The organism is Maricaulis sp. (assembly GCF_015665295.1).
GTDB lineage: Bacteria > Pseudomonadota > Alphaproteobacteria > Caulobacterales > Maricaulaceae > Maricaulis.
Map to the genome: position 1 here is coordinate 1 of NZ_JADFAJ010000023.1, position 55844 is coordinate 55844.

Consider the following 55844-nt stretch of genomic DNA (forward strand, 5'->3'; position numbering starts at 1 on the left):
ACCGGTCCGGGCCTCAAGATGGCCTGGGAACGGCAAGGATTATGGGACGGCAACGGGCGGGGGCGGACAAGGTTTCCGGGAAGTCTCGCCTTTACAGTGTGTTAGGGCAATGAGGCGTGGGATAACATGCCTCTCCCCGACCGGGGAGAGGTCCCGGAGCGCGAAGCGCGCAGGGGGTGAGGGGCGCGCCGCGACGCGGCGCAAGAGGGAATCTCGATAGGCGCTCACGCGCCGCCCCTCATCGGCCCTGCGGGCCACTTCTCCCCGGTGGGGGAGAAGCAAGGCGGACCGAGCGCAGCGAGGATGGGCCACAAGCGAGGAAGACCCATGCCGCCTGAGGCGTCACCCCTCCGTCACGCCCTTCGGCGCGTCACTTCCCCACGATGTGGGGAGGAAATGAGTGCGCATTGAAAAAGAAGGATTTCAACTGCGATGACCCGGGCCGGCCAGACGCGCAAACGCCCGCCATCCTTCACGGATCAGCGGGCGCGTGTGTTTTGCGGCCGGCAGATGCCCCCATCCGCCGGCTTGCAATCATCTCTGTCGGTATCGCCTAGTGGCGGGTCGACAGCCATTCGCGGGCAGCGCGCTGCGCCGCTGCGACTTCGAAGGTCGACATCTGGTCGGAAATTTCCGCGCGATAGTATTTCGCCGGTTCCGAACCCATCAGGGCTGCCAGGTTGAACCATTTGTGCGCTTCGACATAGTCGATTTCGCCACCCTGGCCGGTTGAATACAAGATACCAAGCTTGCACAGATCCTCACCCGTCGGGTCGGCAAATGCTGCTTGATGCGCTTGGGCCGTTTCTACGTCCGTGAACGCCATGGGATTTCCCCTACTCTACACTGGCGGGCCCAGTCATTTTGACCTGTAACCCGCGACCACCATCCAGTCCGAATGCCTTCGAACAGATGCGATCCTGAGCAAAGAGAATTGCATTAAGGTTAAGGCGAATCAGGAAAAATACGCCTTAAGTCTTTAAATCAATTAGATTTTCCTACCGAGTAGTAAACGCGATATCCACGCATCGGTAAGACTTGTGCGGCTGGCCCGCCGCAAACGGTCCGGCGTCATGATCCGGATCAGCGTGAGCAGCATGACAAGGCCGGCCGAGGCGAGTGCCAGCAGCAGGCCCTGGCGAACACGCGGCGCGGCAACCGGTCGCGGCGGCAGGTCTGCGAGCGCCGCAAAGGCCCGCGGGCCGAGCCATTCCATGACCGCGAGGCTGGACGGCCCGGCCAGCGCAGTCAGGCGCTGCAGATCCGGGAGGGTTTCCGGCGCCGTGACATGCGCCATCAGCCGGATGGCTTCGAAGTCCGAAGTGGATGACCGCACCCCGTCAATGCGCTGCAGGAGCGTGGACAGTTCGACGGCGCCTGGTGCCGTGCGCGCATCGAAGAGGCCGTCCAGCCGGGGCCTCACGCGCGACGGGGCGGCAAAGGCAACATCCGGTCGTATCCCTGCCTCGATCAGACGGGTGCGAACCGCACCGGACGGCAACAGCGCGACCATCGCCTCACCCAGCCAGGTTTCGAAATCCGGGTCGAGGCGCCCCGCGCGCCGCGCGGCGATCAGGATTTCAGCGCCCGAAGCCATGGCATGATTGCGGCCCGGCAGGTCGACCATGCCGGCTTCGATCGCGGCCAGCGCCAGCGCCAGCGGCTCTGCGTCGGCGGGCGGGATGATCGGGCTGTCACAGCCGGAAAGCGGCGCGGCGGCGCCCGGCATGGCGCAAAACTGGATGACCAGGTCACGCACCCCGCCATACAGGCGTGTGTCGCGGGTGCCGCCGGCGACCAGCGCCGGGACCGAGCGCAGTTCGAACTGGCCACGATGATCGCCCCGGAAAAAACCATCGGCACTCGTGCGTGCAACCGCCCAGGCAAAGCGGCGCGCTTGCGCCCGCTGGCGAAGGCTCTCGGGGGCAAAGACCAGGGCGGCCGGATCCAGCTCCAATGCGTCAGCCCGGGCCATCTGGCGCTGCCAGGCCGCGTCGAGACGGGCCCGCCTCTGCCAGGCCGGGCCGGCACGCAATTCGGCGTCGAGGGCGCGCGGTCCCGCGGCCCCGGCCAGGCTTTCCAGCGCCAGGCGGTCGCGACCGATCAGGTCCGGGCCCAGGGCCGCCCAACTGCGGAAACCGTCAATATCGGCGCGTCGTCGCTCATCGCCGCGCAAGGCCATATCGAGCCGGGCGTGCCAGACCTGCCGCGCATCCTCACCGGCGGGCAGCTCGGCACGGACCAATTGCGCCAGACGTTCCGCTTCGCCAGGCTGCTGCGTGACGTGCGCCGCCAGTCCGCCGGTCTGGCCCAGCCACTGGATAGCGAACCATCCGGCCAGCGCCAGCGAGGCAATGAGCCAGAGCGGCTGAAAACCCTTGAACAGGGCGCGCCAGGCCAGCCAGGCGACCAGCCCGGCAAAGCCCGCCTCCCAGGGCGACAGGGTCTCGCCGCGCCAGCGATCGACGCGCTCACGCCGGATCGCCTCGCGGCGGGTCAAGCCGGCCCGTTGCCAGGCCCCGGCATCCGGTGCGCGCATCTCTCCAGCATCGACGGTCTCCGTCATGATGCCCCCCTGTTCCCGCCTTTCTCTTATGCCGGGCCGTGTTAACCGTGCAAGGCCATGCGCCTGAGGCGCGAGAAAACCGGATGCGACGTGACGCCTCATGAAAGGATGATTGCCTGCGCTGGGCGTGCGGATTATTCCCAACGCACCGTCGCCAGGAGCCCGTCATGCCGTCCGATACCCTCTCCCGCTTCCCGCCCGTTTCGATGACACTCGCGCAGACCGACAAGGCGCGCTTCGCCGCAGAGCTGGGTCGCAGCTTCCGGGAATACGGATTTGCAGCGATTTGCGACCATGGACTGGATGCGGCGCTGATCGAGGCGGCCTATGACAAGGCGGCAGAGTTTTTCGCCCTGCCCGAAACGACCAAGATGAAATACCTGATCGAGGGCGGCGGTGGTGCGCGCGGCTACACGCCCTTCGGCAAGGAGATTGCCAAGGACGCCAAGCATGTCGACCTGAAGGAGTTCTGGCATGTTGGACGCGATCTGCCGGCCGGCCACAAATATGAAGCCGACATGGCGCCGAACCTGGTTCCCGAAGACGTCGAAGGCTGGCGCGAGACCGTGCACGGCCTTTACGGCGCGTTTGATGCGCTCGGCGTCCAGGTGTTGCGCGCCATCGCGATCGATCTCGGCCTCGAGGAGACACATTTCGACGATACGGTGAAGGACGGCAATTCGGTGATGCGCCTGTTGCATTACCCGCCGGTCACCGGCGATCCGGGCGGCTCGATCCGCGCCGAGGCCCATGGCGACATCAATACGATCACGCTGCTGCTCGGGGCCGAGGAGCCCGGTCTTCAGGTCAAGACCCGCACGGGCGAATGGGTCGACATGAACCCGCCGCCCGGCTGCCTGGTCGTGAACATGGGCGACATGCTGGCCCGCTCGACCAATGACCTCCTGCCCTCGACCCAGCACCGCGTCATCAATCCGGCCGGCGCCCGCACCGGTTTCTCGCGCTATTCGCTGCCGTTTTTCCTGCACTACCGGCCGGACTACATGATCACCACCCTGCCCGGCTGTGCCGGTCCGGACAATCCGGACAAATATCCAGAGCCGATACGGGCCAATGATTATCTCAACCAGCGGCTTCGCGAGATCGGCCTGCTGAAATAGGATCACCGCCGTGATCCTGGCCCTTTCCATCACCGGCGCGAGCCTGAGCTTTTTTCTGCTCTGCTTTCTGGCCAACAAGCCCAAGGCGGTCCTGGGGGACCGCTGGCTTGGTGCCTGGCTGGGCATTCACACCGCCTATTTCATCGCCCTCGCCGTATCACAGGCCGGAACCGGCCTGGTCCTGTTGTTCAGCAGTGTGGCGGTCCAGAGCCTCGCCGTGCTCTTTGCACCGGCCCAGTATCTCCAGGTCATGGAGGCGACGCGCGCGCCGGGCGCAGCGCCCTATCGCAACGCCGTGATCGCCGTGCTCATCGCAACCCTCCTGCTGGCCGGATTGCTGACCCAGTCGCCAGCCCTGCAGCAAGGCGCAGTGCTGATCGATGTCCGCCAGGCCTGGGTGCTCGCCTTTCCGCCGCTTGTAATCCTGGCGACGCTGTTCTTTCCGGTCTCAGCGCTGGGCCGCCTGACCCGCTACCGCCGCGCCGCAAAATCGCGCCTGTCCAATCTGGAAATGGCCGGCCTGGACTGGATCCGGGTCTGGGTATGGAGCACGATCGCGATGCTCGGCGTTCAGCTCGGCGTCTTCATTGTCTCGGTGACGCTCGTCCTGCCGCTGCCGCTGCACCTCGCCACGCTTCTGATCGCGCAATGCCTGCAAGTCGGCTGGGCCGGGTTTCACGGGCTTCGCACACGCGGCGTCTTCCAGCTCGATGCGGCCGGGCTCGACGATGCCGGACTGGTCGACCGCCGGGACCTCGCTGCGGCCCGAGAGGACTTTGCGGCGCTCGACCAGCATCTCGCCGCGACCCAGCCCCATCTTGACGCGACCCTCACCAGCACCCAGCTGGCCGACGCGATCGGCTGGAGCGGTGAGCGGCTGCACCGGGCGATCCGGGTCGGCGGCGCGACGCATTTTCATGAGCTGATCAACCGGCGTCGGCTGGACATGCTGGCGACGCTGATCCGCGATCCGGCGAATGCGCGGGTATCCCTGCTTGGCCTCGCCCATGATGCCGGTTTCGGATCAAAATCTGCCTTCTACGCAGCGTTCAAGACGCTGGAAACCGGTTCGCCGGCGGCCTGGCGCCGCAATTTGACCGCGCCTTAACCTCCTGAAAATACTGGATTCACGCGTCCCGACCCAGATTCTGTGGCCGGCAGGACGACGCGCAAGCATGGGTGGGACATGAAATCGGGTGTGTTTTGCAAACGGACCCGACCATGACCCCTATCGCCTTCCAACCCGACCCTGGCCGCCGCCACTGGATCCAGACCCTTGCCGGCCCTCTGGAGATTGTCTGCGTGATGGGGGCCAGCCTCGCCGCAGCCATGCTGATCGGACCGATGATCTCGCCCGGCCTCGGCGAAGCCCTTGGTCTGGGCGGTGGCCCGCGCGACCTGCTCGCCGGTGCCCGAGCGCTGGCGCTGCAATTCGGCGCGCAATACGGCGTGCTCGCCGCGCTCGCCCTGGTCTTTGCCCTGCTGCGAGGACGCCGCTCGGCGCGCGCCTATGCCATCGCCACGCCGGCCAGCCCGGTGACCCGTCCCCTGCGCTACGGGATCGTGCTCGGCCTTGTCATCAGCGTCATTCCCTCGCTCGTCTTCATCCTCCAGGAGATCGCACCGATCGGCGCCGACACGCCGATCTGGGCCGCCTTGCGGACCGCGCCCTGGGATCTCGATTTCTGGATCTTCATGGCCGTCGGCAGTTTCCTGGTCGTTCCGCTGATCGAGGAATTGGGCTGGCGCAGCTATGTGATGGGCCGCCTGCTGGAAGGTTTTGGCCCCGGCGCAGCCCTCATGCTGACCACCCTGCTCTTTGCGCTCCTGCATGTTCAGTATCTGCGGCTCGATGCGGCCATGCTGCTCACTTTTTTCGGACTGCTGATTGCCAGTATCGGCCTGGGCTTTGCGACCTTGCGGGCGGGCACAATCTGGCCGGCCGTGATCGCCCATGTGATGATCAACCTGCCGCTCTCGACCGAGCTCCATGCCGTACGCATTGCCCTGGCGCTGCTGGCGCTGATTGTTTTCCGCAAGGCGGTCGCGGCCGAACTGGCGGGGCTCGTACGCCTGGTCTTCCGCCTCGATACGCTCTGGGCCATCCCGGTGCTGGCCGGGATCGCCGGCCTCGTCGGCTGGGCGACGGTCTGGCCCGCCGGCCTGCCTCATATCGCGGCCGGCCTCGGCGGGCTCGCCCTGGCCGGGGCGCTGGTCAGGCGATCGGCCTGGAAAACCTGATGCCCGGGCAGGCGGACCCCAGAAAAAGGGGTGCGATCCCCATGCCCGCACCCCTCAAGTCTGATAGCGCCCTCCGGTGGTCGGCTGTGCCCGCCACCGTTCGGCCGGCCCAATATCCAGAGGTTGTATTACCAGCTTACTAAGCCGGAACCGTCCTGAATGGATTGTAATACAACAAGAATGCATGCACCCCATACACGCAAAGGTGGGCAGCAGGATCGTCATAGCCCTTTCTTATGGCGACCACAAAATCAATTGATTTTACCCCGGGCGAGACGAGGTTCACCCTCACATCGTGGAAGGCGGTTGGCTGACGTCACGCATGACAACAGCCGACCGCGCCGCCAGCGAACTGGACGGCCGCGCGGCGCAAGCCTCGCGGCCTCTTTTTGCACCTGAGCTAGCCGGGCTTCGCATCGGCAGGCTTGGGCTTTTTCATGCCCGCGGGCACGTCGCGGACATGGATGTCGATCTGCGGATAGGGGAATTCCACACCGTTCTCGTGGAAGGCCTCCCAGATCGCGAGGTAGACATCGCTACGCACATTCGCGAGGCCGTTTTCCGGGTCGGCGATCCAGAAGCGCAGGTCGAAATTGACCGAGCTGTCGCCGTATTCCATGAGATTGCAGACCGGCTCCTTGTCGGACACGACGCGCGGCACCGACATGGCCGCCCCGATGGCGATTGCCTGCACCCGGGCCAGGTCGCGCGTGTCATAGGATACGCCAAACGGCGCGTGCTGGCGGACAACCCGGTCGGATTTCGACCAGTTGATGACGCCATTGGCAATGAAATGCTCGTTCGGGATCAGGTGCTCGGTCCCGTCGCGCGTGCGCAGCGAGACATAGCGCGACTCCATGCCCGTCACCCAGCCGAACTGGCCATCGACCTCCAGCGCATCGCCCGGCTTGATCGACTTGTCGGCCAGCAGCGTGAATCCGGCGGCGAAATTGGCCACGGTCTTTTGCAGGCCCAGACCGACCCCGATACCGACGGCGCCGGAGAAGATCGCCAGGGTGGCGAGATTGAAACCGGTCAGCTGCAAGGCGATCAGCAGGGCGATCACGGGCAGCGCCACGCCGAGCACCTTGGCGATCAGGGCGCGCAAGGCCGGCGAGATCTCCTCGGTGCGTTCCAACTGGGTGTTCACCGTGCGCCCGGCCATCGAGGCCAGCCAGAACAGGGCCCCGAAATAGATCATCGTACGCAGCACATCGAACAGCGACAGGTCGACCGGCTGACCGTCATCGGTCTCGCCCAGCGGGATGGCCAGGGCCTGCAACTGCACCACCACATCATCGAGCAGGCCGAACACGTCGAGGGCTGCGACCGGCCAGGCGACATAGAAGGCGACCTTGGACCAGAAGCGCGAGCGGATGATCAGGGTCACGGCGCGAATGACCAGCCAGGCGGTCATCAGGCTCATGGCCGCGTCAATCAGCGCAAAGGGCTGATCGAGCGCACCCAGCACGATGCGGGTCAGCGCCAGCACGGCGACCAGTGCCAGGGGCGTGGCCAGGGAGATCGCGGCGGTCAGCAGGCGCCGCGCCAGCCCCGTCTTGATCCGCCCCTTGGTGAGACCCTCGACCACTTCGCGCAGGCGCGGGCCAAAGATCAGCGCCGGGACAAACGCGACCAGGATCAGACCGAGCTGGATCGCCACGTCGAGATTGAGCAGGCTGTCAATCAGCCAGTTCCAGGCGCCGCGGACATGCCCTTCCAGCACCTCGATCGGCAGGAGTTCGTCCAGCGCGCTGTCATCCTGTTGTGTGGTCATGCTCGCTCTCCCCTGAGATCCAGACGGATAGCATTGTTGGGGGGAGACCGGCCAGAGCTATGCGGCAAGCCCCGGGCTTTCCCCCTCACCCGGCCTGCGGCCACCCTCTCCCGAGGGAGAGGGTAAGCCGTCTTCCTTCTCCCTTGGGAGAAGGTGCCCCGGAGGGGCGGATGAGGGGGAAACCACCAACACAGAAAATCACCGCCTCGCATCGGGATTGCGCGCGTGCACGGCGTAGTGAACCGCCTCACCGATGACTTCCATCACCGCATCCGTGTCGGTCAGGATGGCGTGGTTCCAGAACCGCAGGACTTGATAGCCGCGATGCTCGAGAAAGGCCGTCCGCTCGGCATCTTCGGCCTCTGTCTCACCATGCTGGCCGCCATCCGCCTCGACGATCAACCGCGCCTCCCGAGAGGCGAAATCGGCGATGTAGGGACCAATCGGGACTTGCCGCCGGAACTTGACGCCAAGCAGGTTGCGGTTGCGCAGCCGTGACCACAGGCAAGCCTCCGCCGGTGTCTGTTCCTTGCGCATAGCGCGGGCGAGATGGCGGTGCTTGTGGACGGATTGCGACATCGGCGAGTTCCGGGCTTTCCCCCCTCACCCGGCCTGCGGCCACCCTCTCCCAGGGGAGAGGGAAAGTGAGCCAGCACACCCTAACTCGCGATCATGCCGACCGGCTGTGACACAGCTCACGCCCCTTCCTTCTCCCTTGGGAGAAGGTGCCCCGGAGGGGCGGGTGAGGGGGAGATCCCGGTGTCGGGGATCAGCCCAGCAGCTTCTTCCGCAAAATCTCGTTCACGGCTTGCGGATTGGCCTTGCCCTGCATGGCTTTCATCACCTGGCCGACGAACCAGCCCATGGTCTTGGGCTTGTCCCTGACCTGGGCGGCCTGGTCGGGATTGTCGGCGATGAGCTGGTCGATGACGGCTTCGATGGCGCCGGTATCGGTGACCTGTTTGAGGCCCTTGTCTTCAACGATCTGCGCCGGATCGCCGCCCTCGGCCCACAGGATCTCGAAGACGTCCTTGGCGAGCTTGCCGGAAATGGTGTCGTCGGAGATGAGCGCGATCAGGCCGCCGAGCTGTTCGGCCGAAACCGGGCTGTCGGTGATGTCCAGGCCTTCCTTGTTGAGACGGCCATAGAGCTCGTTATTGACCCAGCTGGAGGCCAGCTTGGCGTCACGCCCCTCGGCGACGACCTCGAAATAATCGGCCCGGTCCTTGTCGGCGGCCAGCACGGCGGCGTCATAATCCGACAGGCCGAGTTCGGTCACCAGGCGCAGGCGTTTCTGGTCCGGCAGCTCGGGCAGGCCGGCCTTGATCGCGTCCACCCAGGTCTGCTGCAGCTCGAGCGGCAACAGGTCGGGATCGGGGAAGTAGCGGTAATCATGCGCTTCTTCCTTGGAGCGCATCGAGCGGGTCACACCGGTATTGGCGTCGAACAGGCGGGTTTCCTGGTTGATCTTGCCGCCCTCCTCGATGATGTCGATCTGGCGCTTGGCCTCGTATTCGATGGCCTGGCGGATGAAGCGCAGCGAGTTCACATTCTTGATCTCGCAGCGCGTGCCCAGATGCGAGAAATCGCCCGTCTCGCGGAATTTCTCGTACTGGCCCGGCTTGCAGACCGAGACATTGACGTCGGCGCGCAGCTGACCCTTCTCCATGTCGCCGCCACATGTGCCCAGATAGCGCAAAATGGTGCGCAGCTTGGCGACATAGGCCGAGGCCTCTTCGGGCGAGCGGATGTGCGGGCGCGAGACGATTTCCATCAGCGCCACACCGGAGCGGTTGAGGTCGACATAGGTCGAGTTGGGATCGAGATCGTGGATCGACTTGCCGGCATCCTGTTCCAGGTGCAGGCGCTCGATGCCCACGGTAAAGCGCGAGCCGTCATCGCGCTCGCACTCGATCTCGCCCTCGCCGACGATCGGGAACTGGAACTGGCTGATCTGATAGCCCTGCGGCAGATCGGGATAGAAGTAGTTCTTGCGATCGAAGCGGGACCAGAGATTGATCTGGGCATTGAGGCCGAGCCCCGTCTTCACCGCCTGTTCGACGACATGGGCATTGATCACCGGCAGCATGCCCGGCATGGCCGCATCGACCAGCGAGACCTGGGTGTTGGGCGCCGCGCCAAAGGCCGTCGCCGCGCCGGAGAACAGCTTGGCATTCGAGACTACCTGGGCATGGATCTCCAGACCCATGACAACTTCCCAGTCACCGGTCGCGCCCGGCAGGATGTAGCTGTGATCACTCATCTCGATCTTCCTCGTCGTCATCCCAACCGGGACGCTCGTCTTCCGGCGTGTTCATCGCCGCAACCAGGACCCGTCCCGCCATCGTGACGGTCAGGCCGAAAAACAAAAAACCAATCCCGGGCACCACCAGGAGCACGGTCCACAGATTGCGCGGCTCCAGCTCGACAATGCCGCGAAACACCACGACCGCGGCCAGCACGAAGAGCGCGCCGACCAGAAAACTCGGCCGCGCCAGCTTCATCGCGGGATGGGCCGGTTCAGGCGTCGCCATCGCGCGACCCCATGAATGTCTTCGCGACAGCCCAGGCGGCGGACAGTCCGAAACCCGCCAGCATCAGGCCAAGGCCGAGCTGGACGATATAGCCGACCGACGGAAACTCACCTGAACCGAAGGCCTGACCCACCATCACGCCGCCGGAATAGACAGTCGGCAGACCGAAGGCGAGGCCGAGCACGGCCATCATGATCATGAAGCCGCGCTGCGGCTTTTGGGAGCCTTCCGGCTGCGGGGTGTCCGGCGTGCCCATCAGCTCCACCAATTCTCCGGCCTGGCGACGAAGCCCGCCGAGTCCTCGATCGCGGCGCCGACCTTGAACATGGTCTCCTCGTCCAGCGCCGGGGTGATGATCTGCAGCCCCAGCGGCAGGCCGTCCTTGTCGACACCGGCCGGCACCGACATGGCCGGCAGACCGGCCAGGTTGGCGGTCACGGTGAAGACGTCATTGAGATACATGGCGATCGGATCGTCCGACTTGGACCCCAGCGCAAAGGCGGCGGACGGGGCGGACGGGGTCAGAACGGCATCGACCTTTTCAAACGCCTGTTCGAAATCCTGCAGGATGCGCGTACGCACTTTCTGGGCCCGCAGATAATAGGCGTCGTAATAGCCGGCCGAGAGCACATAGGTGCCGATCATGATGCGGCGCTGGACCTCATGGCCGAAACCGGCGCCGCGGGTGTTCTCATAGGTCGCGTTGAGATTCTCCCCCTCGACACGATTGCCGTAGCGCATGCCGTCATAGCGGGCGAGGTTGGAGGAGGCTTCCGCCGGCGCGACGATGTAATAGGCCGGCAGGGCGTATTTGGTGTGCGGCAGGGAAATGTCGACGATCTCGCAGCCGGCGGCCTTGAGCCAGTCAATGCCCTTCTGCCAGACCTCGTCGATCTCGGCCGGCATGCCGTCAACCCGGTACTCCTTGGGAACACCGATGCGCAGGCCTTTCACCGACTGGCCGACCGCGGCGATGAAGTCCGGGACCTCATTCGGCAGCGAGGTCGAATCCTTGGCGTCATGGCCGGACATGGCCTGCAGCAGGATGGCCGAATCCTTCACCGTCTTGGCGAACGGGCCCGGATGGTCGAGCGAGGAGGCAAAGGCGACCGTGCCCCAGCGCGAGGTGCGGCCATAGGTGGCTTTCACCCCGACCGTGCCGGTAAAGGCCGCCGGCTGACGGATCGAGCCGCCGGTATCGGTGCCCGTCGCGCCAAAGCAGAGATCAGCGGCCACCGCCGCCGCGGACCCGCCCGAAGAGCCTCCCGGCGTCAGCATTTCGCCGTTCGGGCCTTTCCAGGGATTGTTGACCGGGCCGGTGTTCGAGGTCTCGTTCGACGAGCCCATGGCGAACTCGTCCATCGAGGTCTTGCACAAAAAGACGCCGCCATTTTCCCACAGCTTGGCCGTGACGGAGCTCTCATAGGTCGGCTTGAAGCCCTTGAGGATGTTCGAGGAGGCCGCCGTTTCCACGCCCTCGACCGCGAACAGGTCCTTAATCGCCAGCGGTGCGCCCTCGATGAGACCGCCCTCGCCCCTGGCCAGCTTCTCGTCGGACGCCTTGGCCATGGCCAGCGTCTTGTCGGCATCAAAGGCCGTGAAGGCATTCAGCTTGGGCTGGGCAGCCTCGCACAGGGCAAGGCCTTCCGTCGCCAGTTCCACAGCGGAGACCTCACGCGCCTTCAGCTTGGCGGTGATGTCGGACAGGGTGAGTTTGAAAAGCTCGCTCATGACCTACTCCACCGACTTGGGAACAACGAAGAAGCCTTCGTCGGACTTGGGTGCATTGGCCAGGACCTTGTCGCGGCAATTGCCGTCGGTGACCACGTCCTCGCGCTGCGGCAGCGGGAATTTCACCGGTGTCGTCATCGCTTCGACACCCTCCACATCGACCTCGTTGAGCTGTTCGATCCAGCTCAGAATGCCATTGAGCTCGCCGACCAGCGTGTCGACACGATCGGTGGGTTCGGCAAGACGGGCGAGGCGCGCAATGCGCCGCACATCATCAGCGGTGACGGACATGGGAAATCACTCCGGAAATTCGAAGCTGACTGAGTAGCAATCGCCTTTCGCAGGTGCAAGAAAGCTTGACGGTGACGCGTGCAGGGCGCATCCCGCCATCATGCCGATTGTGACGCTGGAAGACCTGCCGGATGGCCCGTTGATTGCCCTGGATCCGGGGACCAGGACCATCGGGGTCGCCGCCTGTGGTGCCTCGCGTGGCCTCTCGACGCCGGTTGAAACCATCAAGCGCACCAAATTCACCGCCGACGCGGAGCGCGTTTTCGCCCTGCTGGACGAGCGCAAGGCCACCGCCATCGTGATGGGCCTGCCGGTCAATATGGACGGGTCGGAAGGTCCGCGTGTCCAGTCGGTGCGCGCCATGGCCCGCAATCTCATGCGGCTGCGCGATCTGCCCATCGTCTTCCAGGACGAACGCCTCTCGACCTTCGAGGCCGAGGAGAAGCTGATCGCGGTCGGCGTGCGCCGCGACAAGCGCAAGGACATCATCGATGCCCATGCCGCCGCCAACATCCTGCAAAGCGCCCTCGACCGGCTGGAGATGCTGCGCCCATGAACCCCATCATTTCCGCCCTCGTGCCGGTCTTCGGCGTGATCTTTGTCGGCTGGCTGCTGCGCCGGTCAAACCTCCTGCCCGACGAGAGCTGGGGACCGATCTCGCGGCTGGCTTATCTCGGCCTGTCGCCGGCCCTCCTGTTTTCCTCGATCAGCCATGCCGACCTGTCCGAGATCCAGCTGGGCAGTTTCATGGGCGCAGCGATGCTGGGCTTTCTCGGCATGGCGGCGATCACGCTGGCGATCAAGCCGCTGCTGAAAATCCCCGACCCGACCTATACCAGCCTCTTCCAGGCGACCTGTCGCTGGAACGGCCTTTTGATCCTCGCCCTGGGCATTGCCCTGTTTGGCGAGGAGGGCGAGATCCTGGTGGCGCTGATCATGGTCGCCTCCATCCCGCTGGTGAACATGGAATGCGTGGCGGCCCTGTCCGTGTGGGGTGATGGTGCGGCACCGAACTGGCGCTCGATCATCTACCGCATCCTGACCAATCCGCTCATCCTCGGCTCGGCCGCCGGCGGCATCGTCAATCTTGGCGGCATCCCGCTGCCCGGCATGCTGACCGACACGGTCGACCTGATCGGCCAGGCCGCCCTGCCGCTGATCCTGCTGGCCGTGGGCGCCGGGCTCAACTTCACCGCCATGAAGGCCCGGCCGCGCTTGCTCGGCCTGTCCGTCTTCCTCAAGCTGATGGTCGCGCCGCTGGTCTTTTACGGCATCGGTCGTCTGCTGGGCATTGAAGGCGTGCCCCTCACCATCCTCCTCCTCACCGGCGCCTCGCCCGGTGCGGCTTCGGCCTATGTCCTGGCCAAGCAGATGGGCGGCGACGCCCCCTATTCCGCCGGCGACATCACCGCGAGCGCGCTGTTCTGCTTCGTGACGATTCCGTTCTGGCTTTGGCTTTTGGGCTAGGCAGCCCTTGCGCAAGACATCCGGACAGGCGCCGCTTGCCGGTTTCGCCCGATCGAACTAGGAATGAGGACCGGGCTTGCTCTGACGAGCCGGATCTCGTCTTTGGGGGGGAATGGCATGGCTTACAAGGGCGTACTCTCTCGCCGCTCGTTTCTGATGCAGGTGACCGGCAGCGTATTGGCGGTGGGCACCGGCGCACTGATCAGCGGTGCAGCTAAAGCACAGACCTATACCGGCGCATCGGACTCGGATGGCGGGGCCTATGCGGATCGGGCCGGGTATGGACGCAGTGGCGGCGCGCGCGCAGGCAGCTCCGGCTTGACCGATAATGACAGCGGCGGCTCCGCTGATCCGGCCGGGAATGGCCGTGGATCAGGCGGCGCCGGCGCACAGGGCATGTCCGACCAGGACGGTGGTGCAATGGCGGATCCGGCAGGACGGGGTCGGGGAGCCCGCGCCGGCACGGGCGCATCCGGCTATACCGACACCGATAGCGGGGCGGTCGCAGATCCGGCCGGTCGAGGACGCGGCCCAGCGGCCCAGCGCCCGGCTCAGCCGGACGGCCCGGTTGAAGGCCAACTCCCGGATCCAAGCCGGAACCGGAACCGGCGGCCCTACTAGGGATCCTGCTAGCCGTCGGCGCCGGGCTCTAAGGTCACCGCCATCTTCGACATCACGCGGCGCTGTGAGCCTCAACCGGACTGGCTTTGATTGCCGGTGTATTCCCTGTCTCAATCCGCCAGACAATAACGCTCGCCTTCATCGGCCAGGTTGAACCCGGCCGCCTCGACCACATCCCGCTCCGGCGCATCGGGATAGCGCACCGGATTGGTGTGGTTGAAATGGATGAAGCGGATCTTGGCGCGCTCGCCGGCCGGCAGGTCGGCGAAACGGTCCATGGAGTGGGTGATGAAAGGATGCGGGAAACCGGACATGTCGCGACCGGGTATCTCGCCATTGGCGAAGAAGGTCGCGTCGATATAGGCGACGTCGACCGTGGCGATGAGATCCTCGATCCGCATCGCCGCGCCATCCTCCCACATTTCCCACTCCTCCCAGCTGTCAATGTCCGGCAGGAAGATCGCCGAACGGGTCGGGCCGGCAATGTGATAGCCCACCACCTCGGTATATTCCTGACGGTGCGGCACCTCGAAGGCCGTCACCCGGACATCACCGAGCTCGACCGGCTGACCGGCCTGCAGCGCCTCGAGTTCGATATTGTCGTAGCGGACCAGCTGGTCCCACGGCCCGTTCGCGAACAGGAAGGCCGACATGGACGGCATGGCATAGACCGGCACATCGTGCGCGCCCATGCTCTCATGCCCGAGAAACATCAGCCCGGTGTAATGGCCGATATGGCCATGGGTGAGAAAGATACCGTCCAGCCCCGGACGGGCCGTCACCGGCATGACCTGGTCGAGCCGGTAGAGCTGTTCGCGGATATCCGGCGTCGCCTCGAACAGGTAGCGCGCGCCGGCCGCCCGATCGACAACCGCAATCGAGGTCGCCAGGCGGCGCAGGGATGGATCGGCCCAGGCCGGGTCCGCACTGTTGCCCAGCTGTGGTACGCCGCCATCCTGGCCGACACCGAGGACGATGAGTTCGACCGGGCAGGTCGTGGTTTCCGTGTCCGATTGTGCAGAAACAGGCGGCGCCCCTGCGAGGATCAGGGCGCCCAGCGCCAGGATGTGAGTCTTCATGGGCAAACGAGACGAAAGCCCGGCGCGCAGGTCAAGCGCTAATCAATCCCCGCGACCGTGCTGCGCCGCTCCATCTGCACGACATCGCGCCACCGCCCCGCCATCGGACCATGCCCCATCTTGCCAAGCCCGCGACGCACGCCGAGACGTTCGAAACCGCATTGCGTGTGAAGCCGGATCGAAGCAGTGTTCTCGGCAAAAATGCCGGCGGTGAGCGTCCACAGGCCTTCGGCTTCCGACGCCTCGACCAGGCCAGACAGCAACATGCGTCCCACGCCCTGCCCGCGCGCGGCTTTTGAGACATAGACCGATACCTCGCCCACCCCGCCATAGACACAGCGCGAGGAGACCGGGCTCAGCGCCGCCCAGCCGGCAATGGCGCCCTCACCGTCCACCGCGACGAGCCGCGGTGCAGCGAGCTTGCTGTCATCGAAATGGCCCCAGTCCGGCGCCGCACTCTCGAAAGTGGCATGCCCCGTGGCGATGCCCTCGGCATAGATGGCCAGGACGGCGGACGCGTCAGCGGCGGTCATGGGGCGGACTGTGGTCATGTTTGCTCCAATTGCGAGCAGTAATTTGCCCAGCAGGCCGCAAGCCCCACCGCAGGTCAACACCCTCACTCGTCATCCCGGGCACTTGTCATCCCGGGCGGAGACCTGCGAAAGCAGGTCGCAGACCCGGGACCCAGACGCCCGGTACGTCAACTTTCGCGGGTATGGGTCCCGGATCTCCGCCCGGCCTGACGCCGGGCCTGCGTCCGGGATGACAACAATATCTGGTCACCGCCAAAGCCACCACGCCCCCTCCCTTGCTCCGGCCCGCAACTCCCCCTATACCGCCGAACACTTTATCTGTGTGCCCTTGGCGACCCAGGAGACGGGATGAGCCGCGCGGAATTTTCCTACGACTTCCCCCACCGCCACCTTGTTTCGGTGGCCGACCTCAACCCCGTTGATATCCAGATCATTTTCGAGCGCGCCGCGCACCATCTGGCTGCCAACCGGACGCCGGACAAGCGCAGCGAAGTCCTGCGCGGCCTGACCGTGCTCAACCTCTTCTTCGAGGCCTCGACGCGCACGCAGGGCTCGTTCGAGATGGCCGGCAAGCGGCTGGGCGCCGATGTGGTCAATTTCGCCATGGCGAGCTCGTCGGCCTCCAAGGGTGAAAGCCTCTCCGATACGGCCCGCACCCTGGCCGCGATGAAGCCGGACATCATGGTGGTGCGCCATTCCGCGACCGGGGCGCCGCAATTCCTGGCCGAGCGGACCGGGCTGGCGGTGGTCAATGCCGGCGACGGCATGCATGAGCACCCGACCCAGGCCCTGCTCGACAGCTTCACCCTGTCCCAGCGTTGGGACTCGGTTGGCGGACGCCGCATCCTGATTGTCGGCGATATCCTGCATTCGCGCGTCGCCCGCTCGAATATCGGCCTGTTGAACATTCTCGGTGCCGAGATCCGCCTGTGCGCCCCGCCGACCCTTCTGCCATCCGATGTCGACCAGTGGGGCTGTGACGTCTTCCATGATCTCGACGAGGCGCTGAAGGGCTGCGATGCCGTAATGGCCCTGCGCCAGCAGCGCGAGCGCATGTCCGGCGGCTTTGTGCCGTCCGAGCGCGAATTCTTCCATCTCTTCGGCCTGACCCATGACCGTCTTGAAGCCGCCTCGCCCGACGTGCTGGTCATGCATCCCGGCCCGATGAATCGCGGTGTCGAAATCCACACCAAGCTGGCCGACGATCCGGAGATGAGCGTCATTCTCGACCAGGTTGAAAGCGGTGTCGCGATCCGGATGGCGATCCTCGAGCTGATCGGCGCCAATATCCGCAAGGAGGCTGCGGCATGAGCACGACCCGCGCCATCATCAATGCCCGCCTGGTCGACCCCGCCTCCGGACAGGATGGTCCCGGCGGCGTGCTTATCGAGGACGGGCTGATTGCCCAGACCGGCAGCGAGCTGGACCTGGATGCCGCTGACGAGGTGATCGACGCCAAGGGCCGTATCCTCGCCCCGGCCCTGATCGACCTGCGCTGCGCCAAGGAGCCCGCCCTCACCCCCGATGGTGAAACCGTGGACACGCTTTGCGCGTCGGCCATGACCGGCGGGTTCGGCACGATCGTGCTGGCCCCCAATGCCCGCAGCCCGCTCGACAAGGCGGACGGGTTTGCCGGCATGAACCGGGGCCTCGCCCAGCGCGGCGTGCGGGTCCTCTCGGCCTGTGGCGCGACCCAGGGTCTGGCCGGCGAGCAGATGGCCGAGATCGGCCTGATGGTGCGCGGCGGGGCGGTCTATGCCGGCTGCGGCGATGCCCCGATCCACGACACCCGACTGATGCGGCGCCTGTTGAGCTATACCAGCCAGTTCGACATCTGGCTGGCCAGCCGTCCGGCCGATGCCCATCTGGCCCAGGGCACGGTGGCGCTGGAGAGCGACTGGTCGGCGCGCTACGGCCTGCCATCAGAACCCGCCGTTTCCGAACGCATCGCCATCGAGCGCGACGCAGCGCTCGCCGAACTGTCCGGCGGCAAGCTGATGATCGACCGCCTGTCGACGGCGGCAGGTCTGGACGCGCTGCGCCATGTCCGCAGCCGCGATCTGGAGATTGCTGCCACGGTCGCGGTCGCCCATCTCACGCTTAACGAGGTTGATGCCGGCGGGCTGGACAGTGCCTTTCGCATGGACCCGCCGCTGCGCAGCGAAGCCGACCGGCTGGCGCTGGTCGAGGCGCTGGTGTCGGGCGAGATCGATGCCGTGGTCTCCGACCACCGCCCCACCCCGTTCGATGACAAGGGCGAGCCCTTTGCCCTCGCCATTGCCGGCACGCTGAGCCTGGAAACCATGCTGGGTGCCATGCTGGGCCTGGTGCATGATGGCGAAGTTGAACTGATCGACGCACTGCGAGTGATGACCAGCGGCCCGGCCGACCTGCTCGGCCTGCCGCAGGGCCGCATCGCGGTGGGCGCGCCGGCCGATCTCATCCTCATTGATGGCGACAAGCCCTGGGTGTGCCAGCCCGACGCCTTTGCCTCGGCGCGCGGCAATTCAGCCTGGTCCGGCCGCCGTTTCCAGGGACGGGTCTTGCAAACCCTCGTCGCCGGGGACACACTCTACAACTCCTAGGTGTAAACATGATGACCTATGTCCTGATCGCGCTTGCCGCCGCCGGCGGTTATCTCTTCGGCTCCATTCCCTTCGGACTGGTGCTGACGCGCATGGCCGGGCTGGGCGATATCCGCGCCATCGGCTCGGGCAATATCGGCGCCACCAATGTCCTGCGCACCGGCCGCAAGGACCTCGCCGCCCTCACCCTCATCCTCGATGCCGGCAAGGCCGGGATCGCGGCCGCCGTATTCGGACTGGCCTTCGGCACCACGGCAGGGCTTGTCGCGGGCGGTTTCGCCTTTGCCGGGCACTGCTTCCCGGTCTGGCTCGGCTTCAAGGGCGGCAAGGGTGTGGCCACTTTTGTCGGCACCATGCTGGTTGTGTTCTGGCCGGTCGGCCTGACCGTGATCGCGACCTGGCTGGTCATGGCCGCGATTTTCCGGATTTCCTCGCTCGCCGCGCTCGCCGCGGCCCTCGCCGCGCCCTTTGCGGCCTTTGCCTGGGGGCGGCCGGATGTCGCCATCATGGCCGGCATTCTCACCGTGCTGATCTACTGGCTGCACCGCGCCAATATCCAGCGCCTGCTCAAGGGCGAGGAACCGCGCATTGGTGGCAGGAAGGACAAGGCCGAGGCCTCCGCCGAAGACCCGGACACGCCCGAGACATGACGGCGACGGGGCCCGGCCACACCGAAAGGGTGACGTGGCTGCGCCTCGCGCGGACAAGGGGGCTGGGCGCAACCGGCTTTGCCCGGGCGATGGCCCGCTATGGCAGCGCCGAAGCCGCAATCGACGACCTGCCGGCCCGCGCCCGGGCTGCCGGTCGCCGCAATCTCGACATCCCGCCCGTCGACCGGATCGAGGCCGAACTCGACCAAATCGACCGCGCCGGCGCCCGACTGATTTGCGGTTTCGAGCCGGCCTATCCTGCCCTGCTGGCTGCCATTCCGGACCCGCCACCCGCCCTCATCATGCGTGGAGCACTCTCGCTGCTCGAACGACCGGCCTGCGCCATCGTCGGTGCCAGAAACGCCTCCGCCGTGGGTCTGCGCTTCGCCCGGGACCTCGCAAATGGCCTCGGCCGCGAGGATGTTGTCATCGTGTCCGGCCTGGCGCGCGGGATTGACGGGGCCGCCCATGCCGGCGCACTGGCGCATGGCACGATTGCCGTGCTGGCCGGCGGCATTGATCACATCTATCCGCCCGAACACGCGGCCCTTCATGCGCAGATTGCCGAACAGGGCCTGCTGGTGTCGGAGATACCGCTGGGCCGGACACCGACCGCGCGTGACTTCCCGCGCCGCAACCGGATCATTTCCGGCCTGGCGCTCGGCTCGCTGGTGGTCGAGGCGGCACTGCGCTCCGGCTCACTGATCACCGCACGCTATGCGGCGGAACAGGGCCGCGAGGTGATGGCCGTACCCGGTTCGCCTCTGGACCCGAGAGCCCGTGGCTCGAACCAGTTGCTGCGCGATGGCGCCCATCTGATCGAGACGGTCGATGACGTGCTCGCCATACTGTCAGCGGCCCGACCGCCCATCCATGATACCGGACGGCTCGAGGAGAATGCAGCGCCCGACCTCGATGTCTTCGTCGAGGATGAGCCTGACAGTGCAGACAGCTATACGGACTTCGAGCCCGTGGCGACAAACCCGCTTGAGCGTTTGCGCAACCTGCTATCACCGGCGCCTGTCTCCAGCGACGAGCTGGCTCGGGCGGCAGCCCTGCCGGCCGGACAGGTCCAGGCACTGCTGCTGGAAATGGAGATGAGCGGAGAGATCGCCAGCCTGCCCGGCGGCCTGGTTCAGCGCCGACGCCAGAGCTGATCCAGCCGCGCCGCTTCCATCTCGACATAATTGGCGGCGAGCTCGATCAGGCAGGCGCTTTGGCCATAGCCATGATGGAAGGCATCTTCGCTCAGGCGGCGCAAGGCCCGGGACAGCCGATCAGACTCCTCACCGAACGGGGCGACATGCGGCAGGGGATGGCCAAACAGATCATGGCCGGGCCGGATTTTGCGCCGCATATCCCCCTCCCTCAACAGCGCAAGGATACGCGAGGGCGCGCCGGGATACAACCTTTAGTAATGTTCCGACACTATGAGTCGAGCTGCGCCAGAAGCACGTCACGGGCCTCCTGGACCTGCCGGGCAAGCGCGGCCGACCCTTCACCGGTGTCCGGGTGCAGCTTCTTCATCAAGCGGCGATGAGCGGCGCGAATGCTCTCGGCATCGGCATCGGCGGCAACGCCGAGAATTTCACGCGCCTCGCTCACACTCATGCCGTTGCTGGCACGCGGCGGCGCCGTCCCGCCGCGCTGTCCCGCTCCACCGCCTTGACCACGCGGGCGCAGCGCTTCGCCCAGCATGCCAAGCCCGAACACACCGATAGGTCCGCCCAGGATGACACCGCCACGCAGGCTGATGATCACGCCGGCGAACAATGCCGCGCCACCCAGGATGATGCGCACCATGCGCGCAGCCTTCGCTGTCTTCTGCCGGGAAAACCACCAGGCGGCTCCCAGGAGGGCGAGCAAAACAAGAAAACCAAGGACAAAAGGGGTCATGTCAGAACGGTATGGTTTCGCCCTGCAGGCCGGGCAGTTTGAGCACGATCAACAGGTCACGCAGCTCCTGGCGGGCTGCGACATGGCTCATGGTGAAAGTCACCGTCGAGCCGCTTTCGGTCAGGTCCAGCAGGGTCAGCCCCAGCGGAAAGAGTTCACGATAGATCACCCGTTCGGCAAAACCCGGCGCGAGGCGGAAGCCGATACGCTGCGACAGCATTTTCAGGCCGTCACCGACCCGCCGCTTGTTGCGCGCATCCAGCATGGAGATGCGATTGCGCATCACCACCCAGTCGATCGAGCGCTTCTCCAGCTGGGCCTTGCGCTTGCGGCACTCCCACAGCATTTCCGAATAGACGCTCGGCGTTCCGACCTGGAAGGTCTCCGGATCGATTTCTGCGAGCAGGTCGAAATCGACAAAGCTGTCATTTATAGGCGTGATCACCGTGTCGGCGCAGGAATGGGCGAGCCGCGAATAGAGTGTGTCAGCGCCGGGCGCGTCGATAATGATGAAATCGCAACTCGTCTTGAGCCGGGTCAGGGCGTCGGAGAAGCGCTCTGTCTCCTCTTCCTCGACCAGGTCGAGATCGCGCAGCGCGCTGGGTGCCAGCACGGCCTCTTGCGGGCGCGGCAGCGACAGGCCGTGACGCTCGCACCAGCGCTGGCGATTGGCGAGGTAACGACCGAAGCTGCGCTGGCGCAGATCGAGATCAATGGCGCCGACGGTCTTGCCCATGCGCAGCAGGGCGACCGCGAGGTGCATGGCGACCGTGGACTTGCCGGCCCCGCCCTTTTCGTTTCCGACCACAATGATGTGCGCCGCGCGGACGCCCTCGCGGACCCGGCCCAAGGGCCGTGCAGGCAAACGAAAACCGGTCTGACTTGTCATCTTGCCCCAATTCTGGACCACGGTCCCTGCGCGCCAGGTATACGGCACGCAAGCGGCGATTCTATTCGCCCGCGATCGCGCTCATATCCGCCATGCGCCGCCCGGAGAAGTCAACCACGGCACAGTAATCGCCACTGCTGGTGATCCGGGCGCAGGCCGCCTGTGCATCACCGGCACTGTCGAACGGGCCGGCTTTCAAACGCAGGTATTCGCCCTGGCCGGCGATCTCGGCCCGGCTGAGGCGCGGCTCCAGCCCGGCCAGCAGACTGCCATGCTCGACCACCAGCTCTGCCCAGCCGCGCGTGGCGGTTTCGAGCCCGCGATAGGAGGCCAGGTGGATGGCATGCTGCAGGCTCGGCGCGTCAAGCATGTCAGCCGGTGGCGGTGGCAGGTCCATCGAAACCGGGGCCACCGGCAGGTCCGGGGCATCGCCGGGATCATTGAGGGCGACGATGGCGTTGGCGAGGGCCCGCAATTCAGGCGCAACCAGTTCGACCGCATCGGGATCAAAGCGGGCCAGATGAGCCAACTCTCGCGACATCGCCTCGGCGAGCTGGGCATTGCGTGTCGGCGCAATGGCGGCAGCCGGCGCGTGGTCCGCGGTCATCGCCTCGGGCCTGCTGGTCGCGCAGCCGCACACGCTCAGTGCGGCGAGAAAAACAGTCAGTCGTTTCATGTCATTGTCTCTGGACGAGATCGGATCGCTTGCCTGTATCATCGCATGAGATTATCCCCAAGCGACCCGTTTTGTGGACCCATACATGATCACCCAGCAAATTCCCCACGCCACCACTGTTTCCGCCCTGCGAACACGGGTGCGGACCTGGCGGGAAGACCGCCTCAGTGTCGGCTTTGTGCCGACCATGGGAGCGCTGCATGACGGGCACCTCTCGCTGGTCCGTCTGGCCAAGGCCCAGTGCGACCGGGTGGTGACCAGCATTTTCGTCAATCCCAAGCAATTTGCGCCGGGCGAGGATCTTGATGCCTATCCGCGCACGCTGATCGATGATGCCGAGAAGCTCACCGACGCCAAGTGCGATCTGATCTACCTGCCAACGCCGGAGGTCATGTATCCGGATGGTTTCACCGCCAACCTCGCCCTGAAAGGCCCGGCTCTCGGCCTGGAAGCCGCGATACGCCCGCACTTCTTCGACGGCGTCGCGACGGTGGTCGCCAAGCTGTTCAACCAGGTCCGGCCCGACATGGCCTTCTTCGGCGAGAAGGACTACCAGCAATTGCTCGTGATCCGGCAGATGGTGAAGGATCTCGACTTCCCGGTCGAAATCCTGGCCGGCGAGACCGGGCGTGACACCGATGGCCTCGCCCTGTCCTCCCGCAACGCCTATCTCGATGCCGGCCAGCGCGTCCGCGCCGGCCAGCTCAACCACATCCTGAAAGCCTTTGCCGCAGCCCTGACGGCCGGGACCGACCTCAAGACGGCCCGCGGCGAAGCCCTCGCGGCCGCGACGGCGGCGTTCGACGCCGTCGACTATGTCGAGGCGCGATGCGCAACCAGCCTGGCCGAGCTGGGCGACGGCATACTGGACGGTCCGGCCCGGGTGCTCGCTGCAGTCAGGCTGGGTTCAACTCGCCTGATCGACAACATGGCGGCAAAACCGCCTTCCTGACGCCGAAATCCCGGCCAAGCTGGCCGACAAATTCATGCGGGAGCTTCGCACCCATGCTTGCCCGATCCATCGCCCTGCTTGTCCTTTGGACCAGTCTGACCCTTGCCGCCTGCGCCCAGGCTCCCGAGATCATCCGGCCGGACGTGGTGGCGCGTTATCCGCACGACGCCAATGCCTTCACCCAGGGCCTCTTCATCCATGACGGCGAGCTGTTCGAGAGCACCGGCCGCGTTGGCCAGTCGAGCCTGCGCCGCGTTGATCTGGAAACCGGCCTTGTCGAGCAGAGCGTCGCCATCGATCCGCCCGTCTTCGGCGAGGGCTCGGCCCGCATCGGCGACGCGATCTTCATGCTCAGCTGGGTCTCCGAGCGCGGCTTCATTTTCGATGCCGAGACCTTCGAGCAGGTCGACAGCTTTACCTATCCCGGCGAAGGCTGGGGCCTGACCTTTGACGGCACCCATCTCATCCTGTCCGACGGCACGCCGGAACTGCGCTTCCTCGATCCCGGGACCATGACGCTCGACCACAGCGTCAATGTCACGCTGAACGGTCGCCCGGTCCGCCGGCTCAACGAGCTGGAATGGATTGACGGCATGATCTGGGCGAATATCTGGGAGACGCGGTCAATCGTCCGGATCGACCCGCAAACCGGTGTGGTGGATGCCATGATCGACCTGAGCGCGATCATCCCGCCAGAGGTCGACGGGCGGCGCGATGCGGTTGCCAACGGCATCGCCTGGAATGCCGAGACAGGACAGATCTATGTGACCGGCAAGCTCTGGCCGACCCTGTTCGAGATCCGCTTGCCGGAAGCGCGCGAATAGGCCGCAGCGCGTTACCCGGCCGGCGCGGCCACGCCCCGCAGCCGCTACCAGGCCCCCAGTTCCAGCAATTTGGCCCGCAGCTCGCCCGGAAGCCCGTCGCCGCCATCGGTGCCGCCGATATCGCGCGGGGCATCCTCGGGTTTCAGATAGCGCCAGCCCTGGAAGGGACGCCGGGGTGCGGTCGCTGTCCGGATGATCTCGGGCGACATGATGATGGCGCAACGCTTGATGCCGTCACCGCCGGTCACCGGTTCCAGCGCGATGATCTCGGACCGGCACTGGATCGCCCCCGACATGACCCAGTAGAGCGAGCCCCCCGCCTCGACCTCATCCTTGCGGGCGGGGAACATGCGCGTGACATGCATCGCCACTTCCGGCTCGCCGGCAGCGCGGCGTGCCGCCATTTCGCGGTCGCGATGGGCTTCCAGTTCCTCGACCGAGGACACGCCGACACAGAGCTTGATGATATGCAGAGCCATGCAGGGGAATTAGGCCGACTCCGGCGAGCCGTCAAAACCGACCGCAGCGATTGCACAAAGGCTGGACTTGGGCGGTCCCGCCCCCTTATCTGTCGGCATGGCGCAACCGGTTTCCAATCGCAACAGCACAACAGCCGGATACGCCATGATGGCGGTCTGCCTGGTGCTGCTGCTTCCGCCTCTCTTCTTCATCAGCCAGATCCTGCTCGAGCTGATCGGACGGCCGGAACTCAACGCCTTCGGCGAGGATGGTCGCAATCTGTTCGCCCATACGCCGACGGCGTCGCTGATCGCGCCCTTCGTGCGGGCACCGGTGCTGATCGCGTGCCTGGTGCTGCTGCATTTCCGCTCAAGCTGGATCGTCGCAGCCTTCGTGGTGGCGGCCACTGTCCACCTGGTGAGCTGGTTGAGCATTCTCACAAACAACTATTTCACCCTGCCGACCGGCTATGCGACGCTGGCGGCCGAAGCGATCGGCGCCTACCTCCTGCTTCGCTTCCCCGAACTGCGCGGGCAAAAGACCCTGCGCGCCGACCGTTAGCCTGACGCGGCGTCAGCGCGCCGGCTCAGCGGCTCCAAGATACTCGATCTCGCTGAAGGCCAGCTCGAAACTCTGATCGAAGGACTGGAAGGCGGCGCTGCCGCTTATTTCCTGCGACATGCGGGTCAGCACGGGTGCCGGCAAACCGTCGAGCTGGTCGAATTCCTGCACCATGTCGAAGCTGTGGAGACGGACCGCGAAATGCGGCTTGAAGCTCTCCGGCGCCCAGATCCGCAGCCGGGTAACAGCAAGCCGGTCCCGCGACACTGTAAGGGCGCCGACGATATTGCCGGCCATCGCCATGTCGTCCTCGTCCATTTGCGGCTCGAAATTGAAGACAAGGGCATCGCCCGTCTCCTCGGCGAGCGTGAGGGAGCCCGGCACGATCTCGCTGTCGCCAGCCGAGAAGAACAGGCCGCTATCCTCCTCGTTCTCATCGGGCTCCTGCAGACCGGTCCACATGCCCGACTGCATGTCCGAGAGCTCGTCCAGGGTCGGCGAAAGGAGTTGCCAGCGTTCGCCTTCCGGCCGGGTCCCGTCGAAGCGGCCGACCATGACCCCATCGGCATTGTTCATCGTGACCGTGAAGCGCCATTCGCTTTCCTCGGTCGTGATCTCGCTGCGCGACAGGGCCGCGTCGAGAACGGGATGACGCGTGACCGTATCGGACTGGGCAAGCACGGGCATGGTGGCGAGCAGGCCAAGCGCGGCAAACAGGGCGGAAACAGGTTTCATGGGTTCATATCCAGGCAGGTTGGACGGTTCAACGATCACCCCCGAAACTCATGTGAAACAAATGAAAAAGCGAGGGGACCCCAATCCCCTCGCCTTACAACATTGTCACACCGATGAACGGCTGACCGACGCGCGCGTCAATCCTCAGGCGGCCCGGCGATCGACAAAACCATCGGGTGCGTCCGGGTCGATATCAAACGTGCGCTCCGATTTGGGCATTGGTCGCCCGGTTTCACCGAAGACGCGGACTTTCAGCTTCACCGCAAAGCTCAGCAGCCGCTTCATCAGAGCGCCCGGCCCGTCCGTGCGGGTCTCCGTCGGCACATGACCGAACCGGCGGCGCAGGACACCATTGGCGAACAGAACGGCGTTTTGCAGGCGCGATTGCGGCGTGGAAATCTCGAACGGGACCGAGACATTCACCCCGGACTGGTTCTCGATCCGGTGCGGACCATGCAGGGGCCAGTTGGCCGCCATGCCGGGATGCAGATCAACCGTGAAGGCATCCTTGTCCCAGGCCGGGTCGAAGGGAATATCCTCGGTCTTGTCGTGATGCAGCACGGCTTCCACATCGTCGGTGTTGAGATAGGGCCGCTTGGGCGGATAGGTGCGGAAGCGCTTTACGCCGCGCATGTGCCACAGCATGGTTTCCGACACGTCCGAGTGCAGGAAAACCTGTGCCGTCGGCGAGGAGATGAGGATTCCCGCTTCCGCGACCAGCGGCCGGAAGGACGGGTCGGCCTTTTTCATGTCCGCCAGCATGGCGTCATAGATCGGGCGGTATTCGGGATCCCGGTCCATGGCGTGACGCAGATTGATCCACAGCTTGCCCTTGCGGACGGCCTCGATCAGCTCCAGCCCGCTCAGAGCACCGGGATCGCCGGCCCGCCAGCTGTCATGGTCGGTGGCGTCATCCCCCATTGTGCAGAAATCGATCATGTCGCGCGGATGACGCTCGATCAGCGCCGCCAGGGCGACGTCGGAAAAAGCGTGATGTTCGTGATAGTTGTGGCGCACGGTCATCGGCTGGTGGCGAAACTTGCGCTTCGCATCATCCGACCAAGTCGACCCGAACTGATCCATATAGGTGTCACGCATTGATCCATCTCCCGTGATGTCTCCCCTGAGGGAGCAAGAGATGTGCCGGTTTCGCGTCTGGGGGGATAAGTGGGGCGACGAGCCGTCCGGTCCCGTCGACGATCGACCTGTGGTCGGTCCTCCCCATTCATGGCTTGCGGGCAGAAGGCCGCAAGCCATCAATGGTTACGTGTGCTCACGCACAGCTCCAAGGCATCAGCGAAGCGATCCGGCGCGTCAGGCCGCCACCACCTCGTCCAGCGCTTCCAGCGCCACCAGGACATCGCCCTCGGCCACCTGACCGCCCGTCTCAACCGTCAGCTCGCCAATCACGCCGTCGCGCGGTGCGGCCAGGGCGTGTTCCATCTTCATGGCTTCCAGCACGACAAGGGCCTGGCCCTTCTTCACGCTGTCGCCGGCCGTCACATTGACTGCCAGCACCTTGCCCGGCATCGGCGCCTTGATCACGTCACCGGCCTCCAGCGCGTCGGCAGCGGCTTCTGGGTTTTCATAGGCGAACACCGTCGAGCGGCCCCGGCACGAGACCAGAACACCGCCCTCGACCGGCTCGCACACCGCTCGCAGATCGTGACCATTGGCGCGTGCCTCGAAGGCATAGCCACGGTCCCGGCTCTCGATCGCGAGATCGGTCATGCGGGTTGTCTCGGTACCGACGGTGACCTCCAGCGCCCGGCTGCCGCGCTCCAGAATGACCGTGATGACCTCATCCCCCACGGCGAAGCGATGGCGCAGCCGCGGCGCCGCGTTGAGGCGCCAGCCATCGGCGGCCTCGAACGGATCAAGCGAGCCGCCGATCACGGGCCGCAGATCCAAAGCACCGAGCAAGGCGAAGGCCGCATCCACCGGTCGCACCTGGCCCGCAACGAGATCATCGAGATTTTGCTCGATAAAGCCGGTCGACAGGCGCGCCGCGAGGAATTCCTCGTGCAGGGCGGTGCGGCGCAGGAAGGCGGCATTGGTGCGGACCGGGTAGATCACCAGCTCGTCGATCATGTCGGCAAGGATGTGGGCGGACTCGCGACGATTTTCGCCATGCGCAATCAGCTTGGCGATCATCGGATCATAGTGCAGCGACACCTCGCCGCCCTCTTCAACGCCCGTATCGACACGGCGACCGGGCCCCGTTTGCGGGAATTCGAGACGCTCCAGCGGACCCGTCGACGGCAGGAAACCAGCCACCGGGTCCTCGGCATAGAGACGCGCTTCCATGGCGTGGCCGCTCAGGCGGATCGCGTCCTGCTGCGGCACCGAACCGCCCGCGGCGACCTTCAGCTGCAGCTCGACAAGATCGAGGCCGGTGACCATTTCGGTGACCGGGTGTTCGACCTGGAGGCGGGTATTCATCTCCATGAAGAAAAAGCCGTCCTCGGAGAGCTCGCCCGACCCGTCGACAATGAATTCAACCGTTCCGGCGCCGACATAATTGACCGCCTTGGCGGCGTTGATGGCGGCCGAGCACATGGCCTGGCGCACATGCGGCGTCATGCCCGGCGCCGGCGCTTCCTCGATCACTTTCTGGTGGCGGCGCTGCAAGGAGCAGTCGCGCTCGTAGAGATGGATCACACGGCCGCGGCTGTCACCAAAGACCTGGACCTCGATATGGCGCGGATTGGTGATGAATTTCTCGATCAGGACGCGGTCATCGCCAAAGCTTTTCGAACTCTCCCGCTTGCAGCTTTCGAGCGCAGCGAGGAAGGCTTCCGCCGCATCGACCTTGCGCATGCCCTTGCCGCCACCGCCGGCGACCGCCTTGATGAGGACCGGATAGCCGATCCGGCCCGCCTCGTCGGCGAGATGGGCCGGGTCCTGGTTGTCGCCGTGATAACCCGGTGTGACCGGCACACCGGCCTTCTCCATCAGCGCCTTGGCCTGATCCTTCAGCCCCATGGCCCGGATCGCCTCGGGGGACGGGCCGACGAAGATGATGTCATTCTTCGCACAGGCCTCGGCAAAGGCGGCGTTCTCCGACAGGAAGCCATAGCCCGGATGGATGGCGTCGGCCCCGGTGACGATGGCGGCCTCGATGATCTTGTCTCCCAGCAGATAGCTCTCGGAGGCCGGGGCCGGCCCCAGCAGGATCGACTCATCCGCCTCGCGCACATGCGGCGCATCGGCATCGGCTTCGGAATACACGGCAACCGTGCGGATACCCATGCGCTTGGCGGTCCGCATGACGCGGCGGGCAATTTCGCCGCGATTGGCGATCAGGAGGGTCTTGATCATGAGCCTGTCATCCCAAAGGTCAGTGGTGTGGTCGGTCATTTGGTCGTCGAGTGGTCAGTCCGCGATCCGTGACGGATCCTTGCGCCGGTATTGCACAGCCGCCACCAGCACGAAACTGATGATCATCAGGAGATACCATGAGCCGAGCTTGGCGAGGGAGACCATGTGCCAATCCACCGCCTGTCCCGGATAGGACCAGGCGCGGGCGAAGGTTCCCAGGTTTTCGGCAAGCCAGATGAAGAGTGCGACCAGCAGGAAGCCGATCACCAGCGGCATGGGTCGATGGGCTTCGTCGGGCCGGAACCGGACCACGCAACGCCCATAGATCGCGACCGTCGCAATGAACAGGAAAAAGCGGATATCCGGTCCGTAGTGATGCGTGAAGAAATTAATGTAAATCGCTGCAGCCAAAGCAGATTGTAGCCACAGATTCGGGAATCGGTCGAACCGGAACTCGAAGATCCGCCAGACCCGTGCGAGATAGGACCCGACGGCCGCATACATGAAGCCGGAAAAGAGCGGCACGCCGGCAATCCGAAGGAAACTCTCCTCCGGATAGACCCAGCTGCCGGCCTGGGTCTTGAAGATTTCCATCACCGTGCCGACGATATGGAAGATGGCGATGACCTTGGCCTCTTCCAGGGTTTCCAGCCGGGTGACCAGCAGGGCGATCTGGATACCGAGCGCCGCCAGGGTGATGAAGTCATATCGTGCGAGCGCGAAGTCGGCCGGGTACCAGAGGAAGGTCGCCAGCAGCAAGGCGAGCATCAGGCCTCCGAACAGACAGGCCCAGGCCTGCTTGATGCCGAAGCTGACAAACTCGAACACGCCCAGCGTCCACGGCCCGCGCACGAACCAGGCCCGCAGCGCCGCGCGGCGGGCATGCAGCCAGGCGCGGGGATCGCGAAGCGGGGCCAGAGCCTCCTACTCCGCCCAGACCGGCTTGCGACGCTCGAGGAAGGCGCTGAGGCCCTCCTTGCCCTCCTCCGAGGCCCGGCGCCGGGCAATCGCCTTGGCGGTAAGCACGGCGAGGCCATGATTGATCTCCTGGCCCGTGACGTCATCAACCAGCTTCTTGGCGTCCGCGACGGCGCCTGGCGCCGCCGAGAAGGCCAGCTTGGCGATATGTTCTTCCATCAGCGCCATCTCGTCCTCATTCTCGACGACATATTGGGCGAGCCCGATCTGGTGCGCGAAATTGCCGTCAAAACCCTCGCCCGAGGCAAACAGGGCGCGGGCCCAGCGCGGGCCGATGGCGCGTATGACGAAGGGCGAGATCGTCGCCGGGGTCAGGCCCAGGCGCACTTCGGAGAAACGGATCTTGGCGTCCTTCATGACAATGCCGACATCGCAGGCGGCCAACAGGCCGGCGCCGCCGCCCATCGCCGCGCCCTGGACCAGGGCGACCGTCATCTGTGGCAGGTCATAGAGGCGCTTGAGCATGGTGGCGAGCGCCATCGCATCCTCTTCATTGTCGGCCTCAGTGTAATGCGCCGCCGCCTTCATCCACTCCAGATCGGCGCCGGCAGAGAAACTGCCGCCATTCCCCCGCAGGAAAACGATGCGGACCTCATCGCCATTGGCGCGCAAGGTCTCGAATGTATCGGAAAGCCGGGCGATCACCTCGGCATTGAAGGCATTGTGCTTGTCGGGACGGTTGAGCGTGACCACGGCCACTCCGGCCGGGCTGACATCGAGCAGGACGGGGGCGTCAGTCATGGCAATCTCCGCAGGCAGGACTGTATGAAATCAGTCCCCTAGGCTTAAGCCTACCGGCGCCTGGCAACAAGGCGTGTGATCATTTTCAAAAGAATGCAGGCCTGTGAGGTGCGGACGAAGAAAAGCGGGCCGCCGGTCGCCCGACAGCCCGCTCTTGCCCCCAGCCCGGCAGCGCTTTTACGCCGCCGGAAGATGCCGCGATCAATCGCCGCGGAAGATCAGGCCCTTGATCATCGACAGGATGATGATGGCCACGAAATAGCCGATCGCCAATGCGCCGAGATAGAGGAGATAGGGCGTCTGGGTGAATTGCGCACCGAAGGCCGCGATGTCGAAATCGCCTGCTCCGCCGCCACGCACCATGGGCATCACCACATCAACAATGACGTGGATGATCACACCGACGACGGTAAAGATCAGGATGGCGCCAAATTCCCGCATCAGGAGCGCCAGCACGAGCGCGATCACGCCCAGCTGAATTCCCAGCGGCATCCAGTTCACCACCGTGCCGTCACCGGCATGGGCCACCAAGCCCGGCATGAAGAAATCAATCGCGGGCTGAATGTAGCCCATGATCTGGTCAAGAAATTCCATTACGCGGTCCCCTTCCGCAAACAAACGCTACGCTCACCTTACCCCAAGACGGGCGTCTAGTGTTAACGTTCTAGTGAATTTTTCGTCTTGGAAAGCGAGTTCTCCTGACAGGCGAGTTTTATTAATTTTTTGTGACAATCCGCTTGATCACGAACAGAATTCCGATCACCACGAGATATCCGACAAACAGCACCCCGACCTCACGCCAGAAATACGCTTCCAGGAGCGGTGGCAGGTTGAACCCGCCGACCTCTGCAATAACGGGCGCAAGGCTTTCCAGCACGATATGGGCGATGACGGCACCACCCGCCACCACAATGAGGCGCGACCATTTTGACAGGACCAAGGTCGCTACGGCCGCAATGAGCAGGCCAAGCACCGCATTGACCTCGGCAAAGCCCTCACGGGCCAGGCTGAGAAATTGTTCCAGAAACTCCGGCACTTGAACCTGCCCCCCGACAGTCAATCAACTGACAGAGAGGTTAACAGGATCAAGTCGGATGTCACGCGAAGCGTGCTCAGTGGTCCACCCCGCCCGACCGGTCAGCTGGCGGCAATCTCGATCATGACCTCATTGCGTCGAAAGGGCGTGGGAATCCAGGGCGGATCATAACGCGCATAAACCGGGTCACCGATCCGCTCATAGCCCCCGGCATCCAGATAGGCGACCAGTTCGCGGTACCTCGCTTCGAAGCGGGAATCAGAGGCGCCGCCGGAAAAGCGGATAACCGCCATGCGACGGGCCGGGACTTCACGGATTTGGACCTGCGGATCATTGGGGATGGGCAGCGTGTCCAGGCTCCACTCATCCGGCATGATGAAGGAGACACGCCAGTCATCCCTTCCCTGCATGGACTGCGTGACCGGCGAGGTCATGGCGATTTCCTGCGACCGGGTCTGGGTCACCGGCGTCGTCATGGCAATCTCGTCGGCCCCGGCCCCGTCGCGCGCGGTGTTGCCGCCGAAGATGTAATTGGCGAGCGGTCGAAAGCCGGAATTGCCAGCGCGCGCCATCGAGCCGTTCACCTCCACCGAGGCCGTGATCTGGGGGGCGTAATCACGGATCTCGATCGCACCGTCGCGCAGGAGCACCGTGTGCGCCGGCTCCTCCGCAGCCCGGGCGGGTGCGGCAAATCCCAGCGACGCAACAGAAAGGGCAATGGCAAGAAAATGGGACGAGGTCATGCGCGATCTCCTTTGCCTCAGTCTACGCCCGCCCCGTCGGATCGGATCGGCACCGGTCGCCGGAAAACGGATCAGCGCGCCTGTCGACCGAGTTTTTCAACCCGGTCCAGCATGGCCTGGCGCGTCTCGGGACCACACGCCCCCACGCCGCCCAAGATGGTGTGATGAACCGGTTTGAAGCCGGACATGCGGAAAATGCCCGCCTCCAGCCCTTTCAGGCTGTGAGCTCCGAAGAGCAGCCGGTAGGCAAAGCCGGGCATGCCCATCGTCACGATGATGCGGACCGACTTGCCCCGCATGCGGCGCGCCGGCCATTTGCTGCTGTCACCGCCGGTATCGAGGAAAAAACCACCACGGCTGACCTGCTCGAGAAAGGCCTTCAGCCGGGCCGGCACCGTGCCCAGCCACAATGGATAGACCAGGACGAGATGGTCCGCCGCTCGGATCTTTTCCTGCGCGGCCGCAATCTCGCCTTCCGGTGCCGATGCGAACTCGGCCTCGCCCGACAGGAACGCGATCGGCACAGCCGCGATATCAATCCGCGAAACGTCATGCCCGGCAGAACAGGCGCCACGCCTGTAGGCCTCGCTCAAAGCCGCCACAAAGCGCTCCGGCGCGCCGTCGGGATGCCCGTTGATGATGCAGATCGATTTCGCCATGACCACACCTTGAGTGTGGTTTATCCGATCGCGCCGACCTGCGCACCGTGACAGGCCGTCACAGGGGAGACCGGACCTCGCCTACATCCGGAACACGCCGAACTTCGTTTTCTCGATCGGCGCGTTCAGCGCCGCCGACAGCGACAAGCCGAGCACGCGCCGCGTGTCGGCCGGGGCGATGATGCCGTCATCCCACATCCGGGCGGTCGAGAAATAGGGATTGCCCTCGGCCTCATAGGCCTCGCGCACCGGCGCCTTGAAGGCAGCCTCGTCTTCCAGCGACCAGTCCTCGCCGCGCGCTTCCATGCCGTCGCGCTTGACGGTGGCCAGCACGGCAGCCGCCTGCTCGCCGCCCATCACCGAGATGCGGGCATTGGGCCACATGAACAGGAAACGCGGGGAATAGGCGCGGCCGCACATGCCGTAATTGCCGGCGCCATAGGAGCCGCCGATGATCACAGTGAATTTCGGGCCGCGATAGGTCGAGACGGCGGTGACCAGCTTGGCACCATCCTTGGCGATTCCGCCGGCCTCGTATTTCGAACCGACCATGAAACCGGTGATATTCTGCAGGAAGACAAGCGGAATGCCGCGCTGGGCGCACAGCTCGATGAAATGCGCGCCCTTCTGGGCACTTTCCGAGAACAGGATGCCGTTATTGGCGATAATGCCGACCGGCATGCCGTAGAGCCGGGCAAAACCGGTCACCAGGGTCTCGCCATAGAGTTTCTTGAACTCGTCGAACTCGGAGCCGTCGACCAGGCGGGCAATGACTTCGCGGACATCATAGGGCGCGCGGATATCGGCCGGGATCACGCCGCCCAGCTCGGCCGGGTCGTAGGCCGGCTCGCGCGGCTCGGTGACATCGAGGTCGACGCGCTTGACGGTGTTGAGCGTGCCGACAATGCGACGCGCCGTGTGCAGCGCATGCTCGTCATTGGCCGCATAATGGTCGGCGACGCCGGAGACGCGGGCGTGGACATCGGCCCCGCCCAGATCTTCCGCCGAGATCACCTCGCCCGTCGCCGCCTTCACGAGTGGCGGTCCGGCCAGGAAGATGGTGCCCTGCTTGCGCACGATGACCGTCTCGTCGGACATGGCGGGCACATAGGCGCCGCCCGCCGTGCACGAGCCCATGACCACGGCGATCTGGGGAATGGCCTCGGCTGACATGTTGGCCTGGTTGTAGAAGATGCGGCCGAAATGGTCGCGATCGGGGAAGACCTCGGCCTGGTGCGGCAGGTTGGCGCCGCCGCTATCGACCAGATAGACACAAGGCAGACGGTTCTGCATGGCGATTTCCTGCGCCCGCAAATGCTTCTTCACCGTCATCGGATAGTAGGCGCCGCCCTTGATGGTCGGGTCATTGCAGACGACCATCACTTCGCGACCGGAAACGCGGCCGATACCGGCAATCATGCCGGCGCCGTGGACATTGCCCTCATACATGCCGTTCGCCGCCAAAGCCCCGATCTCGAGGAAGGGCGAGCCGGGATCGAGCAGGCGTTCGACGCGGTCGCGGGGCAAAAGCTTGCCGCGCGACAGGTGTTTCTCGCGCGAACGCTCGGAACCGCCAACGGCTGCCGCGGCGGTACGGACCTCAAGGTCCGCCACCAGCACATCCATGGCGTCGGCATTCTCGCGGAAGGTGGCGGAACCGGTATCGAGCGCGGAAACAATCTTGGTCATGGAGGCCCCGAAAGCTGCAATCTTGCTGGCTGATTAACCCGCGCACCGCGTCGATGGCAAACAATCATGCATCCGAACCCGTGGTTTGCCGCATCATGATGTCGGGAAACGCAAGACCGGGGAGAAATTCATGCCGTTCAATCCAATTGGCAGGCTGTTCGGCCTGGCCGCCGCACTCCTGCTGGCACCTGCCGCTCTGGCGCAGGAAGCGGCGCAGGAAGTCGATGCTCCGGCTCCGCCGGGACAGGTTCTCGTCCTCGGCAGTTTTCACTTCACGGGCGGCGGCAGCGACTTGATCAATCCGCAGGTTGATGACTTCCTGTCAGCGCACCGCCAGGCCGAGATCGCCGACGTCCTCGATCGGCTGGAAGCCTTTGCACCGACCCGGATCGCCGTCGAGCTCCTGCCCGCGCATGAGGGCGGCTTCAATGCCCGCTATCAGGCCTTTCGCGACGGCACGTTCGATCTGGGCGTGAATGAACGCCAGCAGATCGGCATGCGGCTGGCTGCCCGTCTCGGCCATGACCGGCTCTACGCGGTCGATTCGCCCGGCGGGATGGATTTCGACGCGATGATGGGAGCGGCGACGCAAGCCGGACAGGTCGCGCTGATGGCCTCATGGGAGCGCTATATCGCCGGTGTGCAAGCTGAAATGGCCGCACGCGCCAGGCTGGACCACACGATCCTGGAACGCCTCGTCGCCGAAAACTCGCAACCCACTCGCGACATGCACGATCTCTATCTCCTGCTGGCCCAGACGGGCGACGCCGGTCATCCGGCCGGTGCTCGCGAGATGACCCGCTGGTGGGGCCGCAATCTGGAGATCTTTGCCAATATCGCCCGGCTTGCCGAACCCGGCGAGCGCGTGCTGGTCATCTACGGGTCGGGTCACAAGGCCTTGCTCGACGAATTCGTCGACGGCGCACCCAATCTGGTCTGGGTCGACGCGCTCGATTATCTCGACGGATACCCGGACGACGCGGCGGACTGACCCGCGGTCGGTCGCGCCTTGCTTGGCAGGGATGAGGCCATCATCTATGGTTGCAAGGTCGAACCGGGCGTCAGGATTCTTAATGACTGACGCTCTGGATTAAGACATGATTCAGTCCTCCCTCGCAGGCTGATGGGGATTGGAGCCGGATTGTACTAGACTGTTTCCGGCTTCTTGTGGGAGGTGCCCATGCGCGTACAAGCGATTGTAACTGCCGCGCTTATTGCGGCTTCGACGACACAGGCCCATGCCCAGCAGACGGTCGAGCCGGCTGCCTGGATGGCCGGAATCAGCGATTCTGGCGACGCATCGGCCGTGCGTTGGCGTGTCAACACCACCAACGGGTCAAGCGCGCCTGTGCTGCTCGATACCAACATTTCCGATCTCAGCGAAATCACAGCCCTTTCCGGCCAGGTCGATATCCACCCCTTTGGTGACGAGTTCTATCTTTCAGCCGGAACCATCGCCCAGCGCCGCGACCGCGCCATCCCGGCCTGGATGCGCGGCCCGGAGGCCCCGGCCTGGTCGGCCTTTCCCCATGCCGAACTCTCCGAAGAGCTGACACGCTCCAATCTGGACGCCCTGACCCGCTATTTCGGGGCGGGGATCACCGTGCGCACGATCGACTCCTGGAGCATCACCATGGAAGGTGGCGCCTACTTCCAGGACTCCAGCGAAGACCAGATGATCCTGTTCGATCCGGAAACCGGCGAACGCATGCAATTGCTGGAAGATCTCGACCGTGTCGACGCCGATGCAATCGGCGAGAACCAGTCCCGCACGGTCCGTCCCGTGGGGCATCTGGTCCTGCGACGTCGGTTCTAGACAGCCGGCAGCCTGACCCCGCGGGCCCCGGCTGCCCGCTCATCCCCCCTTCAATACGGCCCGGTGCGGTCCTAGAGTGGGGATCGTGACCAGCCGACGGCGATTCTAGATGCCCCTCAACCTGTCCTTCCTGCCCTTCCTCAACCGGGTCGAGAAATCCGTGCTCGATGCTGTCGAGCATGAGGTTGAATGGTTTTGCCTGCCGGCGGGCAAGCTGTTGTTTCGCGAAGGTGATGATGCCGACGCCATCTATCTGGTTCGCTCTGGCGCACTGGCGGCCTTCCGCAATGGTGCGCTCGGACGGCCTGACCTGATCGGCTATATCCGGACCGGCGAACCGGTCGGCGAAATGTCGATGCTCGACGAAACGCCGCATTCCGCCAGTGTCTATGCGCTCAGGGACAGCGAGCTGGTGCGCCTGCCCAAGGCCAGTTTCGAGCGCCTGACGAACAAGCATGCCAGCCTGATGCGGGAATTGTCGCGCATGATGCTGGCCCGGCTGCGTGGCCCGCGCCGGGCGTCCGGTTCGGAACCGAAAGTCTTCGCGCTGATCGGCACCTCACCGACCATTGATCTGGACTATCGCGCCAAGGAGCTGGCCGCGACCCTCACCGGCATGGGCGTGAACTGCGGCATTGCCGACGAGAAATGCGCTGACTGGAGCGGGCAAAGGCTCGACGCGCTCGAAAAAGAGCATGACATCGTCCTGCTGACCGCCCGCTTTTCCGATCCCGCCTGGGCCCGCCGCGCGATGGGCCGGGCCGACCGGATGTGGCTGTTCGCCCGGGCTGATGCCCGCCCTTCGACGCCGCTCCTGCCGGACGATCCCTCGCCCGCCATGCGGCTTAAGCTCCTCGATGTGGTGCTGCTTCATCCCGGCGGGGTGAGCGCCGCCTCGCGGCCGCAGGACTGGGCGAATGCTGCCGACGCCTCACGGGTCTTCCACTGGCGCCAGAACCAGCATGTCGCCGACACGGCGCGCCTGGCGCGGACGCTGTCCGGACGCTCGGTCGGCCTGGTCGTCTCCGGCGGCGGCGCACGCGCCTATGCCCATATGGGTGCGATCCGGGCGCTGCGCGAGGCGGGCCTGTCGTTCGACTTCGTCGGTGGCGCCTCGATGGGTGCCATCATTGCCGCCGGCATTGCGCTCGACTGGTCCGATGACGAGCTCGAACAACGCATCCGGAAGGCCTTCGTCGACTCCAATCCGCTCGATGACTGGACCCTTCCGGTCGTATCGCTGGCCAAGGGCGAGAAGGTTGATGCCCGCCTGAAGGAGAATTTCGGCGACATCGAGATCGCGGAGATGGTCCGCCCCTTTTTCTGCCTGTCCTCGAACCTCGCCAGCGGCCGGCCGCAAGTGCACCGTTCCGGCATTCTCCGGCACGCGCTGCGCGCCTCGATTGCCATTCCCGGCCTGCTGCCGCCGGTCGTGGTCAATGGCCAGATCCTGGTCGACGGTGCCGTCTTCACAAATTTCCCGGCCCGCGAGATGCGGGCCTTCCATCGTGGCCCGGTCGTCGGCGTTGACGTGACCCGGGCCCAGGGCCTCAATCCGGCCGATTTCGAAGACCCGCCCGGCTTCATTGAGTGGGTCCGCAAGCATGGCCTGAAATCGCCACCGCCCATTGCCTCGCTCCTGATGCGCGCGGCCACGATCGGTGTCGCCGATCACCGCGATATCGGACGCGAGGCCGCCGACCTCCTCATCCTGCCGGAAACCTCGGTCGATATCCGGGAATGGGAGAAATTCGAGGAAGTCCGAGATGCCGGCTATGACGCCGCCCAGGGCATGCTGGCCGGGATTGATGACGAGACGCGTGTAACGCTGGGCCTCAAGCCCGCCGCTCAGTACGGCGGATAATCCGCATCCCAGTGCATCAACTCGATGGCCCGCTCCGCCGTCTTGCGGGTCTGGCAGCTTGCATTTTCGAGGCCTGCCATGGAGCCGCCCGCATAAAGGCTCGACAGGAAGAGACAATCCTGGTCGCGATGCGCCATCCAGCTGCGCTGGGCCTCGCGCAGATTGATCACGGCAGTCTCCGGCAGGCTTTCGCGCAAATCCCGGTAAGCCTCGTTCAGCCAGCGATCCCAGGCCTCGTATTCCTCACCGGCACACATCATCATCCCGGCCATCGTCTCGCCCTCATCCGACAGCGTCTCGCAGGCGGCCCGATACTCACCGATACAGGCCTGCCGTCCTACCGGATCCGTCTCGCGGTAAAGACAGGCATCTATCGTGTCATAGGCCGACAGGCGGTCCATCGCGCCGGGCTGGGCGCTTGATGGCTCCGACGAGCATCCGAGCAACAGGATCGCGCCGAGCATAAGTGTTGAGACGGGTTTCACGGACCGTACCTCCTGACTGTCACGCTAGCAGCCTGGCTGCCTGTCGTCATGAAAAAGGCCCTGCCTCGGTCAGAGACAGGGCCTGACACATGTCATGCCGGCAGGGGGCAGATCAATTCGTCTCGTCGAACAGCTCGCGACCGATCAGCCAGCGGCGGATTTCCGAGGTTCCGGCGCCGATCTCGTAGAGCTTGGCATCGCGCAGCAAGCGGCCGGTCGGATATTCATTGATATAGCCATTGCCGCCCAGCAGCTGGATCGCGTCCAGCGCCATGAGGGTTGCGCCCTCGGCGGCATAGAGGATGGCACCGGCGGCATCCTTGCGCGTGGTCTGGCCACGGTCGCAGGCCTGCGCCACGGCATAGACATAGGCGCGCGTCGCATTCATGCGCACATACATGTCCGCCAGCTTGCCCTGGACGAGCTGGAATTCGCCGATCGATTTGCCGAACTGCTTGCGCTCGCGGACATAGGGCATCACGACATCCATGCAGGACTGCATGATGCCGACCGGGCCCGAGGCCAGGACGGCGCGCTCGTAATCGAGCCCCGACATCAGGATTTCGACGCCCTTGCCCTCCTCGCCCATCATGTTCTCGACCGGCACTTCGCAATCCTCGAAGACCAGTTCGCCGGTCTCCGAGCCGCGCATGCCGAGCTTGTCGAGCTTCTGGGCGACCGAGAAACCCTTCATGCCACGCTCGATGATGAAGGCGGAAATTCCGCGTGAACCGGCACTGGTATCGGTCTTGGCGTAGACGATCAGCGTATTGGCGGCCGGGGCATTGGTGATCCACATTTTCGAGCCATTGAGCACGAAATGATCACCCTTGCGCTCGGCCTTGAGTTTCATCGACACAACGTCGGAGCCGGCGCCCGGCTCGGACATGGCGAGCGAGCCGACATGCTCGCCGGAGATCAGCTTGGGCAGGTATTTCGCCTTTTGCCCGGCATTGCCCCAGCGCCGCATCTGGTTGACGCAAAGATTGGAATGGGCGCCATAGGACAGGCCGACCGACGCCGAGGCGCGGGAAATCTCTTCCATCGCGATGACGTGCTCGAGATAACCGAGCCCGGTGCCACCATCCTCTTCGCCGACGGTAATGCCCAACAAGCCCAGATCACCCATCTTCTGCCAGAGATCGGCCGGGAAGATATCGGTCTTGTCGATCTCGGCCGCACGCGGCGCGATCTCGTCACTGGCAAAGGAACGGACGGTGTCACGGATCATTTCGGCCGTGTCACCGAGGTTGAAATCAAGCGAGGGATATTGGTTCGGTATCATGCCCGGCGATGTAACACGGCCCGCGACCGGGTCAAGAGAGACCGGTGCGGGCCGCGAAACAGAATGGCGCGAAAACGGCTAGTTGCCGCCCTTTTGTTTCAACTTGGACAGCCAGATCGAAGCGAGTTGCCATCCAGCCACAATCACGAGAAAAAATCCGGCGAGCGCCATGCCGAAATTCAGCGTCATTTCACGCTGCGCCATGATGTAATCCCATTCGGACGCCGCCAACACGCTGCCAAAGCCGGCCAGCAGGCCGCCGGCGATGAGCACCGCCAGGAAGGTCCACATGCCGTCATCGGAACTTGGCCCCGGCCGGTCGGTGGTCGCATGGACATCGGCGGCCAGGTCGCTTGGCGAGAAACCATCGACCGCGTCCGACATGGGGTCATGCCCGGCCGTCATCGGATCATCGCCAAGATCATCATCCTGAACAAAGGGCGCCTGTTGCGTCGCTGCCACCGGCTCGCCGACGACCTCGCCGATGGCGCCGCTGGCTTCAGCCGGCGTCTCGGCCGGATGTGGCGGCGGCATATCTTCAACCCCGAGGCTGATCGGCCGTTCGACGATCTCGGCTTCGATCTCGGCCTCGATCTCGATTTCGATCTCGGTTTCGGTCTCGGTCTCGGTTTCGGTCTCGGTTTCGGTCTCGGTTTCGACGGTGGCGGGCAGATCAGCGTCGGCCTCGACCTCTGCTTCGGTGACGACCTCGGCCGTGGCCTCCGGTTCCGGAGCAACCGCGACTTGCTGCCGATGCTCAAAATCCGGCTCGGCCTCGGACGCCGGCTCGAGCTCGGTCTCCGGTTCGGACCGAGCGTCCTCGACTTCGATGGCCTCGGCCGCAATTGCCTCGGGGGCAGCCGTGTCACGCGGCTGGGTCGCGGCGGGCCCGGCCTCGGCGCGGAAGCTGCCCTGCATTACATTGGTGAGCGCATATCCCAGGCCGGTACCACTCGGCAGATCGAGTGAATAATGCTCCGGCAAAGCAGCCGTGGTTTCCGTCGCCGGCCCGGCGTCTGCCACGGGCGCCTCGACAACCGGAGCCACCGGTTCCGGCTGGGGCGTTTCCACCGGCTGGCGATTCGCCAGTACAAAGCCCAGCCCCATGCCCTCGGGCAGATCGAAAGCCGCAATGGGCGCGACGGACGGCGTCTCCACAACAGGCGTCACCGATTCCGCAACACCATCCTCCGCGGCGACCAGTGCGGACGCCTCGACCGCGTCCGAAGTCGGCACATCGTCCGGGACGGCGTCGCCAATCTCTTCAGCCATGCGGGCAATGACCCGGTCAGCGGCGGATTCGGCGTCCCCGACGACGCTGTCAGGCCCGGCGACCGGCTGCTCGATATCCACAGCCCCGGCGCCCGCGTCGGGCGTGGTTTCGCGCTCCGGCTCCTCAACCGCCTCGAACCGGGCGTCGATCGGATCATCGCGCATGTCGGAGACAGCCTCGGCGACCGGGGCCATGGCTTCTTCAGCCAGGTCCTGGCGTACTTCCGGCGGCAGGGCCTGGACGGCTGCGAGGATGCGGGCGATCTCGTCCTCGGCCTCGCGACGACGCACCTGTCCGGCATCGAGCGGCGGCGGCGGGGGCGGCAGGTCGGAATAGGATTCCGGCGGTGGCGGGGAATCCGCTCCGGAGATCGCGCCTTCCAGCACGCGCTCCTCGGCAGGATGTTCGATCTTGATGACCAGCTCGACCGGTTCGGACTTGCGCGCCTTGCCTGCCTGGGCCGGCATCAACGCGTCCAGGAAAAGCGCGCTTTCGGCCTCGCGGCGCGACGAGGTGCCGTCGCCGAACGCGGCCAATGCTTCCCCGGCGGCCCGGGCGCGGCCTTCAAACAGGTAGCGCGCCACATCGGAGCCCCGGAAGCGGTCAACACCAACATCATGGACAAAGGAGGTGAGCGCATCGCGCTGGCCGCGTGAAAGTGGCCCGGTGATGCTGTCATCGACAACCTCCTCGGCACGCATCACATCATAGATCAAAAGCAGCGAGGCTTCGTCTTCGGTGACCCGGACGCCGGCCTTGGCAGCGGCACGATGGCCATAGCCAACGACCCAGCGGCCGTCGTCGCCACGCTCGGCTTCGGATCGGAAGGGCTCAAACCGCTTGATGAGTTCGCGGGCAGCCGGAGATGTTTTCAATCGCGGTTTCATGCGTGTTCCGTTTCAGGACAGCGCGCCAGACAGTTGGACTTTCCCTGCAAGCCTGACGCCGCGGCCCTATTCCCTGCCCGGATCGAACACATCCGTGGTGTCCAGCGCTGTGAAAGGTGCCAGGAACCCTCCACCGGACCCGCCGCCGATCAGGTAGATCTTGTCAGCCAGCACAGCGGCCCCGCCGCCTGTGCGCGGTGCAGGCAGGGATGTTTCCTCGCGCCAGCCGGCATCACCCGGCTGCCACGAAACATGTGTCTGCAGGGTCTCGCGGGTGTCGGCACCGCGCCCGCCCAGCAGGTGGATACGTCCGTCCAGCACAGCCACGGCCGCGCCCGAGCGCGGCGATGGCAGATCAGGAGCGCGGCCCCACTCCCCACTCTCCGGATCAAAGATGTCCACACGCGTCAGGCTGTCGGCGTCATGCCGCCCGCCGGCCAGGAAAATCCGGCCATCGACCACCGCCGCAGCCGCAGCGCGACGGGTCACGCCGACAGGCACGGAAATCGTGTCCCAGCTGCGCGCCACGGGATCGAAGACAAAGCCTTCCTCGTCATCGCGCAGCCCGCCGAAGGCATAGAGCGCACTGCCCACCGCTACCAGGGTCAGATCGGCCTTGGCGGCCGGCATCGCGGCCTCGCTCTGCCAGATATTGCCGTCAAAGGACCAGGACCAGACGCCCGCGCTCGGCGCCACACCATCCTCGCCGCGGGCGTAACCACCGGCGACATAGATACGGTTGTTGATCGACGCCATTCCGAAACGCTCGAGTCCGCGCGGCAGCGCCGTCTCCGGAAACCAGCGGTCGATCTCGACATCATAGCTTTCAAATTCATTGCGCGGATCGGTCAGCCCGGCGCCACCGGCGGCGTAGATACGACCGTCATGCGCGACCACGGCAAGGCCGGCGCGCGATGCGTCGAGACGCGCTGCAGCTTCCCAGACGCCCTGGGCCGTCGCCGGAGCACCCATCGACAGAAAAAGGCTCAGGAGGAGAACGGAAATACGCACGTTTTCACCACTTGATTGCACGGGCCTTGCCAACCCGGTGCGGAATATCATCACAACAGGACGATTGTCGCCAGCCCCAGGAAAGCCAGGAAGCCGACAACATCGGTCACGGTGGTCACAAAGACCGAGGAAGCGACGGCCGGGTCAGCGCCGGCACGGACCATCCCCAGCGGGATCAGGATACCCGACAAGCCGGCACAGGCGAGGTTGAGCACCATGGCGACGGCAATGACCGCCGCCAGACCCCAATCCTGGAACCAGAGCACCGTTACCAGGCCCATGATGACGGCGAAGATCAGCCCGTTGACCATGCCGGTCGCCAATTCGCGCCAGACCACCCGCACCGCGTTGGCCGCGGTCAGGTCGCGTTCGGCGATCGAGCGCACGGCAACGGCCAGCGACTGGGTCCCCGCATTGCCGCCCATCGAGGCGACAATCGGCATCAGCACGGCGAGCGCCACGACCTGCGAAATCGCCCCCTCGAACAGCGCAATCACGCCGGAGGCGAGGATCGCAGTGCCCAGATTGACCAGCAGCCAGGGCGCGCGCGAACGCACGGAGCGCACGACGGTGTCGGCCAGGCCGGCATCGTTCACGCCGGCCAGGGCGAGCATGTCTTCCTTGTTCTCGTCCTGGATGACGTGGACGATATCGTCCAGCGTCAGCATGCCGGTCAGGCGTCCGGCGCTGTCGACCACCGGGGCCGAGACAAGGTGGTATTTCTGGAACAGATAGGCGACCTCTTCCTGGTCGGTCTCGGGCTCGACCAGGATGCGCGGCGTTTCCATCAGATCGCTCAGCGCGACATCTCGGCGGGCGCTCAACAGGCGGCAGACCGGGATCTCGCCGACCGGGCGGAAGCCTGTGTCGATCACAAACAGGTCGTGAAACTTGTCGGGCAGCTCGTCCGCCGCATTGCGCATGTGATCGAGGGCATGGCCGACCGACCAGAATTCCGGTGCGGCGACGAATTCGCGCTGCATGAGACGACCAGCCGTCTCATCCTCAAACGAGAGGCTCTGTTCAACGGCCTCGCGATCACTGTCGGAAATTTCCGCGAGCACGGCGATCCGCGTCGCATCGTCCATCTCTTCGACGACTTCGGTGGCATCATCGGAGTCGAGTTCCTGAATGGCCGCCGCGAGGTGGGCGGTGTCCAGGTATTCCATCACGACTTCGCGCGAATCGGGCTCGAGCTCGGCGAGCACTTCACCGGTGATGATATCAGGCGCCAGTTCAGCGAGCGCGCCTTGCTGGCTGGCCGAGAGCTGCTCGACCACGTCCGCGATATCCGCCTCGTGCAATGGCGCCAGCATGCGCCGAACGAGACCGCCATCCCCGTCGGACAGGGCCTGCCGCAAATTGGCGACAAATTCCGGATCCGTATCCGCCCGCGCAGGCGAATCGATCAGGACGTTGTCATCATAAGCGGCTTCGCCCATACACGCCTCCATTCGGGGGGAATTTCGAGTGCACCGCCGGCCGACAGGACGGGGCACCACTGGTCTGCCTGTCTTAGCCGTCCCATCCGGCAACCTCAATCGCATTGACCTGAAATAGCGACGCTTTAAGACGTTTGCAGGGAGAAATGAGGGCGAAGGCGTGTTCAGCATTACGGGTGAGGAAAACCTGCCGGTCCTGATCGGGCTGACAATCGGCGGATCCATCGGCCTGATTGTGCTCTTTGCGCTGGGTTTCACCCGCATCGCAGCCCCCGCCCAGCGCCTCACTGCCGGGCGCATCCTCACCCATGCCGCCGCGACGCTCGGTGCCCGGGCCGGCGCGCTGGTCACCCTGTGGATCGGCGTCAGCCTCGCCTATACGACCGTAACCCTGTTTGCGCAGCTCGTCGGACGCACCACCAATCTCTTCGAAGGCGCCATGGCCGCGGCGCTGATTTTCCTCGGCCACAAGACCATGCTGGAGCGACCGGCGCAGGCCATCGGGATCGAGGTTCCCCAGACCGGGTTCTGGCGCATCCTGCTGCGCTCCCTGGCGCTTGGCCTGACCATTCTTGCCACAGCGGCTGTGGTTTTCATTCTGGCCGCCCTCCTCGTCGCCCTGGCCGAAACACTGGGGCTCAACGGCGAAGCGCCACGCCTGGTGGTCGGGGCCGTTTCCGGAGCGGTTGCGATCTGGCTGAGCACCCTGTTTGCCCGCCTGTCCTTCATCTACCCGTCCAGCGTTCTGGGCGGGCGTGACTGGTATGGCATCGCGCTCAATCGGGCGCGCCCTGCAGCGCTCGGGCTGAGTGCCGGCCTGTGGCTGGTCGCACTGGTCTCGCTGGCCCTGATCGTGCCGCTGATCATCTGGTCCAACGCGCTGGTGATGGCCATCGCCGCCGGCCTGCCCTCGCAGCCGGGTGACCTGCCGGACGATATCGGCACGCCGCTCTTCTGGCTCAGCCTGGTGATGGAGGAATTGCCGCTGCGACTGCTGCTGGTGGCCTATTCGCTCGCCAGCATCGCCTGCGTCTCGGCGGCTTACAGGCTCACAGTCCTGGCACCGGGCAGGGCCGGGACGGACGATCAGGTCTGAGTGAGGGTTTTTCCACTCTCGAGCCCCGCAAGGGAGGAGTGAGAGATGGTGCGGTCGAGAAGACTCGAACTTCCACGGGTTTTACCCCACAGCGACCTCAACGCTGCGCGTCTACCAATTCCGCCACGACCGCACGTCATGGAGGCGCGGGAGATAGCAACATCCCCGCACCTTGTGAAGAGGGTATTGCAACCCTTTATGCAGCTGCGAAGAATTCATTGGCATCAGCCGGTCCGGTGATGGACACGGCGATACGATCGCCCTGGATCACGACATCGCCGCGGGCGATGGGATGATTGTTGGCCAGGATCCACACCTGGTCGTCCTCGCCCGAATCGAGCGGGATCACCGCACCGCGTCCCATGCGGAGGAATTGCTGGATCGGCATCTTCGACCGGCCCAACAGGACAGAAATTTCCACTTCCACCGAACTGATCTGACTCACGTCGCACTCCAGGACTTGCGGATCATCATCGCGGGCCTGATGTTTGGCCAATACGGTTTCCGCAGCGTTAAGACTCCAGGATATGGCATTACAAAACGTCGAATGGGCTGTTTCGCCCGGTCTGACGCCCTATCAGCCCGCCCTCGCCTTCATGGAAGCACGGGCCGCGGCGATAGCGGCGGGCGGGGCAAGCGAGCTGGTCTGGCTGCTGGAACACCCGCCGCTCTATACGGCCGGGACCAGCGCGAAGCCGGACGATCTGCTTGCGCCTGACCGATTCCCGGTTTTCGAGACCGGTCGCGGCGGTGAATATACCTATCACGGGCCTGGCCAGCGCGTGGCCTATGTCATGCTCGACCTGACGCAGCGCGGGCGCGATGTCCGCAAATTCATCCAGGCGCTGGAAAACTGGCTGATCGGCGCCGCCGCACAGTTCGGCATCGAGGCCGGTATTCGCGACGGCCGGGTCGGCGTCTGGGTCAACCGGTCAAACGGGCATGAGGACAAGATTGCCGCGATTGGCGTTCGTCTGCGCCGCTGGGTGTCCTTCCACGGTATCGCCTTCAATGTCGATCCGGACCTCAGCCATTTTACCGGCATCACGCCTTGCGGGATTTCAAACCCGCTCTATGGCGTCACCTCACTGGCCGACCTTGGGCATCAGGTCTCGATGGCGGATTTCGACATCGCCCTGCACCTGGCCTGGACAGACGCCTTCGGCGATGTCACCCGCGCCGGCCCGCCGCAGCTTGAGCCCGCTCAGCCCTGATTGGCAGGGGACCCGTTGCGCTGCATGGTCGCAAACCACAACACAAAGACCGCGAGCACGCCCCAGAACGCGAAATAGGACGGCCAGGCTGTGGCCCCCAACATGGCCATCGCGCGTTCCGTGTCCGATTCGAGCCAGGCCGAGAAGGCCTGCTGGAAGCCCGGATCCGAGACCGCCGCATTGAAGGCCGCGGTGTCGGACGTATCCACGCCCTGTTCCTCGGCGAAGGTGATCATGGCCTCGAAGGAGGCGATGCCGACACCGATCAGGGTGCCAATGCCCTTGGCGACGATTGACAGGACCAACGGCAGGACAGCGAGGCCAACACTGCGGCCGGCATGGCGGCGCCGGTTGGCAAACAGCGAAAAGCAGAAGAACCAGATCGCCGCCATCGGGATGATGCCCGGAACCGGCGCGGTGCCGAAAGCGAGCCGGATCGCATCGATGGCGGCCAGCACGGCAATCCCCAGGACAAAGGCGGAGACCGAGGCGCGGTGATTGGGCAGGAGCAGGGCGAGCGGGTTCATGAATTCATCCTGTGGGCAATGAAACGACCGGTCCCCGTATCTACTAGGGAACCGGCCATATTCAAGCAGGATTCGAACCGGACATGTCCGGTTCGGGCAGCCGGCGGATCGACTACAGCTTGTAGACGAAATAGCCGACCACGCCGTTCGCGATCAAGCCGCCGATCGCCGAGGCGAGCACATTTCCGGGCGTCACTGCCAACATGCTGCCGCCCGACGTCGCAACGCCCGCGCCCAGCAGCGGCGCCAGAATCAGGTTTATGGCGGCTGCGATGACAATCACCCCGACGATTGCCGCGAGGGTCAGCCAACCCGACTTGCCGGCATCGTGGAAACGTTTGGAATAGACACAGACCCAGGCAAAAAGCGAGATCAGCCCGACAACAAGTCCAAGTAATGCGAACAGCATTCCGAGGCCCGGCATCATGGAGAAAACCCGCAGCACCAGGTTGACCGCCAGAATCGCGACAATGCCCTGGGCGAATTCCTGGGGTGACAGCTTGCCGGCCGCGCCAAACAGTATCCGCTTGGCGTCCGCCGGCTTGAGAATGAAGTCGCTAAGTGACATGCCTTTGTCTCTCCCCTGTCAGTGACAAGGCCAAGACTACGCGGATTCCGCGAAATTTCCATGGCCGTTTCGCGTCAGAGGGGGACCTAGCCAGGCGTATCGTCCTCGTCGGCCGGCGCCTGCTGCGGATCGGTCATGACGGGCTCGATATCGACCGCAGGAGCCGGACCATACTGGTTGTCGCCGGATTCACCGGGTGCCATGCCAAGCCAGAGTGTGTAACCGACCCAGACCAGCGTGCCCAGCCCGCCCAGCGACAGCAGGCCACCCCCCGCGGACAGGAAGAGCGCCGGCCCGAGCGTTTCGCCTGACATGACGGCCGACAGGATCACCCCGCCCAACATCATCACGGCCAGAATGGCAATCACGAAATTGACGGCCCACGGGATGGCATGGATCGCCGCGCTGCGACCGGTGTCGTGCAGACGCTTGCCATAAACGCACAGGCCCACCCAGATCAGACCCAGCCAAAGGAGGCCGCCCAGGATCGGAATGATATTGGCGAGCACATTGCCGCCGATGATGATCGCGACACCGATCCAGTAATCGCGTGCCGCAATCCGGCCATTCGGGTCGAAAAACAGGAATTGCCAGTTCATCGCGTCTGCCTTCCCCCGGGACGGGCCCGGACCTATTCGAATTCGACCAGAAGCTCGTCCGCCGCGACCGACGCGCCAGCCTCCACCTTGATAGACTTGATCGTACCGTCGGTCTCGGCGCGCAGCACGTTTTCCATCTTCATGGCCTCGACGATGACCAGCGGCTCGCCGGTCTTGACGGTCTGGCCTTCCTCGACTTCCAGCGAGACCACCAGGCCCGGCATCGGCGAGACGACCAGCTTGGCCATGTCCGGCTTTTCCTTCTCAGGCAGTATGGCATGCAGCTCGGCCGAGCGCGCCGTGCAGACCAGGGCGACGGCCGAGAAGCCTCGATGGCGCAGACGATAGCCCTCGGTACGGTCGGCAAATTCCAGGGCGACGGCCTGACCATTGATGCTGGCTTCAAACAAGTGTTGCCCGGCGCGCCAGCCCGTCTCGACTTCGAGCCGTTCCGAGGCCAGCGAGGGCGCCCACATGGAAGCCTTGCCATCCCCCGTCATCTCGATCTCGACCGGGATGCGGCGCTTGTCGAGCAGCACGACCCATTCGCGCACTCTCGGCTCGTCGGCCGGGCGCATGCGACCCTCGATCTGCCCGGCGCGGCGCACGAATGTCTCGTGCACAAAGGCGGCCGCACAGGTCATGGCGACCAGTTGCTCCTCGCGTGGCGCCGTGCCGTGGAAACCTTCGGGGAAATGCTCGCCGATATAGCCGGTATGAATGCGGCCGGCGCGGAAATCAGCCTCGTCGAGCACCGCCGACAGGAAGGGCGCGTTCGACTGCAGGCCTTCGACATGCAGACGGTCGAGCGCCGCCGCCAGCGTGTCGATCGCGGTTTCACGATCCTTGCCGTAACCGATCACCTTGGCGATCATCGGATCATAGAAGAGCGAAATCTCGTCGCCTTCACGGACACCGGCATCGATGCGCAGCTCGCCCTTGCCCAGCTTGCCTTCGGCCGGCTCCTGGAAACGCTTCAGGCGCCCGATGGACGGCAGGAAGCCGCGATAGGGATCCTCGGCATACAGGCGCGCCTCAACGGCCCAGCCCTTGATCGGTACGTCGCGCTGGGTCAGGCCCAGCGTCTCGCCGGAGGCCGAGCGGATCATCAGCTCGACGAGATCAACATCGGCGGTCAATTCGGTAACCGGATGCTCGACCTGGAGGCGGGTATTCATCTCGAGAAAGTAGAATTTCTTGTCCTTGTCGACGATGAACTCGACCGTCCCGGCACTGTCATAATCAACCGCGGCAGCGAGTGCGACGGCCTGGGCCCCCATCGCCTCACGTGTCTTCTTGTCGAGAAAGGGAGACGGCGCCTCTTCGAGGACTTTCTGGTTGCGGCGCTGGATCGAGCATTCGCGCTCGTTGAGATGGATGACATGGCCGTGCTTGTCGCCCATCACCTGGATCTCGATATGACGCGGCTCCTCGATGAATTTCTCGATCAGGATGCGATCATCGCCGAAGGACGACCTGGCCTCGTTGCGGGCCGCCTTGAAGCCTTCCCTGACCTCGGAATCCGAGCGCGCAATCCGCATGCCCTTGCCGCCACCGCCGGCAGAGGCCTTGAGCATGACCGGATAGCCGATCGCCTTGGCTGCCGCGAGCGCGGTATCGGCATCGGCAATCTCGCCATCGGCACCGGGAATGGTCGACACGCCGGCCTTGGCGGCGAGCTGTTTGGAGCGGATCTTGTCGCCCATCGCGTCGATGGCATGGATATTCGGCCCGATCCAGCCAACCCCGGCCTTCTCCAGCGCCTTGGGCAGGGCCGGGTTTTCTGACAGGAAACCGAATCCGGGATGGACCGCATCGGCACCGGTCTGCTCGACCGCATCGAGGATCTTGTCGAGCACGAGATAGCTTTCGCCCGGAGCCGAGCCGCCGATGAAGACCGCCTCGTCCGCCATTTCGACGGCGAGACTGTCAGCATCCGCTTCGGAATAGACGGCAACCGTGGCAATGCCGAGACGCCTGCAGGTCTTGATGACGCGGACGGCGATCTCGCCACGATTGGCGATCAGGATCTTCTTGAACATGCTGGCCCCTTGATCCGGGTGCGGGTGGATACCGCACAGGTGTCACGGGTTTAGCGTGGCTTGACCGGGGGCGGCAAGCGGCGGCGGCGGCTCGTCTCAGTCCCCGTCGCGCGGACGGTCCAGCCAGTCCGCCTCGAGCGCCCGCAACCTGCCGACAATCGAGACCAGGAAGGCGGTCGACCAGCCGATCATCAGGAAACCGGTGAAGCCCTCCATCGCAGAAACCAGCCGCCATTCGCTGTCGATGATGACATCGCCATAGCCGAGCGTGGTGAAAGTCGAGGTGGAAAAATAGAGCGCCTCCTCAAGGCCCGTCACCGCCCCCAGCGCGAGATAGATCATGGCAAAGCTCCATATCTCCACCGCATGCAGGACAAACAGGCCCAGGACTATGATGAGGATGAACAGGGCCTGACGGAGGACGGAGCCGTGCGGATCAATGCGCGAGGTGCGCAGGCGGGCCAGCGCGAGCAGGGAGCCAAGGCCGACCATGTGGACCATGACGGTCCAGACGGCCAATCCGGCCGAGACGAGCAAGGCGTTCATCATCCGCAATCCCTCCGAGGCTGGCAGCGCGCGCGATTCGCCTTAGTGTTCCGGGCAAAAGGGAATCGATCAATGAGCAAAGCCGTCTACCGCCTGTCCTCCATCGCTCGCCCGCTGGAAGCAAGATATCCGACCAACAAGGCGGTACTGATCGCCCTGCCCCTGATCGCGCTCGGCCTCGGGACATATGCCTATGTCTCGGCCGGCGGCGGTGCCGTCAATGCCGTCATGACCGGGCTGGAAGGCATGCTGGTGAGCTTCCTGGTCTGGGCGCTGGGCCGTGAAGCCGATCCCGACCGCAATCTCACCGCCTTCGCCAGCGCCGCGCTCATTCTCTATGCCCTCGTGCTCGGCCTGCCGGTTGCCGTCTGGACGCTAGCCTTCGTGCTGATGGCGGCGCGCCTGGTCAATCGCACGGTCGGCCAGGCGGCCAAGCCGGGCGATCTGGTGATGGTGCTGATCCTCGCCGGCTTTTCGGTCTTCTCCGAAGGCTATGCGCTGATGGGCCTGGTGGCCGCGATCGCGATTGTGATCGACGTCAATCTCGACCGTTCGCGCACCCTCGCCCTCATCGCGGCGCTGATCGCCCTCGCCTTCACCGTCTGGCATCTGATCACGCTGGAGGGCGATTTCGCCGCGCTCCTGTTCCCGGTGGATGCTTCACCAACGCTGATGGCGGTGATCGGCAGCCTCGTCGTGATCGGCCTGCTGGGCGCCTGGCTTTGCCCGCTGCCGACCAGTGTCTGCGACGCGCGCGGCGCACCGCTCAGCCATGCCCGTGTGCGCGGCGGACGTCTGGTGATGGCACTCGCCCTCCTGGCCGGCATGGCGGAAGGCAATGCCCTGGCTCACGCGCTCTACCCGCTCGGCTGTGTGCTGCTGGTGACCTTCATCGTGCGCTTCCTGCCACGCGGCCGGGCCAAGGTCGGCGCCTGACGGGCCGGCCCCTTTTCCGGGACCGACTTCTGCGAGACAATGCCGGACGAAGACCCGCCAAGCGGGCGCGAAACGGAGGTCGAGACGCCATGAAGCAGACGCATCCGCCCGGCAATGACCGCAAGCTCTCAGATTGCGTGAGCCGCGAGGAATTGCGGGCCCTCTCGCGCACGACAAACTGGCAGGGCGGGCTGATGCTGGCTGGCAATCTGGCACTGCTGGCATCCGCCTTCGCGCTCGCCATCGCCTGGCCCAACCCGCTGACCATTCCTGCCGCCGTCCTGATCATCGCGGGGCGCCAGCTTGCGCTATCCATCGTGCTGCACGACTGCGCCCACAAGGCATTGTTCCGCTCGGCCTGGCTCAATGAGTTTGTCGGGCAGTGGATCGGTGGCGCGGCGGTGGATGTGCCGCTTCAGCTCTATCGCGACTATCACCTCAACCATCACCGCCATGCCGGCACTGACCGCGATCCCGACCAGGGCCTGGTCAGGGCCTATCCGGTGACGCGCGACAGCCTGCGCCGCAAATTCACCCGCGACCTCACCGGTCAGACCGGTTTGAAGGAAATGGTGATGGCCTGGCGCAAGCCGGACTGGCGCGCCAAACTGCCCTTCCTCACCTTCCAGCTCGTGCTGGTCGCATCCCTCGCCGCGGCGGGTGCAGTCTGGGCCTACGCCCTCTGGTGGGTGGCACGGCTCTTCGTTTACCCCGCGATCATGCGTCTCAGAAATATCGGCGAGCATGGCGTCGCGACTGACCGCTATGACACCGAACCTCGCCTCAACACCCACACAACGATCGCCCGCTGGTTCGAGCGCCTCGTGGTGGCGCCCAATAACGTCAACTACCACCTGGAACACCACATGTTCGCCGCCGTCCCGCCCTACAACCTGCCCCGGCTGCACCGCTTGCTGGCGAGACGCGGCTATTATGAGGGCCACACCTGCATCACGCACGGCTATCCGGCGATGCTGGCCAAGGCGGTGCGGCCAGAGGCACAACAGGCCGCCTGAGGCGTCATGTCGCCTCGCATCGGGCTGCCCGGCCTGCGATGAACAGACGAAGCGGACACCGGAAGGAGCACGGTTGTGACGCGGACAAGGTCAACCGCAGCCCGCCGGTTCCAGACTGGCGGGCCGGCCTGTTTCGAAACGCGAGGCCTGTCCCGCGATTTCGGAGAAGGTCCGACACGCGTCCGGGCGCTGCGGGGGGTCGACCTTACTATCCCGGCCGGTGAGGTCGTTGTCCTGCTGGGCGCATCCGGATCAGGCAAGTCCACCCTGCTCAATATTCTCGGCGGCCTGGACCGCGCGACGGATGGTGATTTCAGGTTCCGCGGGCGCGACATGACCCGAATCAACGAAGCCGAGCTGACCCGGTTCAGGCGCGACCATGTCGGTTTCGTTTTCCAGTTCTACAACCTCATGCCCAGTCTCACAGCCCGGGAAAATGTGGAGCTGGTCACCGAGATTGCCAGCCACCCCATGCCGGCGCACGACGCGCTGGACCTGGTCGGCCTGAGCGACCGCGCCGATCACTTTCCCTCGGAAATGTCAGGCGGCGAACAACAGCGTGTCGCGATCGCCCGAGCGATCGCCAAGCGTCCGGAAGTCATGCTGTGTGACGAGCCAACCGGAGCGCTGGACAGCGCCACCGGCGTTCGGGTCTTGCAGGCGCTGAAACGGGTCAACCGCGAACTTGGGTCTACCGTCCTTCTGATCACCCACAATGCCGGTGTGGCCGCCATGGCCGACCGCGTCATCATACTGGCCGATGGCCAGGTGCGTGAAGAACGGGTCAATGACGCCCCGGTCGATCCGGAGGCCCTGAGCTGGTGAGCGGCGGTCGTCGGGATATGGCCGCCGCGCTGCCGGCACGGCTGGATCGCAAGATGGTGCGGGACTTGTGGGCCATCCGGCTCCAGGCCCTGGCCATCGCGCTCGTGGTGGCCGCCGGTGTCGCCGTCCATGTCGTCGCCGCGGGCATGCTGGACAGTCTGCAGGAAACCCGGGACGCCTATTATGATCGATACCGGTTCGCCGATGTCTGGGCCCCGGTCGTGCGGGCACCCGACAGTGCCGCGGAGGCGCTGCGCGACATCCCGGGCATCGCCAGCGTCCAGACCCGGGTGCGCGAGGCCGCCTTGTTTGACATGCCCGGCCTGTCTGCTCCTGCCACCGGCGTTATGCTTTCGCTGCCCGAGACCGGGCTGGCTGCCGTCAACCGGATTCACATGACCGCCGGCCGCCGCCCGCGCACCGGCGAGCGCGACGCAATCGTGCTGCTGGACGGTTTCGCCCGTGCTCACAATCTGGCCGTCGGCGAGACGGTCATGGCAACCATCCGCGGAGGGCGCGAGCAGTTCCGCGTGGTCGGCACCGCCCTGTCGCCGGAATATGTCTACGCCATCGCGCCCGGCCAGCTGGTACCCGATCCGCGCCTGTTCGGCGTCGCCTGGATGGGTCGCGAGGCCCTGGAGCAGGCCGCCGACGCGACCGGCGCTTTCACCGAGGTCGCCTTGACGCTGCAGCCCGGGGCCAGCGAACCGGCCGTCATTGATGCTCTGGACCGGCAGCTTTCCCCCTGGGGCGCCCCGGGAGCCTATGGCCGGGAGGACCACTTTTCCGACGCCTTTGTATCAAGCGAGATCAACCAGCTGGACACCATGGCGTCCTTGCTGCCGCCAGTCTTTCTGCTCGTGGCCGCCTTTCTGGTGAATGTCGTGCTGACCCGGTTGATCGCCATGGAGCGCGCCCAGATCGGTCTGCTGAAGGCTTTCGGCTACAGTTCAAGCGCCGTCATCACCCACTACGCCAAATTTGCCCTGGTCATCGGGTTTGCCGGCCTGGCGCTCGGCCTGGGAGGCGGCGTTTGGCTGGGCCGCCTGATGGCGGC

General features: G+C 64.9%; 59 protein-coding genes and 1 tRNA gene (1 of these 60 running past the window's edge). 22 read left to right on the forward strand and 38 right to left on the reverse strand.

Annotation, left to right across the window (positions count from 1 at the left end):
• Window positions 1-553: 553 nt before the first annotated feature.
• Window positions 554-826: a hypothetical protein gene (locus QZZ02_RS10695; protein WP_291844320.1), complete on the reverse strand. Its 273-nt coding sequence runs from the start codon at window positions 824-826 to the stop codon at window positions 554-556.
• 162 nt (window positions 827-988) lie between these two features.
• A complete protein-coding gene (locus QZZ02_RS10700; RefSeq protein WP_291844322.1) occupies window positions 989-2566 on the reverse strand; it encodes a hypothetical protein in 1578 nt (525 codons plus the stop codon).
• Window positions 2567-2733: 167 nt separating this feature from the next.
• Here QZZ02_RS10700 and QZZ02_RS10705 point away from each other — a divergent pair, with 167 nt between their 5' ends.
• The 3 genes from QZZ02_RS10705 (at window position 2734) to QZZ02_RS10715 (ending at window position 5928) form a co-directional block, all read left to right on the forward strand.
• Window positions 2734-3687 carry a 2-oxoglutarate and iron-dependent oxygenase domain-containing protein gene (locus QZZ02_RS10705; protein ID WP_291844324.1) on the forward strand — a complete coding sequence of 318 codons (954 nt, stop codon included), beginning with the start codon at window positions 2734-2736 and terminating at the stop codon, window positions 3685-3687.
• A gap of 10 nt (window positions 3688-3697) precedes the next feature.
• On the forward strand, window positions 3698-4795 hold the full coding sequence (locus tag QZZ02_RS10710) for a helix-turn-helix domain-containing protein (RefSeq protein WP_291844325.1): 1098 nt from the start codon (window positions 3698-3700) through the stop codon (window positions 4793-4795).
• 113 nt (window positions 4796-4908) lie between these two features.
• Window positions 4909-5928 (forward strand): CPBP family intramembrane glutamic endopeptidase, encoded by a 1020-nt coding sequence (locus QZZ02_RS10715; protein ID WP_291844327.1) that lies wholly within the window; start codon window positions 4909-4911, stop codon window positions 5926-5928.
• 400 nt (window positions 5929-6328) lie between these two features.
• Here the strand turns inward: QZZ02_RS10715 and QZZ02_RS10720 are convergent, their stop codons facing one another.
• The 7 genes from QZZ02_RS10720 to gatC all read right to left on the reverse strand — a co-directional run bounded on the left by QZZ02_RS10720 (window position 6329) and on the right by gatC (window position 12261).
• Window positions 6329-7705: a mechanosensitive ion channel domain-containing protein gene (locus QZZ02_RS10720; protein WP_291844328.1), complete on the reverse strand. Its 1377-nt coding sequence runs from the start codon at window positions 7703-7705 to the stop codon at window positions 6329-6331.
• A 198-nt stretch (window positions 7706-7903) separates the two neighbouring features.
• Window positions 7904-8284: a DUF559 domain-containing protein gene (locus QZZ02_RS10725; protein ID WP_291844329.1), complete on the reverse strand. Its 381-nt coding sequence runs from the start codon at window positions 8282-8284 to the stop codon at window positions 7904-7906.
• A gap of 190 nt (window positions 8285-8474) precedes the next feature.
• Complete coding sequence (gene gatB / locus QZZ02_RS10730) at window positions 8475-9968, reverse strand: Asp-tRNA(Asn)/Glu-tRNA(Gln) amidotransferase subunit GatB (RefSeq protein WP_291844330.1); 1494 nt, start codon at window positions 9966-9968, stop codon at window positions 8475-8477.
• Window positions 9961-10239: a hypothetical protein gene (locus QZZ02_RS10735; protein WP_291844331.1), complete on the reverse strand. Its 279-nt coding sequence runs from the start codon at window positions 10237-10239 to the stop codon at window positions 9961-9963. The genes gatB and QZZ02_RS10735 overlap by 8 nt, the downstream gene beginning before the upstream one ends.
• On the reverse strand, window positions 10226-10495 hold the full coding sequence (locus QZZ02_RS10740; protein WP_291844332.1) for a hypothetical protein: 270 nt from the start codon (window positions 10493-10495) through the stop codon (window positions 10226-10228). Before QZZ02_RS10740 ends, QZZ02_RS10735 begins: the two co-directional genes overlap by 14 nt.
• On the reverse strand, window positions 10495-11970 hold the full coding sequence (gene gatA, locus QZZ02_RS10745) for an Asp-tRNA(Asn)/Glu-tRNA(Gln) amidotransferase subunit GatA (RefSeq protein WP_291844333.1): 1476 nt from the start codon (window positions 11968-11970) through the stop codon (window positions 10495-10497). Before gatA ends, QZZ02_RS10740 begins: the two co-directional genes overlap by 1 nt.
• A 3-nt stretch (window positions 11971-11973) precedes the next feature.
• Window positions 11974-12261, reverse strand: a complete 288-nt coding sequence (gatC, locus tag QZZ02_RS10750) for an Asp-tRNA(Asn)/Glu-tRNA(Gln) amidotransferase subunit GatC (protein ID WP_291844335.1) — start codon at window positions 12259-12261, stop codon at window positions 11974-11976.
• Window positions 12262-12361: 100 nt separating this feature from the next.
• Between gatC and ruvX the strand changes: the two genes are divergently transcribed.
• The 3 genes from ruvX to QZZ02_RS10765 all read left to right on the forward strand — a co-directional run bounded on the left by ruvX (window position 12362) and on the right by QZZ02_RS10765 (window position 14349).
• Window positions 12362-12817 carry a Holliday junction resolvase RuvX gene (gene ruvX / locus QZZ02_RS10755; RefSeq protein ID WP_291844336.1) on the forward strand — a complete coding sequence of 152 codons (456 nt, stop codon included), beginning with the start codon at window positions 12362-12364 and terminating at the stop codon, window positions 12815-12817.
• Window positions 12814-13728 carry an AEC family transporter gene (locus tag QZZ02_RS10760; protein ID WP_291844337.1) on the forward strand — a complete coding sequence of 305 codons (915 nt, stop codon included), beginning with the start codon at window positions 12814-12816 and terminating at the stop codon, window positions 13726-13728. The genes ruvX and QZZ02_RS10760 overlap by 4 nt, the downstream gene beginning before the upstream one ends.
• A gap of 117 nt (window positions 13729-13845) precedes the next feature.
• A complete protein-coding gene (locus tag QZZ02_RS10765) occupies window positions 13846-14349 on the forward strand; it encodes a hypothetical protein (protein ID WP_291844339.1) in 504 nt (167 codons plus the stop codon).
• A 110-nt stretch (window positions 14350-14459) separates the two neighbouring features.
• Here QZZ02_RS10765 and QZZ02_RS10770 read toward each other — a convergent pair whose 3' ends face one another.
• Window positions 14460-15428: an MBL fold metallo-hydrolase gene (locus tag QZZ02_RS10770; RefSeq protein WP_291844342.1), complete on the reverse strand. Its 969-nt coding sequence runs from the start codon at window positions 15426-15428 to the stop codon at window positions 14460-14462.
• Between the two features lie 38 nt (window positions 15429-15466).
• A complete protein-coding gene (locus tag QZZ02_RS10775) occupies window positions 15467-15979 on the reverse strand; it encodes a GNAT family N-acetyltransferase (protein ID WP_291844343.1) in 513 nt (170 codons plus the stop codon).
• Between the two features lie 330 nt (window positions 15980-16309).
• Here QZZ02_RS10775 and QZZ02_RS10780 point away from each other — a divergent pair, with 330 nt between their 5' ends.
• From QZZ02_RS10780 to dprA, 4 genes are read left to right on the forward strand one after another with little or no spacing between them, the layout of a single operon-like run.
• Complete coding sequence (locus tag QZZ02_RS10780; protein ID WP_291844345.1) at window positions 16310-17272, forward strand: aspartate carbamoyltransferase catalytic subunit; 963 nt, start codon at window positions 16310-16312, stop codon at window positions 17270-17272.
• The gene (locus tag QZZ02_RS10785) at window positions 17269-18546 is read left to right on the forward strand and encodes a dihydroorotase (RefSeq protein ID WP_291844347.1); all 1278 of its coding nucleotides are present in this window, start codon (window positions 17269-17271) and stop codon (window positions 18544-18546) included. Before QZZ02_RS10780 ends, QZZ02_RS10785 begins: the two co-directional genes overlap by 4 nt.
• Window positions 18547-18557: 11 nt before the next feature.
• Complete coding sequence (plsY, locus tag QZZ02_RS10790; protein ID WP_366511532.1) at window positions 18558-19196, forward strand: glycerol-3-phosphate 1-O-acyltransferase PlsY; 639 nt, start codon at window positions 18558-18560, stop codon at window positions 19194-19196.
• Window positions 19193-20353 (forward strand): DNA-processing protein DprA, encoded by a 1161-nt coding sequence (dprA, locus tag QZZ02_RS10795; protein WP_291844350.1) that lies wholly within the window; start codon window positions 19193-19195, stop codon window positions 20351-20353. The genes plsY and dprA overlap by 4 nt, the downstream gene beginning before the upstream one ends.
• On the opposite strand, the gene QZZ02_RS10800 is transcribed toward dprA, so the two are convergent.
• The 4 genes from QZZ02_RS10800 to QZZ02_RS10815 form a co-directional block, all read right to left on the reverse strand.
• Entirely contained in the window at window positions 20332-20553 is a 222-nt protein-coding gene (locus QZZ02_RS10800) for a hypothetical protein (RefSeq protein ID WP_291844352.1), read from the reverse strand. The genes dprA and QZZ02_RS10800 overlap by 22 nt on opposite strands.
• 71 nt (window positions 20554-20624) lie before the next feature.
• Entirely contained in the window at window positions 20625-20999 is a 375-nt protein-coding gene (locus QZZ02_RS10805) for a DnaJ domain-containing protein (RefSeq protein ID WP_291844354.1), read from the reverse strand.
• A 94-nt stretch (window positions 21000-21093) separates the two neighbouring features.
• Window positions 21094-21981: a division plane positioning ATPase MipZ gene (locus QZZ02_RS10810; protein ID WP_291844356.1), complete on the reverse strand. Its 888-nt coding sequence runs from the start codon at window positions 21979-21981 to the stop codon at window positions 21094-21096.
• Window positions 21982-22042: 61 nt separating this feature from the next.
• Entirely contained in the window at window positions 22043-22657 is a 615-nt protein-coding gene (locus QZZ02_RS10815; protein WP_291844358.1) for an SPOR domain-containing protein, read from the reverse strand.
• A gap of 85 nt (window positions 22658-22742) precedes the next feature.
• Between QZZ02_RS10815 and panC the strand changes: the two genes are divergently transcribed.
• Entirely contained in the window at window positions 22743-23609 is an 867-nt protein-coding gene (gene panC / locus QZZ02_RS10820) for a pantoate--beta-alanine ligase (protein ID WP_291844360.1), read from the forward strand.
• A 53-nt stretch (window positions 23610-23662) separates the two neighbouring features.
• Window positions 23663-24433 carry a glutaminyl-peptide cyclotransferase gene (locus tag QZZ02_RS10825; RefSeq protein WP_291844361.1) on the forward strand — a complete coding sequence of 257 codons (771 nt, stop codon included), beginning with the start codon at window positions 23663-23665 and terminating at the stop codon, window positions 24431-24433.
• Window positions 24434-24477: 44 nt separating this feature from the next.
• Here QZZ02_RS10825 and QZZ02_RS10830 read toward each other — a convergent pair whose 3' ends face one another.
• The gene (locus QZZ02_RS10830) at window positions 24478-24912 is read right to left on the reverse strand and encodes a DUF1489 domain-containing protein (protein ID WP_291844363.1); all 435 of its coding nucleotides are present in this window, start codon (window positions 24910-24912) and stop codon (window positions 24478-24480) included.
• Window positions 24913-25057: 145 nt separating this feature from the next.
• Here QZZ02_RS10830 and QZZ02_RS10835 point away from each other — a divergent pair, with 145 nt between their 5' ends.
• Window positions 25058-25453, forward strand: coding sequence for a hypothetical protein (locus QZZ02_RS10835; protein ID WP_291844365.1), 396 nt, complete (start codon window positions 25058-25060; stop codon window positions 25451-25453).
• Window positions 25454-25465: 12 nt separating this feature from the next.
• Here the strand turns inward: QZZ02_RS10835 and QZZ02_RS10840 are convergent, their stop codons facing one another.
• The 10 genes from QZZ02_RS10840 to QZZ02_RS10885 all read right to left on the reverse strand — a co-directional run bounded on the left by QZZ02_RS10840 (window position 25466) and on the right by QZZ02_RS10885 (window position 35355).
• Window positions 25466-26188 carry a hypothetical protein gene (locus tag QZZ02_RS10840; protein ID WP_291844368.1) on the reverse strand — a complete coding sequence of 241 codons (723 nt, stop codon included), beginning with the start codon at window positions 26186-26188 and terminating at the stop codon, window positions 25466-25468.
• Between the two features lie 144 nt (window positions 26189-26332).
• A complete protein-coding gene (locus tag QZZ02_RS10845; protein WP_291844369.1) occupies window positions 26333-27286 on the reverse strand; it encodes a hypothetical protein in 954 nt (317 codons plus the stop codon).
• A 216-nt stretch (window positions 27287-27502) separates the two neighbouring features.
• Entirely contained in the window at window positions 27503-29509 is a 2007-nt protein-coding gene (locus tag QZZ02_RS10850; protein WP_291844371.1) for an acetyl/propionyl/methylcrotonyl-CoA carboxylase subunit alpha, read from the reverse strand.
• Between the two features lie 54 nt (window positions 29510-29563).
• Window positions 29564-30361, reverse strand: a complete 798-nt coding sequence (locus tag QZZ02_RS10855; RefSeq protein WP_291844372.1) for a DUF817 domain-containing protein — start codon at window positions 30359-30361, stop codon at window positions 29564-29566.
• Between the two features lie 72 nt (window positions 30362-30433).
• Complete coding sequence (locus tag QZZ02_RS10860) at window positions 30434-31228, reverse strand: enoyl-CoA hydratase-related protein (protein ID WP_291844374.1); 795 nt, start codon at window positions 31226-31228, stop codon at window positions 30434-30436.
• A gap of 201 nt (window positions 31229-31429) precedes the next feature.
• Complete coding sequence (locus QZZ02_RS10865; RefSeq protein ID WP_291844375.1) at window positions 31430-31822, reverse strand: hypothetical protein; 393 nt, start codon at window positions 31820-31822, stop codon at window positions 31430-31432.
• Window positions 31823-31943: 121 nt separating this feature from the next.
• Window positions 31944-32264 carry a hypothetical protein gene (locus tag QZZ02_RS10870; RefSeq protein WP_291844376.1) on the reverse strand — a complete coding sequence of 107 codons (321 nt, stop codon included), beginning with the start codon at window positions 32262-32264 and terminating at the stop codon, window positions 31944-31946.
• 101 nt (window positions 32265-32365) lie between these two features.
• Entirely contained in the window at window positions 32366-33007 is a 642-nt protein-coding gene (locus QZZ02_RS10875) for a heme-binding protein (RefSeq protein ID WP_291844377.1), read from the reverse strand.
• A 71-nt stretch (window positions 33008-33078) separates the two neighbouring features.
• Entirely contained in the window at window positions 33079-33666 is a 588-nt protein-coding gene (locus QZZ02_RS10880) for an NAD(P)H-dependent oxidoreductase (RefSeq protein ID WP_291844379.1), read from the reverse strand.
• An 81-nt stretch (window positions 33667-33747) separates the two neighbouring features.
• A complete protein-coding gene (locus QZZ02_RS10885; protein WP_291844382.1) occupies window positions 33748-35355 on the reverse strand; it encodes a carboxyl transferase domain-containing protein in 1608 nt (535 codons plus the stop codon).
• 130 nt (window positions 35356-35485) lie between these two features.
• Between QZZ02_RS10885 and QZZ02_RS10890 the strand changes: the two genes are divergently transcribed.
• The 3 genes from QZZ02_RS10890 (at window position 35486) to QZZ02_RS10900 (ending at window position 39035) form a co-directional block, all read left to right on the forward strand.
• Complete coding sequence (locus QZZ02_RS10890; RefSeq protein WP_291844385.1) at window positions 35486-36346, forward strand: DUF5694 domain-containing protein; 861 nt, start codon at window positions 35486-35488, stop codon at window positions 36344-36346.
• Between the two features lie 189 nt (window positions 36347-36535).
• Window positions 36536-37171 carry a hypothetical protein gene (locus QZZ02_RS10895; RefSeq protein WP_291844387.1) on the forward strand — a complete coding sequence of 212 codons (636 nt, stop codon included), beginning with the start codon at window positions 36536-36538 and terminating at the stop codon, window positions 37169-37171.
• A gap of 109 nt (window positions 37172-37280) precedes the next feature.
• Entirely contained in the window at window positions 37281-39035 is a 1755-nt protein-coding gene (locus tag QZZ02_RS10900) for a patatin-like phospholipase family protein (RefSeq protein WP_291844389.1), read from the forward strand.
• Here QZZ02_RS10900 and QZZ02_RS10905 read toward each other — a convergent pair.
• The 5 genes from QZZ02_RS10905 to mgtE all read right to left on the reverse strand — a co-directional run bounded on the left by QZZ02_RS10905 (window position 39020) and on the right by mgtE (window position 45418).
• Window positions 39020-39520, reverse strand: a complete 501-nt coding sequence (locus QZZ02_RS10905) for a lysozyme inhibitor LprI family protein (RefSeq protein WP_291844391.1) — start codon at window positions 39518-39520, stop codon at window positions 39020-39022. The two genes, QZZ02_RS10900 and QZZ02_RS10905, sit on opposite strands and share 16 nt — an antisense overlap.
• Window positions 39521-39632: 112 nt before the next feature.
• On the reverse strand, window positions 39633-40805 hold the full coding sequence (locus QZZ02_RS10910; RefSeq protein ID WP_291844393.1) for an isovaleryl-CoA dehydrogenase: 1173 nt from the start codon (window positions 40803-40805) through the stop codon (window positions 39633-39635).
• Window positions 40806-40883: 78 nt separating this feature from the next.
• Complete coding sequence (locus QZZ02_RS10915; protein ID WP_291844394.1) at window positions 40884-42965, reverse strand: hypothetical protein; 2082 nt, start codon at window positions 42963-42965, stop codon at window positions 40884-40886.
• 66 nt (window positions 42966-43031) lie between these two features.
• Window positions 43032-43976 (reverse strand): kelch repeat-containing protein, encoded by a 945-nt coding sequence (locus QZZ02_RS10920; protein WP_291844395.1) that lies wholly within the window; start codon window positions 43974-43976, stop codon window positions 43032-43034.
• A gap of 50 nt (window positions 43977-44026) precedes the next feature.
• Window positions 44027-45418 carry a magnesium transporter gene (gene mgtE, locus QZZ02_RS10925; RefSeq protein ID WP_291844396.1) on the reverse strand — a complete coding sequence of 464 codons (1392 nt, stop codon included), beginning with the start codon at window positions 45416-45418 and terminating at the stop codon, window positions 44027-44029.
• A gap of 160 nt (window positions 45419-45578) precedes the next feature.
• Here mgtE and QZZ02_RS10930 point away from each other — a divergent pair, with 160 nt between their 5' ends.
• A complete protein-coding gene (locus QZZ02_RS10930) occupies window positions 45579-46514 on the forward strand; it encodes a hypothetical protein (protein ID WP_291844397.1) in 936 nt (311 codons plus the stop codon).
• Between the two features lie 46 nt (window positions 46515-46560).
• Here the strand turns inward: QZZ02_RS10930 and QZZ02_RS10935 are convergent.
• Window positions 46561-46647 (reverse strand) — tRNA-Leu (locus QZZ02_RS10935).
• 63 nt (window positions 46648-46710) lie between these two features.
• Window positions 46711-46959 (reverse strand): FliM/FliN family flagellar motor switch protein, encoded by a 249-nt coding sequence (locus QZZ02_RS10940; protein WP_041637474.1) that lies wholly within the window; start codon window positions 46957-46959, stop codon window positions 46711-46713.
• An 82-nt stretch (window positions 46960-47041) separates the two neighbouring features.
• Between QZZ02_RS10940 and lipB the strand changes: the two genes are divergently transcribed.
• Window positions 47042-47728 carry a lipoyl(octanoyl) transferase LipB gene (gene lipB / locus QZZ02_RS10945; protein ID WP_291844399.1) on the forward strand — a complete coding sequence of 229 codons (687 nt, stop codon included), beginning with the start codon at window positions 47042-47044 and terminating at the stop codon, window positions 47726-47728.
• On the opposite strand, the gene QZZ02_RS10950 is transcribed toward lipB, so the two are convergent.
• From QZZ02_RS10950 to QZZ02_RS10970, 5 genes are all read right to left on the reverse strand, one after another.
• The gene (locus QZZ02_RS10950; RefSeq protein WP_291844401.1) at window positions 47719-48255 is read right to left on the reverse strand and encodes a hypothetical protein; all 537 of its coding nucleotides are present in this window, start codon (window positions 48253-48255) and stop codon (window positions 47719-47721) included. The two genes, lipB and QZZ02_RS10950, sit on opposite strands and share 10 nt — an antisense overlap.
• A 112-nt stretch (window positions 48256-48367) precedes the next feature.
• Window positions 48368-48823, reverse strand: a complete 456-nt coding sequence (locus tag QZZ02_RS10955; RefSeq protein WP_291844404.1) for a DUF805 domain-containing protein — start codon at window positions 48821-48823, stop codon at window positions 48368-48370.
• 86 nt (window positions 48824-48909) lie between these two features.
• Window positions 48910-49422, reverse strand: a complete 513-nt coding sequence (locus QZZ02_RS10960) for a DUF805 domain-containing protein (RefSeq protein ID WP_291844407.1) — start codon at window positions 49420-49422, stop codon at window positions 48910-48912.
• 32 nt (window positions 49423-49454) lie between these two features.
• Entirely contained in the window at window positions 49455-51464 is a 2010-nt protein-coding gene (locus tag QZZ02_RS10965; RefSeq protein ID WP_291844410.1) for an acetyl/propionyl/methylcrotonyl-CoA carboxylase subunit alpha, read from the reverse strand.
• 96 nt (window positions 51465-51560) lie between these two features.
• Window positions 51561-52013 (reverse strand): potassium channel family protein, encoded by a 453-nt coding sequence (locus QZZ02_RS10970; protein WP_291844413.1) that lies wholly within the window; start codon window positions 52011-52013, stop codon window positions 51561-51563.
• A 69-nt stretch (window positions 52014-52082) separates the two neighbouring features.
• On the opposite strand from QZZ02_RS10970, the gene QZZ02_RS10975 reads away from it, so the two are divergent.
• The 4 genes from QZZ02_RS10975 to QZZ02_RS10990 all read left to right on the forward strand — a co-directional run.
• Entirely contained in the window at window positions 52083-52946 is an 864-nt protein-coding gene (locus QZZ02_RS10975) for a hypothetical protein (RefSeq protein ID WP_291844416.1), read from the forward strand.
• A gap of 89 nt (window positions 52947-53035) precedes the next feature.
• Window positions 53036-53962, forward strand: coding sequence for a fatty acid desaturase family protein (locus QZZ02_RS10980; protein WP_291844419.1), 927 nt, complete (start codon window positions 53036-53038; stop codon window positions 53960-53962).
• Between the two features lie 75 nt (window positions 53963-54037).
• Window positions 54038-54787, forward strand: a complete 750-nt coding sequence (locus QZZ02_RS10985; RefSeq protein ID WP_291844422.1) for an ABC transporter ATP-binding protein — start codon at window positions 54038-54040, stop codon at window positions 54785-54787.
• A protein-coding gene (locus QZZ02_RS10990) for an ABC transporter permease (protein ID WP_291844425.1) crosses the window boundary here: on the forward strand, window positions 54784-55844 show its beginning. It continues 1339 nt past the right edge of the window; the window shows 1061 of its 2400 coding nt (coding positions 1-1061); the start codon lies at window positions 54784-54786; the stop codon falls past the right edge of the window. Before QZZ02_RS10985 ends, QZZ02_RS10990 begins: the two co-directional genes overlap by 4 nt.

Coding starts and splice junctions, on each gene's coding strand:
- QZZ02_RS10695 (WP_291844320.1), bottom strand. CDS start 826: ATGGCGTTCACGGACGTAGAAACGGCCCAAGCGCATCAAGCAGCATTT.
- QZZ02_RS10700 (WP_291844322.1), bottom strand. CDS start 2,566: ATGACGGAGACCGTCGATGCTGGAGAGATGCGCGCACCGGATGCCGGG.
- QZZ02_RS10705 (WP_291844324.1), top strand. CDS start 2,734: ATGCCGTCCGATACCCTCTCCCGCTTCCCGCCCGTTTCGATGACACTC.
- QZZ02_RS10715 (WP_291844327.1), top strand. CDS start 4,909: ATGACCCCTATCGCCTTCCAACCCGACCCTGGCCGCCGCCACTGGATC.
- QZZ02_RS10720 (WP_291844328.1), bottom strand. CDS start 7,705: ATGACCACACAACAGGATGACAGCGCGCTGGACGAACTCCTGCCGATC.
- QZZ02_RS10725 (WP_291844329.1), bottom strand. CDS start 8,284: ATGTCGCAATCCGTCCACAAGCACCGCCATCTCGCCCGCGCTATGCGC.
- gatB (WP_291844330.1), bottom strand. CDS start 9,968: ATGAGTGATCACAGCTACATCCTGCCGGGCGCGACCGGTGACTGGGAA.
- QZZ02_RS10735 (WP_291844331.1), bottom strand. CDS start 10,239: ATGGCGACGCCTGAACCGGCCCATCCCGCGATGAAGCTGGCGCGGCCG.
- QZZ02_RS10740 (WP_291844332.1), bottom strand. CDS start 10,495: ATGGGCACGCCGGACACCCCGCAGCCGGAAGGCTCCCAAAAGCCGCAG.
- gatA (WP_291844333.1), bottom strand. CDS start 11,970: ATGAGCGAGCTTTTCAAACTCACCCTGTCCGACATCACCGCCAAGCTG.
- gatC (WP_291844335.1), bottom strand. CDS start 12,261: ATGTCCGTCACCGCTGATGATGTGCGGCGCATTGCGCGCCTCGCCCGT.
- ruvX (WP_291844336.1), top strand. CDS start 12,362: ATGCCGATTGTGACGCTGGAAGACCTGCCGGATGGCCCGTTGATTGCC.
- QZZ02_RS10760 (WP_291844337.1), top strand. CDS start 12,814: ATGAACCCCATCATTTCCGCCCTCGTGCCGGTCTTCGGCGTGATCTTT.
- QZZ02_RS10765 (WP_291844339.1), top strand. CDS start 13,846: ATGGCTTACAAGGGCGTACTCTCTCGCCGCTCGTTTCTGATGCAGGTG.
- QZZ02_RS10770 (WP_291844342.1), bottom strand. CDS start 15,428: ATGAAGACTCACATCCTGGCGCTGGGCGCCCTGATCCTCGCAGGGGCG.
- QZZ02_RS10775 (WP_291844343.1), bottom strand. CDS start 15,979: ATGACCACAGTCCGCCCCATGACCGCCGCTGACGCGTCCGCCGTCCTG.
- QZZ02_RS10780 (WP_291844345.1), top strand. CDS start 16,310: ATGAGCCGCGCGGAATTTTCCTACGACTTCCCCCACCGCCACCTTGTT.
- QZZ02_RS10785 (WP_291844347.1), top strand. CDS start 17,269: ATGAGCACGACCCGCGCCATCATCAATGCCCGCCTGGTCGACCCCGCC.
- plsY (WP_366511532.1), top strand. CDS start 18,558: ATGACCTATGTCCTGATCGCGCTTGCCGCCGCCGGCGGTTATCTCTTC.
- dprA (WP_291844350.1), top strand. CDS start 19,193: ATGACGGCGACGGGGCCCGGCCACACCGAAAGGGTGACGTGGCTGCGC.
- QZZ02_RS10800 (WP_291844352.1), bottom strand. CDS start 20,553: ATGCGGCGCAAAATCCGGCCCGGCCATGATCTGTTTGGCCATCCCCTG.
- QZZ02_RS10805 (WP_291844354.1), bottom strand. CDS start 20,999: ATGGTGCGCATCATCCTGGGTGGCGCGGCATTGTTCGCCGGCGTGATC.
- QZZ02_RS10810 (WP_291844356.1), bottom strand. CDS start 21,981: ATGACAAGTCAGACCGGTTTTCGTTTGCCTGCACGGCCCTTGGGCCGG.
- QZZ02_RS10815 (WP_291844358.1), bottom strand. CDS start 22,657: ATGAAACGACTGACTGTTTTTCTCGCCGCACTGAGCGTGTGCGGCTGC.
- panC (WP_291844360.1), top strand. CDS start 22,743: ATGATCACCCAGCAAATTCCCCACGCCACCACTGTTTCCGCCCTGCGA.
- QZZ02_RS10825 (WP_291844361.1), top strand. CDS start 23,663: ATGCTTGCCCGATCCATCGCCCTGCTTGTCCTTTGGACCAGTCTGACC.
- QZZ02_RS10830 (WP_291844363.1), bottom strand. CDS start 24,912: ATGGCTCTGCATATCATCAAGCTCTGTGTCGGCGTGTCCTCGGTCGAG.
- QZZ02_RS10835 (WP_291844365.1), top strand. CDS start 25,058: ATGATGGCGGTCTGCCTGGTGCTGCTGCTTCCGCCTCTCTTCTTCATC.
- QZZ02_RS10840 (WP_291844368.1), bottom strand. CDS start 26,188: ATGAAACCTGTTTCCGCCCTGTTTGCCGCGCTTGGCCTGCTCGCCACC.
- QZZ02_RS10845 (WP_291844369.1), bottom strand. CDS start 27,286: ATGCGTGACACCTATATGGATCAGTTCGGGTCGACTTGGTCGGATGAT.
- QZZ02_RS10850 (WP_291844371.1), bottom strand. CDS start 29,509: ATGATCAAGACCCTCCTGATCGCCAATCGCGGCGAAATTGCCCGCCGC.
- QZZ02_RS10860 (WP_291844374.1), bottom strand. CDS start 31,228: ATGACTGACGCCCCCGTCCTGCTCGATGTCAGCCCGGCCGGAGTGGCC.
- QZZ02_RS10865 (WP_291844375.1), bottom strand. CDS start 31,822: ATGGAATTTCTTGACCAGATCATGGGCTACATTCAGCCCGCGATTGAT.
- QZZ02_RS10875 (WP_291844377.1), bottom strand. CDS start 33,007: ATGACCTCGTCCCATTTTCTTGCCATTGCCCTTTCTGTTGCGTCGCTG.
- QZZ02_RS10880 (WP_291844379.1), bottom strand. CDS start 33,666: ATGGCGAAATCGATCTGCATCATCAACGGGCATCCCGACGGCGCGCCG.
- QZZ02_RS10885 (WP_291844382.1), bottom strand. CDS start 35,355: ATGACCAAGATTGTTTCCGCGCTCGATACCGGTTCCGCCACCTTCCGC.
- QZZ02_RS10890 (WP_291844385.1), top strand. CDS start 35,486: ATGCCGTTCAATCCAATTGGCAGGCTGTTCGGCCTGGCCGCCGCACTC.
- QZZ02_RS10895 (WP_291844387.1), top strand. CDS start 36,536: ATGCGCGTACAAGCGATTGTAACTGCCGCGCTTATTGCGGCTTCGACG.
- QZZ02_RS10900 (WP_291844389.1), top strand. CDS start 37,281: ATGCCCCTCAACCTGTCCTTCCTGCCCTTCCTCAACCGGGTCGAGAAA.
- QZZ02_RS10910 (WP_291844393.1), bottom strand. CDS start 40,805: ATGATACCGAACCAATATCCCTCGCTTGATTTCAACCTCGGTGACACG.
- QZZ02_RS10915 (WP_291844394.1), bottom strand. CDS start 42,965: ATGAAACCGCGATTGAAAACATCTCCGGCTGCCCGCGAACTCATCAAG.
- mgtE (WP_291844396.1), bottom strand. CDS start 45,418: ATGGGCGAAGCCGCTTATGATGACAACGTCCTGATCGATTCGCCTGCG.
- lipB (WP_291844399.1), top strand. CDS start 47,042: ATGGCATTACAAAACGTCGAATGGGCTGTTTCGCCCGGTCTGACGCCC.
- QZZ02_RS10950 (WP_291844401.1), bottom strand. CDS start 48,255: ATGAACCCGCTCGCCCTGCTCCTGCCCAATCACCGCGCCTCGGTCTCC.
- QZZ02_RS10955 (WP_291844404.1), bottom strand. CDS start 48,823: ATGTCACTTAGCGACTTCATTCTCAAGCCGGCGGACGCCAAGCGGATA.
- QZZ02_RS10960 (WP_291844407.1), bottom strand. CDS start 49,422: ATGAACTGGCAATTCCTGTTTTTCGACCCGAATGGCCGGATTGCGGCA.
- QZZ02_RS10965 (WP_291844410.1), bottom strand. CDS start 51,464: ATGTTCAAGAAGATCCTGATCGCCAATCGTGGCGAGATCGCCGTCCGC.
- QZZ02_RS10970 (WP_291844413.1), bottom strand. CDS start 52,013: ATGATGAACGCCTTGCTCGTCTCGGCCGGATTGGCCGTCTGGACCGTC.
- QZZ02_RS10975 (WP_291844416.1), top strand. CDS start 52,083: ATGAGCAAAGCCGTCTACCGCCTGTCCTCCATCGCTCGCCCGCTGGAA.
- QZZ02_RS10980 (WP_291844419.1), top strand. CDS start 53,036: ATGAAGCAGACGCATCCGCCCGGCAATGACCGCAAGCTCTCAGATTGC.